Source organism: Lacrimispora sp. (assembly GCF_032078915.1).
GTDB lineage: Bacteria > Bacillota > Clostridia > Lachnospirales > Lachnospiraceae > Lacrimispora.
Genome location: NZ_DAMAUN010000032.1, coordinates 1 through 57,671, shown reverse-complemented (window position 1 = coordinate 57,671; position 57,671 = coordinate 1). Strand labels below are relative to the sequence as shown.

Genomic DNA, 57,671 nt, shown 5'->3' with positions numbered 1-57,671 from the left:
TATTGATTTCTTCCAGGCTGGAGCAATCCTGTTCGCTCCTGTCCCGGTACAGGACATTAGAAAACCAGGTGGTCCGCAGCCTCTCTGCGTCACTCTTCCTTGCCAGCCTGACCCGTTCCTCGTAGGTCAGCTGCTCGCTTTTTTCATTATACCTTACTCTTATTTTTTCCAGAGTTTCCGTTAGTTCCTGTTTTTTGATAGGTTTTAACAAATAATCACTGACCCCATATTTGATCGCCGTCTGGGCATATTCAAAATGGCGATATCCGCTGATAATCACAAATTCCACGCCTACATTCAGTTCCCGGGTCTTTTTCACCAGGTCCAGGCCGTCATATCCCGGCATCCGGATATCCGTAATCACTACATCAGGAGAAAGGGCTTCTATCTTTTCAAGTGCCTCGATCCCGTTATTTGCCACACCGCTGAGCTTCATATCCAGTGCTTGCCAATCGATCAGCTTCTCGATCAGCTGGCAGATCTTTTCTTCATCATCTGCTATCAATACTTTTAACATGATTATCCCCCTGCTTTGCCCCGATTCTTTTGTCATTATAACATGTTCGTCCTAGGGAAGGAAGTAGTGTAAAAAAAGAAAAGCAGGTTCCCATAGACGAAGTATCGTTTATGGCAATCTGCTGTCTTGCATTATATATTTTATTTTTTTCAAGTCATATCTGCTGCAATTATGACTTGCTGCTCTCTGATAATAATACTGCAATAAAAATCAGAATAAATCCAACTAAAATTCTAAGCGTTAATGGTTCACCTAATAAAGCAATTGCAAACATTACGCCAAAAACTGATTCTAAAGATAATAATATAGAAGCCGTTCCTGCCGGAACATATTTCTGTCCAATATTTTGAATAGAAAAACATACTGCAGAAGCAAAAATTCCTAAATAAAATATGGATCCAACTAAGTCTAATGAAAATACATTCAGGGACAATTGACCTTCCAATATAAATGCTAATACCCAACAGATAATTGCAGCGCAGGGCAACTGTATAATTATCAAATTAATTGGATCATGTTTTTTAGTGTAAGTATCAATATATAAGATTTGTATACCATAACAAAAACTGCATACCAGAGTCAAGACATCACCAATATTAACATGACGAATACCACTATTTAATGATAGAAATCCTATTCCCACAACTGCCAGAACCGCTGCAGCAAAACTTTTTCTATGAATTTTAACCCTATAGAACAAAAAATTCATAAAAGGTACAATAATTACGTACAACGTCGTTATAAAAGCATTATTACTTGCGGATGTATATTTTAAACCGTAAGTTTGAAATATATAACTTATAGACAACCAAAAACCACATACGATACCCGGCCAAAGGATTGACTTATTAATATTTTTTAACCTTGAAAAGAATATTACCGCCAAGGCCAGGCCACCTATGCTGAACCGTATTGCCATAAGGTAAATCGGTGATATCTGGGAAACTGAATTTTTCATTACAACAAATGAACTTCCCCATATTATTGTTATAAAAACTAACCCAAAAGATGATATAACTTTTTTCTTATGTAAAGATATTGTTTTCTCTTTCAAAATTGCACTCCTTGTTTAATTTCTTTTTGTCAATCCATAAATAATAAGTTTCAACAGAAAATAATTCTGCACACCATTGCCATATTTATTCTAATATAGCATTTTCTTTATCCTGAGCAAATTCATATATCACCGCCTCACTTCTGACAATTTTCCACTGAATATAATAACCATCTAAGAAATTGATATTATCAAAAAATTTTCTAATTACCTGGATCATGTTATTAACTATGCTTTTTATGTTACTAAATCGGTTTTCAAATACTTTTTTAGAATTTTTTAGAATTTTAGTGAATGATATATGTACCTTTAAGTGTTTTTTAATACTCTGATGCAATAAATTCGAATTTTTCAAGTCATATTACTACTCAGCAGGTATTCTACTATAGCAACAAAATCCGAGAGTGATCTCCCGGACTTTGTATTTTGAATATTTATGGCAAGCTCTGTCAGGCCGATTATTCCAATCTTTCATTCCCACTTGAAAAATCGGAGGGAAATACTGATACATATCACCGCAATGGCGACCATCACCATAACCGGAATGAAAACCCTGTCCATTGGCAGCCCCAGTGATGCAGCCTTAAGAAGTTTAATTCCCTGTGTCAATGGAAGGAGGTCTGCTGCTTTTTGAAACGCAGCAGGCATTACCTCATAAGGCAGTGTGGCGCCTGAAAAAATAAGCATTGGAAAGTACAGCAGGCTGGCGGCAGCACCAGCTATTTTCGTGTTCGGCGCTAACCCGCCCACCAGGAGCCCAATGCTGAACATAGACAACATGACCAGCAAGTACGCCCCAAGGAACGGAAGCCATAAGCCTTTTAATTGATATCCGAAAAAAATCGCCCCAGTTACATAAACAAGGATAAGGGATGCAATAGAATAAAGTGCGTAAATGGCAACCTGTACCGCCAAGATAAGTGCGGGATCAGCGGGCGTTACCTTAAACCGCTTTAAAATCTTTCTGCTTCGATAATCAGAGACAACCAGGGGAAGCCCCATCACACCTCCGGCACATATAGCAATGGCTGATACCGCGCCAAAAGATTGTTCCAGGAACGTATATTCTGCGCCATCAAAAGCGGGTTTGTCTCCAAAAACTGCACCTAAGATTACAACTACAACAATTGGCATGCAAATAGCAAAGATAAACATGTCCAGCCCACGAAGGGATAACTTTCCTTCTGTTTTTAACAACGTTTTAAATGTTTTCATAGTTCACCCTCCCCGTCAGTATACCAAAGATATGCATCCTCAAGCTTTTCATAAGGACTTGCTGCGACCGCTTCTTTTATGGAACCGCAAAATATGCTATTCCCATTCTTCAAAATCATGATCCTGTCACAAAGGGCTTCCACCTCATCCATAAAATGTGAGGTCAGCAAAATGGTAATTCCTCTTTCTTTTAACTTGGAAAGACTCCTCCACACGTCCCGCCGTGCCCTGGCATCCAATCCTGTTGTCAGTTCGTCTAAAAATACTACTTCGGGATCTGGGATCAGCGCAAGCACGATAAAAAGCCGTTGCTTCTGGCCTCCAGAAAGTTCACTGACCAGACTTTTTGACTTTTCCAAAAGTCCGAACTGTTCCAGAAGAACACCATAATCCAGGGTGTTCTTGTAGAGCGAAGCAGTAACTTCACAAAGCTCATCTACCTTGATTTTGTCTTGATAGTTGGCCTCCTGAAATTGAACACCGACCCTTTCAAAAAGTTTTTTCCGGTCTTTTTTCGGATTCATTCCCAAAATGGATACCGTTCCGCTATCCTGCTTTTTCGTTCCCAGGATACATTCGATTGCGGTACTTTTACCCGCACCATTTGCTCCCAGCAAGCCAAACACTTCCCCGCGGCAAATTGAGATATTAATGTTCTCTATCGCTTTCACTTGGGCGTAAGACTTGCACAGCCCTTTTACTTCAATGGTTGCTTCCATGCGATAAAATCCCTCCTTTTTTCTTTTCACAAAAAGAATAACACCAGAGCAAAGTCTGGTGTTAAAGTGTAGGGTTTGATACAAATTGTTTTTTCATCTTCTCAAGGTGCGTCAGCATTACTTTCGCATTTTCCTCTGCATAATGCAAAGAAGTGAGAAGCTTATCACATACGGAGATAATATCGTCGCTTTCATCCGGCGTATCAATCACCTGCCGGATATCTGCTTTGGGATTTTGGGATAATGTATTCAGCATTCGTAAAATTGCAGATAGGGAGTAATTTGCACAGCGCAGGGAACGTATGATTTTTAGCCGCCGGATATCCTCATCCGTATAAACCCGGTAGCCGTTTTGTTTTCGTTTTATAGTGAGCAGACCGTTCATTTCCCAATTTCTTAAAGCCTCCATTGAAATTTGTAAATAACCGGCCGTTTCTTTTCTTGTTAAAACCATAGTCTCGGCTTCTTGTTCCTGGTTGCTGCCTGATAACAGCTTTTGGGTGATCTCTATAGCCTCTTCCGCATTACTCTGCTCATTTTTTATCTGCTGCAAATAATGTTCCGTTAAGGCAGTTGCCTTGTCAAAATTTCCGGAAGCTGAGGTCTTAATAATCGTAATTGCCTGTTTTCTCAATCCATTTTGCAAAACTTCCACCTTTAGCGCGATTCTTACGAACTTAATCTGTTCCATATGAAAGTCTGTAAAAATGCGATAACCGTTTTCCTTCCGCTCTGGTTTGGGAATAAGCTCAAGTTCTTCATAAAGCCGTACTGTATTGGAATGGATTCCTATACTACGCGCAATTTCAGATGTCATGTAAGTTTTCATTTAATCTATCACCACCATTTTATTCCACCATAATAGCAACATTTAAAAGTCTGGTGTTATAGTGGAGAGTTCAATTGTAACTAATAAGAATATAAAGTGCAAGGCGGAGATGATATCGGCCTGTCTGCAAAAGAAAACAAGCATTTCGTCCATCGGGAACGATACGCTTGTTTTCCAGTCAACCTGCCTTATAGAGCCATAAACACGATTCGCTCTTTACCTTACTATTTCAAATTCAACTGACCCGGCAGCTCCAGGCGCTATCTCATATTTGTCAAAAACTATCACCGGATTTCCATTATCCTTCATATAAAATTTTGTCTCGTCAGAAATGCTTTCGAAACCGCCCTCCTCAGGAGTAAAAAATGGAATACCAATTTCTTTTGATTTTTCTTCCATCTGGCTATTAATGCTCTCGTTTGCTTTATTGATGTAATCCTCTCCAAGAACATCTCCTAGTGATAATAGCTTTCCAGATTTTAGATCTATGTTATAATACTTTTCCTGACTGTAGGCAGAGGTCCAGCTCTCTGTTCCCCTTACCACAAAAGAAAGATAGTCATCGCTTTGAGCCTTGATCTCATACCACACCTTGATCTCGATCTTATGTTCCGCCCATTCTGCCTCTGTTCCTCCTGTGTCCAAAAATGCCTGTTTGTAATCCTGTGCACGCAACAATGATTCATCCGCATATTTGCTGCAGATTTCCTGGATTTCTTCATTTATCTGCTTGGAAAGTCCATGGGTATCCTTTTGGATAAATTCCACTCCCGGCACTTCTACCGAAATTTTTTCATCCCCAACAGTCTTTTTATAGGAGCTTACGGTCAGGACCCTGGCGATGGCACCTACAACCGGAATCTGGTGCACCTCCTCTGCAAAAGCTGTGTTTATATTCAGCGCCGCAGTAAATGTAATAAGGAATGCTGCCGCTGTTCCCAGTCCCCATTTATAAAACCTTCTATTTCCGCTCCCAATATTATTCCTGCTGCTTGTTGCTTTTCTTCCTTCAAACTGCTCGATGGCACCTTGTATGCGTCCGCTTAATTCCTCGGGAACGGGAGTCTCATCGTATCTTTTTTTAGCATCCTCCAACTGGTTCATAAGTTTACCTCCTGAATATTCTGCTTTAACAATTTTAAGCCACGGTACAGCCTTGCCTTTACCGTGTTTAAATTGGCACCGGTGATCTCTGCAATCTCTTTCAGCGACATTTCTTCAAAAAAACGAAGCTTAATGATGTTTTGTATTTCTACATCCAATCGGTTGATCTCATTATAAAGGTCATCCGATGGTTCAAAGCCCCGTTCATAATAGGGGATCTCCAGACCCAGATCTTCTCCTGATGCGATCTCTTTTTTATTTTTCTTGAGAAAATAAATGCTCTCGTTTACAAGAATCCTGTAAAACCATGTTTTAATGGCATCGGTATTTTTTAAGGATTCATAATGATCCAGCGCTTTTAATACCGCATTCTGAACAATGTCCAGAGCATCCTCCTGGTTTTGGGCGTAGCTGAATGCCAGCCGGTAAAATTTTTTCTGGTTTTCAATGATATAGCCTGTTATCTTATCATAGATCTCTTGTCTCATTAGTTACCCTTTCTGTCCTTTACAGACATTTTTGCCGTTCTGTTATATAGATGATTTCAGAGACAAAAAAGTTGCAGAAAATGAAAAACAAGGCTCTGAAAATTCAGAAGCCCCGTTTCTATATACGTAACGCCCTTACTATTAAATCCATTATTATTATTTCACTTTTGAGCTTTAATTTATTCTATTAACGTAAATGTCACCAAACATCATGTGACGTAATTCGGTATCATATGTTTTTTCATAATTTCCATACCTCTATCTTTACATAACTGAGTCAAAATATCAAGCAGGGCATCGGCTTTCCCTCTTATATTCTAAACAAAGCGGCGGCTTTGAATCTATATGATTACAAAACCGCCGCTTAATAATACATTTTTCATTGTGTATAACGGATTACCTGCCAAATGACGGATTTTCATATGCCATCCGGCAGTTTAAAAATGCCTTTGTGAATTTAACCGTCAATTTTGCGAACAGGAATCCATATCTCACTTTTATAATCCGGCCTGCTCGTATCAGGGGTTTCGTTCCACAATAACTCCGGTCCCCCGGTCAATTCATATCCCGATGCCGGGAACCACTCCCCATAAATCTTAGCCCATGTGTCCTGTATCGCCTCCGGAAACGTGCCAACCGCTTTAAATACCGCCCAAGTGGATGCCGCGACATGAAGGAGGTCATAGCTGTCAGGAGCCGTCTTGGAAGTGGCAACTCCGATATACTGGTCAAGTTGTGAGCCTTCCGTGGTACGCTCATTAAAATTCGCAGAAACACTGAGCATTCCTTTTGGTTCCACGTCGCATAATCCTTTTAGCTCATCAATAATTTGAGGGGTTAGTTTTTGTACCAATGAGTCCATCTGTGGATTGATTCCTTTAAATTGCACTGTAATTCTTTTTTTAAATCCAACAACATAAAATTCGCCTTTTTCGACAACTCGATAATTCATTTCTATTCCTCCTTTGATTGTTAATTGAAAGGTCATCGGAGGCAGGACTTTAAGTTCAGTGTTTGTTTTTTTGGCTTGTGAAGGGGTTACTCCATGCATCACTTGAAAGGCTTTGCTAAAAGCTTCCGGTGATTCATAGCCAAGCTGTAATGCTAAATCAATGACTTTTACCGAATCGTTCTGCAACATCAGCCCTGCGGCCGATAGCCGCCTGCGGCGAATATATTCACCTAATGGCATTCCTGCAAGAAAAGAAAACATTCTGCGAAAATGATATTCTGAACAGCCGGATATACGTGCGATCTGACTCGGCTCAATATCAAGCATCAAATTTCTTTCAATATATGCCATTGCATCATTAAATTGAGCCAGTGTATTCATTGCCTGATTCCTCCTTTCAAAACAATCATACCTGAGTTTTAGATGTAATTCCTGATATTTTTGATGCAGATAAACACAGATTTAATTATCAATAAGGACTCCTTACTTTAATGTTCTGTCAATATTAAAAATCAAATATTAATACGTGCTTTTACCGAAGGTAATTTTCCTTTTCCGGCTTCATTATATCATGCAATGCTTTTGGTTAAAAGAAGTAACCTTTGCCGGAATCTATATCATTATCAGCATCACTCATTGCTCTGCAGCCGGTCAATCACCACTGCAATGAGAATAATAACTCCCATGGCAATGGTCTGCCAGTAAGAGGATATGCCTAACAGACTCAATGCATTATTTATGATTCCAATGACAAAGAGTCCAAAGATCGTCTGCACCATACCGCCCCGTCCTCCGGACATGCTGGTGCCTCCCATAGCCACAGCAGCAATGGCATTCAGCTCATATCCGGCTGCAGCAGTTGCCTGACCGTTCTGCAATTTAGAAGCCAATACAGCACCTGCAAGGGCCGCTAAGATTCCGCAGATAATATAAACAGACATTTTGATCTTCCTGACCTGGATTCCGCTGAGCTTTGCAACCTCCGTATTGCTTCCTACCGCATAAATGTATCTGCCGTAACAGGTTCTTCCAAGAATAAAAATGGCAGTACCAATCACCAAAAACATGAGTATGACAGATACCGGCACCGGACCAACCGAACGAAGTCCTACCCAGCCAAAAGAAGCCGGAAGCCCGAATATCGGTTTTGCATCTGTAAAAACATATCCCAGACCTCTCGCGGCATTCATCATCGCCAGCGTGGCGATAAAGGGCGGAACATTTAAAACAGATACAAATAAACCGTTGATGCTGCCGCAAATTCCTCCGACCACAACAGATGCTGCCACAATCACACACAAGCTCAGCCCTATGCCGGCATCCGGAAACAGCTTGATGCCGGCTGCTGCAGCAATACCGGCAAGTGCTGCAACAGATCCAACGGATAAATCAATTCCATCAGAAAGAATCACAAACGTCATGCCGGTTGCAATCAAAGCATTAATTGCAATTTGAATCAACACATTTTTAAAGTTACCGATGGTTGCAAACCTGGGAACAAACATCAGGCAAAGTGCAAATAAAAGGATCAGAAAAATCAGCATGGTATTGTCTTTTACAAATGTCAGATATCTATTTGGTTTTTGTGTATTCATTATTTTGCCCTCCCGGAACCTTCTGTGCTGATGCTTGCCAATCCCATGATTTTTTCTTCCGAAGCCTCTTTGGTATCTATAAATCCTGAAACAGTGCCTTCCCTCATTATCATAATCCGGTCTGCAACTCCAAGAATTTCAGGCAGATCAGAGGAAACCATGATAATGCTGCCTCCGGCCTCTACAAACTCCTTCATCAAGTTGTAGATTTCAGCCTTTGCATTGACATCAATCCCCCTGGTAGGTTCGTCCATGATCAAAATACGGGAACCTGCAAGAAGCCACCTTGCAATGACCACCTTCTGCTGGTTACCTCCTGAGAGATTTTTAATCCTGGTCTTGATCCCGGGAGTTTTCGTCCCCATCTTTTTAACATATTCCTCTGCTGCCGACTTTTCCCATGCGAAATCGATCAATCCCTTTTTAGACCTTTGAAACAAGCTGGATAACGTCGTATTGATGGCTACATTCTTTTCAAGAAGCAGCCCCTGGCCCCTTCTGTCCTCCGGAACAAGGCCAATCCCGGATGCAACCCCATCCTTTACTGATTTTGGCCGGTATGGTCTGCCATAGACAAACATCGAACCAGAGTCCGGGGCATCCGCTCCGAAAACAGTTCTCATCACTTCTGTCCGTCCAGCACCGATCAATCCTGCAACACCCAGGATTTCTCCCCTTCTCAGATGAAACGTGACATTGTGGAAAATGCCGCCTCGTCCCAGGTTTTCTACGGATAACACAATTTCATCCTTTACTGCATGTTCAGACCGAAAATAGAACTGCTTCATTTCTCTTCCGACCATCTTGTTGATCATTTCTTCTTCTGAAATTTGAGATAAGGGCAGAGTTACTACAACCTTTCCATCTCTTAAAATCGTAATATCATCCCCTATTTCACGTATCTCCTTCAAACGGTGGGATATGTAAATAACCGCTACATTTTCTTCCTTTAAAGACTTTATGACCTTAAACAAGGCCCCCACTTCCTTTTCAGACAAGGAGGAGGTAGGCTCATCCATGATGACCATTGAACTGTTTTGGGATACCGCCCTGGCGATTTCGACCATCTGCTTATCCCCATTGGCCAGCTTTCTGATAAATGTCTTGGGGTTTATTTGCATTCCCAATGATTCCAGCAGCTTTCCGGCTTCCTGATTCATCTTCTGCTTATCAATCAGCCCTAAGGGAGTTTTGGGTTCCCTTCCAAGGAAGATGTTCTCAGCAATCGTCAGATCCGGTATCACACTGAGCTCCTGATGGATCACACTGATTCCTTTCCCTAAGGATTCTCTGGTGTTTTCAAATCTTTCTTTATTTCCTCTGACAATCAGATTCCCTTCATCCGATTGATATACCCCTGAGATAATTTTAATAATTGTAGATTTCCCTGCACCATTTTCCCCCAGCAGAACGTGGACTCTGCCAGGGGAAAAATTGATGGAAACGTCATTCAGTGCTTTTACGCCAGGGAAGGATTTACTAATGTGTTCTAAAGCAACGAAAGCCTGTTCTTTCATTGCATCTCACTCCTTCCGTTGTAGGTTGTATTATTTTAAGTTGCTTGCGTCAACCACTCTCGGTGGAATCGGAATTAATTTTTCAACAGACTCACCGGCCAGATGCTTCTTAATGCATTCCAATGTTGTTATTCCAATGGCTGACGGATCCTGCGCAATATCAGCAATCCAGTTTCCACCGCTTAAAATCGCTTCAACACCTTCCGGGTTTCCGTCAAAGCCAATCACCTTTACATTACTTCCCACCGCATCAATGGAGGACATGGCACCTACGGCCGCGGGATCTCCGACACAAAATACCACATCAAGGTTTTCATGCTTTAACAGCATATTCTGCATAACCTCTGCCGCTTTTCCCTGGTCTCCTGAATAGTTCTGTACATCCACGACCGATACATCAGGAGCATTTTTACTAAGCCATTCTGTGAATCCTTTTTCACGCTGTACGCAGCCTTCAATCTCTGCATATGTAATAACTGCCGCCTGACCGGCTTTTTGTTTCAGGATATGTTCCACCGCATATTCTGCAGCCAGTTCTCCGCCTCTGTAATTATCGGTTGAAATATGGCTGATTACCTCTCCATCCGACGCAACATCCATGGTAAATACCGGTATACCGGCTGCATCAGCCACTTCCACCATGGATTTACTTCCGGCCGAGTTGGTTGGACAAATGACGATGGCATCTACTTTTTGTGTAATAAAATCCTGTACCTGATTCAGCTGTTTGTTGCCGTCTCCTGCCGCATCCTGGATGATCAGCTGATATCCCATTTCTTTTGCCTTTTCATTCATAGCCGCCTCTATGTTATTATAGAAAACATGGGCATTGTTTAACAGGCTGACACCCACTGTGATGCCTTTGTCATTGGTTTCCTTAGGTTTTGAAGCCTCCTCGCTTCCCGCATTTGTTGCCACTGCCGGTTCCTGTGCGGCTTTCTGGCATCCCGCCAGACTCAAAACTACTGCTCCTACGACTAAAAATCTCTTTAATGCTTTCTTCATGTTGCGTAACCTCCCATAGATTTTATTTATATCAAGTTATTTGATACCCAATACGACATAGCCTGGAAAATCAGCCATACGGATGTAGCACCCGCATCCTGCAGTCCAATCGCCTTGTCCCCGTAATATTTTGCCCTTCCAAATCTGGCTCTTATCTCTTTTGTATATTCAACACCTTTTTGTGCCGCTGCTGCAGCCATGGAGAATCCCTCATGTATGGTCAGCCCCTGGGATGCGGCGTGTTCTAACGCAGCAACGGCTGGTTCCAATGCATCCACCATAGTCTTATCTCCGGCCCTGGCCTTCCCTCTCTGCATAATGGCATCCAGGGATACCCGGAAGCTTTCCGCAAAATCCGAAAGCCCGAAACAATAGGACGGCTTTCGACGGATAACACCGCTGATAAACATGGTACCAAACAAAACGCCTGAGGCTCCGCCCATGGTATCAAGCAGGATCCGCCCTAATTCCTGAAATACGGTTTCCACAGATTCTGCTTCCAGGGAAGGAAGCTGTTCCAGGACCGCTTTAAATCCCCGTTCCATACCCATGCCATGATCTCCATCGCCTATTTTCATATCAATTTCTGTCAGATACGGCTCATTTATCACAATCCGGTCGGCAACACACAGAAAAAGCTGCTTTACCTGATCCGCATTTATTTGATCCACCTTCATCTGCTGCCTCCTTGAAACCGGAATAATGGGGATTTACAGGGTTTTTGATATAATTCTTTCAACTCATCATCAAGGATCAGTACTGATACGGAAAAGCCACCGGTTCCCTGAGGTGAAAAAAGGGTGTCAATAAATGAATGAACATTGACAATTCCGTTTGCCTCTGCAATTTTACTCACTTTCCGGCTGACGATGCACAGTTCCAGCATGCTGGTAAAACCGTAGCCATTCACCATAAATGCAGCCTCACAGCCTGACGGGACCTCATTTAACAGCTGTTCCATGAGCGCTTCTGTTATCTCATCTGCTGACGATAGCTCTTCCCGTTTTATTCCGGGCTCTCCATTAAATCCCATTCCAAACTCCACAAAACCATCCGGAAGCTCGCACATCGCCTCTCCTGACCCGGGCATATATCCCGGTGAGGTGGTTACACCAAAGGTTCTGGTGTTTTTGCCTGCTTTCTCAACCACCCGTTTCATTTCTTCCAGACCATAGCCTTCTTTTGATGCTGCCCCCGCAATTTTAACCACAAAGGAAATTCCTGCTATCCCCCTGCGCTCCTCCTTTTTTTCTAAGGGAGCCGACGATATATCATCGGATACATAAATACAATGGGACTTAATTCCTTCTAATTCGGCCAGCTCGCGCACCAGTTCAAAATTCAGTACATCTCCGGCATGGTTTGCCGCGATAAAAATGACGCCCTTATCATGAGGCACTGACCTTGTCACTTCCAATACGGTACGGGAAGGGGGCGCCGTATAAATATTTCCCAGGGCAGCTCCGTCAGCCAGGCCATCTCCCACAAATCCCAGAACCCATGGTTCATTCCCAGATCCTCCGGCAATAACCACCGACACCTTATCTTCTTCCCTTTTATTTTTAATTCCCATAACGCCAGGTACCTTGCAATACAGGTCTGGATTTAAGGAAAGATAGCCTTCCAGCATCTCCGGTACCATCCGCTCCTGGCTATTGATCAGCTTATTCATAATATCCTGCTTTCCCCCCGCTGCCGCAAACTGAAATCTTGTTCCATACGTACTGTTTTACAGACTCTCGGCCTCTTTTGCCATAAGTTTTTGGATCAATAACGGATTGGTTTTCTTTTAGAACTGCTTTCACCCCTTCGCTAAAAGCGATTCGTAAATCCGTTGCATAATTGACTTTACAAATGCCTTCCCGGATGCATTCCTGCACCGTTTCATCGGCAAGCCCGGAGGTTCCATGGAGTACTAGGGGTATGGAAACCTTCTTCCTGATTTCCTTTAGTATATCAATGCGGATATTGGGAACCCCGGAATATACGCCATGTGCGGTTCCGATGGATACCGCAAGATAATCGATCCCTGTCTTTCCCACAAAATAAGCTGCTTCATCCGGTGATGTGAATCCTCCGTCACCGCCTTCCAGATCATCTTCCTTTCCTCCCACACGTCCCAGCTCCCCTTCGACCGGTATGCAAGACGGGTGGCAGGCATCCACAACGGACTTTGATAGAGCCGCATTCTCTTCCAGAGATAAATGGGAACCGTCTATCATAATGGAGGTATATCCCTCACGAAGGGCCTGCATCGCCAGTTCAAAGCTGCTGCCATGATCCAGGTGAAGCGCCACAGGGACTAAAGCGCGTTCGGATGCTGCTTTTACATTCGCATAGTACAGGTTTAAGCCTCCGTATTTTACTGTAGACGGCGTCGTCTGCAGAATCACCGGCGCGTGAAGCTCCTCCGCCGCATCTATGACAGCCATAACCATTTCCATGTTTTCCACATTAAAGGCACCGACTGCATAGTTTCCTTTTTGGGCATCAAGTAACATTTTTTTAGAAGTAACTAACGGCATTTTTCTCTCTCCTATTCTTGTGACAATCAGGTAACAGTCTCATGTTCATTCCACCCTTCTTACATCAATTTCCTTCTCATAATCATCTATCTTATCCATGGGGCCCAATCCGTTGCTCTCAGCCACGTTTGCTCCTACTGCCGCAGAACGCTTTAATGCTTGTTCTACCTCCCCCGGCTGATCAAGCCATACGCTTAAAAATCCGGCAAGGCACGCATCTCCCGCACAGGCAGAGCTGACCAGTTCAACGTTCTTTGTACCTGCAAAAAAAACGGTTTTTCCATTATAAAAATAGGATCCCTGGTCCCCCAGTGTAATAAGGATATTTTGTGCCCCCTTCTCGTGCAGATAGTGGAGGGCATCAACCATATCAGCTTCATCCCGCATAATGATTCCAAAGATATCTTTTACTTCCTCATCATTGGGCTTAATTAAGTATGGCCGGTAATGCATCAAGTCCTTTAAGTAATCGGAACTGATATCTATGATCACCTTTGCCTGTTTTTTTCTGCAGATTTCCATTACCTCATCATAAAACTGGTTTCCGATCCCCTTTGGCAGGCTTCCGCTGATTACCAGCGTATCTAAATCAATAAGTCCGTTCATAACCCGGAGCATATCCTCCTGCTTCCGGTCAGATACATAGGACCCTTCATTTACAAACTTGTATTCCTCTTTCCCATCGTTTATAAAAATATTAATCCGTGTGATATCATCCACCCAGACCGGAAAGGTTTCAATGGATTTCTTCTGAGTTTCTTCAACGATATATTTTCCTGAAAAATCTCCGAAAAAGCCAAGAACTTTCGATTGGATATGGAACCGTTTCAAACAATAGCTTACATTCAGCCCCTTGCCATTGGGAGTATAAACAGCACCATATGTCCGGTTTACTACTTTTGCCTGTATCCCATTGGTTGAAATATTCATATCAATCGCAGGATTTGTAGTCAAAGTATAGATCATCTTCTATTGCACCTCACCTTTTTTCAGAACTTCTGCTCATTTGCCATTATATATAGAAATCCCATGAAAATCTTTTCAGAAATTGAAAACCCAGCAAGCCAAAGACACAAAAAAAGGGCCGGATTTTTCATCCGCCCTGTTATTTCTTGCGATAGGTTGATATGTAATCAATGATAATTCTGCAAATCATATGCAATGCAATTCTTGATGAGACTTCAAATTCCTTGATTGCCTGATGGGAATGCTTATATCCGATAAGGGAATAATTGCTGTATAACAACAGCTTGGACTTCTCATTGCAGCAACAGGTAATCACACGGTTTCCACGGAGAAAGGCTGTAAATGCAGAAGCGATCAGTTCCGGAGTTTCTCCGTTTAAAGATAAGAGAAACAAAACATCGTCTGCCTTTAGTTTTGAAGCTTTTACCTGCATGATGTTGGGATCGTCTGTGTAAAAGACATCATAGTCCAGAAGCTGAAGCTTTAAAGAAAACTCCTGCCCAACATAGGTTGTCGGCCCTCTTGCGAAAACCGATATCTGCCGGGCAGAATCCAGGCATTTGATAATCTCCAGAACATCGGTAAGGGAAATACGTTCATGAACTTTCTGTGCCTCAATAAGGGTTTTATTGAGAATCTCATTTATGCCTTGTATTTCCTCACTCTTTGCCTTATTAACGGAGCGGTACCGGAGCTCATTGAATCCGTTTAATCCGCACTTCCGGATTGCTCTGGAAACGGTGGAGGGAGAAGAATAGGTTTCAAATGCAATATCTACAATTGACATCTCAGGAAGGGTATCTTCATGAGTATTAATAAAATTTACGATTTCAAGCTCAGTTTTTGTTAATTTATCTACGGTCTTTGGATCAAGTGATATAATCATGACAACACCTCCTGTCTCATATTTTTGAATGCGTCTCATCATTATTAAAAACTGTAGAAATTATATCACAAACAATAACGAAAATCTTTTCAGAATTTACAAATATTGACACGCCACTTAAAAAGCTGCGGCATCAGACCCATCAATCCGGTCTGATGCCGCAGCTAATAAAAATATCGATTATTCTTTTGTAACTAAATCATTTACGTTATCAGCAGTCACCAGTTCGTTGTCCAGAATCACATACTTGTCAACGTCTTTGCCCTGCAGATAATTGTATGCAGAGTTTAAAATCGCTTTTCCAAGGAAGAAAGGCGGTTCTGCAATCGTTGCATTAACCTTTCCAGCTTTAATGGCTTCAATGGTGTCATCAATGGCATCGCAGCCAATCATGGTAATCTCATCCAGACGGCCGGCAGCTTCGATCGCTTCCAAAGCTCCAAGAAGCATTTCATCGTTGGCTGCATATAATCCGTCGATGTGGTCGTTGGCCTGAAGGATGTTTTCCATTACGCTCATACCCTTGGCACGGTCAAAATCTGCAACCTGGCAGGCAACGATCTTCATATCAGGATTCTGGCTTATAACTTCGTTAAAGCCCTTGGAACGGCTCTGAGCCACATTGGTTCCCATAATACCCTGAATTTCTACGATATTTCCTTTGCCTCCCAGTGTGTCCACCAGATACTCTCCGGCCAGCTTTCCCGATTTGATGGCATCGTAACCGATATGAGAAACCACTTCTCCGCCGCTTGCCTCACGGTCCATGGTAAGCACCGGGATACCGGCCTCGTTGCATGCTTCTATAGAAGATACGATTGCATCCGAATCACACGTATCAATGATGATGCAGTCCGGTTTTTTGGTGATCAGGTTTTCTACGTCCTTCATCTGAATTGCCGGGTCATCCTGCGCATCTGTAATATAAAGTTCTACTCCTAATTCGTCTGCGGCTTTCTGTACCCCGTCTTTTACATCCACAAAGAATGGATTTGTCTGAGTATTCATAGCAAGTCCTATTACGTATTTCTTTTCTCCTGACTTAGCCTCTGCCGCAGCTTCCGCTGTTGTCGTAGCTGCTTCCGTCTGTGCGGTCTCCTGCTTGGTTTCAGACGCCTTCTCTCCGCTGCTGCATCCTGCCAGAGATGCAAGGACAAGCCCTGCGGCTGCTACTGCTGCCATGTGTTTTCTTTTGATCATAATCTTTTACCTTCCCTTCTTTTTTACATTAATAGTTTTATTTATTCTGCTTTCGCAGATAAATCCTTGACCTTTTTGTCCACCAGAACTGCAATGAGTACAACTGCGCCTTTTACAATATTGGTGGCATGGGGATTTACGTTCATAAGCGTAAGAATATTATCGATAATTCCCATGATCATAGCACCTACCACAGTTGGCAGTACAAATCCGGTTCCCCCGCTTAAGCTGGTACCTCCAAGTATGACCGCCGCAATGGCATCCATCTCGATCCCCTGTCCGCTGGTGGATTGTGCAGACCCCAGTCTGGCTGTTAAAACCACTGCTGCAATACCGCTTAAAAAGCCATTAATGATATAAGCCATCCACTCCGTCTTTTTAACGGAAATTCCAGATAAACGGGCTGCTTCCCGGTTTCCGCCAAATGCGTAAATACTGCGTCCAAAGCTGGTTTGTGTCAAAATGTAATGTGCCAGCAGGAAAAGAGCGATCAGTATAATAACAGGCACCGGAACCCCCAGAACCGTACCTTTTCCAATAAACTTATAGGAATCTACCTTGACCGGAATGGGAGAACCTTTGGTGTAGACCAAAACGCAGCCCCGAAGCAGGGTCATCATGCCAAGGGTAGCGATAAACGGAGGAATCCCGCACTGGGAAATAAAAAATCCATTTACGATTCCGCAGGTAATTCCGATTGCGACTGCTGTAAGCACCGCCAGAAAGGTATTGCCGGTGGAAGCCAGCACACCGGAGGCCACAACCCCGGCAAACCCCAGAATGGAACCTACGGACAAATCGATTCCGCCGGTAAGGATCACAAAGGTCATACCGCATCCGATGATGCCGGCAACTGTCACCTGCTTAAAAACATTAAACAGGTTGGAAACGCTTAAAAAGCTTTCTGACAAAAAGGCGGCAAAGATACAGATTACCAGTAAGATCAAAACCGAGCGATATATATTAATTTGGTTGATTAACCGTTTCTTAGTTTTCTGATTCATTTTCACTTACCCCTCCAGACGCATGTGCTAATATTTTTTCCTGATTCATTTCCTGTTTGGAGATTTCTAACACCGTTCGTCCTTCCCGCATAACAATGACGCGGTCACTGACCCCAATCAATTCCGGAAGATCCGTAGAAATTACAAGGATGCTCTTGCCCGCTTCCGTCAGCTTGTTCATAATGGCATAAATCTCCGCCTTGGCCCCCACATCGACTCCCCGTGTGGGCTCGTCTAAAATCAGAATATCAGAATCCGCTAAAAGCACCTTTGCAAACACTACTTTCTGCTGGTTTCCGCCGCTTAACTTTCCGGCAAGCTGCTGTGCAGAACTGACTTTAATATTAAGCGCTTTCACCTGTTCCTTTACACGGTCCATTTCCAGCCTGTTATCCAGCCGGAATCCTTTGGTCAGCTTTTTCAGAGAAGACATGGAGATATTCTCTTTGATGCTTCTTAATAAAACAAGCCCCTCCTGCTTCCTGTCATCCGAGACAAACCCGATTCCTGCTTCTAATGCTTTTCTGGGAGAAGAACAATCCTTCTTTTTACCATGTACGTAAATTTCTCCGCTGTCCATTGGAATGGCACCATAAATCAGCTTGGAAAGTTCTATGGTACCGGCGCCCAAAAGACCTGTGATCCCTAAAATTTCCCCTTTGTGAAGCTGTAAGCTGACATCATGGACCCCGCGGCTGTTTACTTTCCTGGCTTCAAATACCACTTCCTGGGCTTTGTAATCTCTGACCGGATACAGATTGGATACATTGCGTCCCACCATCATGGATACCACATCATCATAATCCGTCTCTCCAATGGTTTTTGATGCAACGAATTTTCCGTCGCGGAAAACGGTAAGACGGTCTGAAATCCGAAAAATCTCATCCATGCGGTGGGAAATGTAAATGATTGCAATTCCCTTTTTCTTTAATTCCTCAATTGCCCGGAAGAGAATCTGGATTTCCTCTTCTGCCAACGCTGCGGTGGGTTCATCCATAATAATGATTTTTGCCCCGATGGTCAGGCATTTGGCAATCTCCGTCATCTGAGCCTCTGCTACTGACAGATTTCTGACCTTCGTCTTTGCACTGAACTTTAAGCCCAGATGATCCAGATTCTCCTGCGCCTCCCGGTACAGCCTGTTCCAATCCACTTTCCCCAATGGATTTACAGGAAGTCTTCCAAGATACATGTTTTCTGCTACCGACAGTTCCGGAACCATATTAAATTCCTGATAGATCATGGCGATCCCATGTTTTTCCGCATCTTTGGCGGAATGAAACACCACTTCTTTCCCATCCAGATACATGGCACCGGAAGTATAAGGCTGTGCTCCCGCGATTATTTTCATCAAGGTAGATTTTCCTGCCCCGTTTTCTCCGCACAGGGCATGGACTTCTCCCTCAAAAATCTCCAGATGAACCCCGTCAAGAGCCTTGACACCGGGAAACGTCTTTACGATTGATTCCAGTTTTAAAACTAACCTTCCTCCCATATGTTTTCACCACTTCCCCTTTGATTCCGGTCAATATGCGCATCCTGAGACCAATACTACGTTGGTATAGCCTGTAAATTCGCCTGTCAGGATGATTGCCTTGGCCCCCTCAGTTATCTTTTTTAACTCCTTATGGGGCACATACTCCACCGGAATTCCTTCCGGCAGGAGAGCCAGTGCCTTTTTATGTAGCTCAGGGCTTACTGCAAGTGCCTCCTCTGCAAATATAGCCTTTTCCGTTACCATATACTTTTCTATTTCTTCCAGTACCTCCAGATAAGCAGGACTTCCCGGCTTCCAGCCCAAGTCCACCCGTTCCACTCCCTTAGGAACAGGAAGTCCGGCATCTCCGATTACCAGCATATCCATATGCCTGAGTTCTGCCATGACTCTTGCTAATTGAGGGTGCAAAATTCCTGTTTTTAACATGACCGCTCCTCCTTCTTCTGCTCTCTGATAAATGAGTCAATTTCTTCCCGGTCAGGCATGGCCGGTGTGGTACCGATCCTCTGTACCGAAATAGCGGCTAATGCATTGGCAAAAGCTGCCGCCTCCCATAGATCCTTTCCTTCTGCCAGGGCTGCCGCCAGGCCGCCATTAAATGCATCGCCGGCACCGGTCGTATCAACTGCACTTACCCGGTAAGCCGGCAGGATGCCCCTCTTCTCTGGAGTTGCTAAGTAAACACCTTTTCCCCCTAAGGTGATCAGTACATTTTTAACCCCTTTTTCAAAAAAGTAATCTGCAGCTCTTCCTGCATTTTCTTCCCCATCCACCGGTATCCCGGTTAATATCTCAGCTTCTACCTCATTAGGCGTGATTAAATCCACTTTACTTAAAATGCTGTCACTGACCGGCTGTACAGGAGCCGTATTTAAAATGATTTTTACGCCTTTCTCATATGCGATATCAATTACTTTTTCCACGGAAGAAATATTGGTTTCCAGCTGAGTCAGCAAAAATTCCGACTGATCCAGCAGGTCTGATATAGATTCTACTTCTTCGTCTGTGATCGTGTCACAGGCGCCCAGAATGACAACAATTTCATTCTGGCTGGTGTTTTCATCCACCATGATCAGCGCACAGCCGGTCTCTGTCTGTTCGGTACGGAATATCCGCTTTGTGTCCATTCCCAGGCTTTTCATGGTATTTAAGGCCACATCTGCGAATGCATCCTCCCCAAGCTTCGTTACCATAGTCACATCAGCTCCTGCCTTATGGGCAGCTACCCCCTGATTAAATCCCTTACCGCCCGGACCCATTTTAAAAAAACTTCCTTTAACGGTCTCTCCCGGGACCGGAAGATGGGGGCTTCTTCCCATCAGATCCACTACAAAGCTTCCGAAAACTGTTACTTTTTTCCCCATAATCCTTCTCCTTCTTCTTATAGCAAGGCGATTCCGTTGCCTGCTCCTATCCGGTCCGCGCCGGCCTCTACCATGGCCCGTGCCTCTTCCGGTGTACGGATTCCTCCGCTTGCCTTTACTTTTGCCCGGCTTCCTACGGTCTGCTTCATAAGTGCTACATCCTCAGTTACGGCACCGCCTGTGCTAAAACCTGTGGATGTCTTTACAAAATCTGCTCCGGCTTCTATAGAAAGCTCGCAGGCTTTTACAATTTCTTCTTTCGTTAAGAGGCAGTTCTCTAAAATAACTTTTACAACTTTCCCCTGAGAGGCTTCTACAACTGCTTTTATATCGTCACGCACCAGATCATAATTTTTATCCTTCATGGCGCCGATGTTCATTACCGTATCTACTTCATCTGCCCCTGCCTTCACTGCCTCGGCGGCCTCAAACGCTTTTGCAGAAGCTATCATAGCGCCCAGAGGGAAACCTACCACGCAGCAAACTGCGACACCGCTGCCTTTTAATTCCTTTGCTGCGAGAGGTACCTGACAAGTATTCACGCACACCGATGCAAATCCATATTCTTTTGCTTCTGAACAGTATCTTTTAATTGTTTCTGATGTGGCATCTGCCTTTAACATTGTGTGATCCACTAATTTTGCGATTTCCATTTTCTTCTCCTCTTTTCTTTCCTTCTCTATGCCCCGGATATGTAACCGGTTACATATCCGGGGTAAAAATAAACTGCTAACCGCAGCCTATTTTATTAATTCTGACCCGCGAAGCACCACCTGATACGGAACAAAGATTTTTCTGCCGGAGCTTTTACTCTCCTTATGGGACAGCTTGTCAATCAGCATTGCCATAGCTTCATATCCCTGCCTCTTTGCATCACGTTCGATGGTTGACAGCCTGTAATCGATTATTTTAAGAGATTCAATCTGGTCAAAGCCTACCATTGATATGTCCCTGCCTATTTTAAGCTTCTGCTCGGTAAGATACTTAAGGACTCCCAGACTGGTCTGGTTATTAGAGGCAAAAATTGCAGTCGGCGGATCCGGAAGCCGCAGCAATTCTTTTGTCCGTTCATAGGCCTTGATGATCTTGAAATCTCCGGATACAATATAATCTTCCTTAGGTTCTATCCTATAATCGATTAAGGCGGCCTTATATCCCTTTAACCGGTCCTTGCCCGGCATAGAGGTGCTGGGACCTGTAATGATTGCGATCTTACGGTGGCCGGCATGGATCAGGGCTTCCACTCCTTTATAAGCAGCGGCGGCATTTTCTACAAAAACACCATCCAGACTGGAATTTTTAATATTTCGGTCAACTAAAACCACCGGAATTCCTTTGTTTTCAAATTGTATCAGCTTATCCCGAGTCACCATATCAAGCTCGGAAACCGGGGTAATAATCAAACCGGAAAGTCTTTGGCCTTCTGCCATCTGAAGGTATTGATGTTCTCTTTCCTGCATTTCACCTGTATCAAACAAAACAATGTTATACTGGTTATTGACCGCTATCTCTCCCATTCCGCTTATCACACTGGAAAAAAACTCATTGGCTATATCCGGAACAATAACACCGATACTGGAAGAGTCACGGGTGCTTAAACTTCTTGCAATGGCATTCGGTACGAAATCCGCTTCTTCAATCGCCGCTAAAACCTTCTGCTTCGTTTCGTCCTTTACATATCCGGACTGATTAATCACTCTAGACACTGTCGCAGAAGAAACACCTACTTTTTTGGCAATATCCCGTATATTCATTTTTAGAATCTCCTTTATGTAACCGGTTACATATGCATATTAACATATTTAACAGTGAATGTAAAGCTTTTTTTATCGTATTTTACAAATGATTTAGGACTTTTATCGTATAATCAGAAAATAGTACCAGATTACCGCATCATATCATAAAAAGTACCCTGATAGTCAAACACAGCCACTTTACTGTGCCAAACTGTCAGGGTACCATTTCATCTATGGATTCTGAGGATTCTCCCCCAGCCACTCCACATCCAGTTCATGCAGCATGGTCGTATTCTGCCAGCCACCTGAGCCTGTGGTCCCGGTATGCAATAGGCTCACGCCGCCAAAACCGTTCTCTGTTATCGCTCCGCTCAAATCCACCGAATGAATATATCCATCCTTTGCCTGATCTGCCAGTTGGGGAGTCTTGGTTTCCACATGGGCAGTCAGCTTCGTCCCCTCTGCTTTCATTGTAATTTTACAGCCGGTCAGATAGCAGGATGAAAGGACTTCATCAGATATGTAGCTTACCTGTCCATTCTCATACCGGACAAGAACAAAGGTGCAGGCATTGGAGGCTGCCTCTGTGCGGATAATCCGCAGACCATAGCCGGTCAGTGTTTCCGTGTCAAACTTTATGCACAGGTCCATATACTGGCCTGCGCTCCCGAAGCCCTGACCCGCAATTTTTGCCGGATCCGCCAAAAGCTTGAAGCCCATGCTGCCATACGTTCCTGCTACAGGTGTATACATAAGCCGCACACCCTGGGTTCCCTGATAAATACCCATTCCTACGCTGCCGTCTCCTGTCTCACCATAAATCCAGGGCTGATCGGTATCTTCCCCCTTCCAGCCGCTGTAATCCTTCATGTCAGCCGGTTGGAACGCATCCACGGTCCAGTATCCAGGCTTAATCTCCGTCTGCCGGACAACCGGAAAATCAGAAAAATCGGTGTGGAAATTGTGGGCCGTCACATCTGCTGCCGTGATTTTGTCTGGATACATGGCTGACATGGCTGATCCCGGATTGCTCCGGATGTGCTTTGGCTCCACCTTTGCGGTCAGATAGCTGCCGATGTCCCCCGCCGTAAGCCGGTATTCGTATTTCGGCTGATCCTGCGTTGAAACAGCCACCAGAATCGGGTTGCTTCCTGCTGTATCCTGGCTGCGGTACCAGGAAATCACTGACTGGTCTTCCCTGTCTCCCAGATCCAGGCCATATTCAGCCGTCAGATAGCCCTCCTTCTCTTTTTGAACCGTCAATTTCTTTGAGAAAGACGGCGGCTCCAAAACACTTGGCTTAACGGTCAGTTCCAAAGATGCCTCCAGCCCCTCCGGCGTCTTTGCGTGAACAATAATCTGCTTTGTCTCGTCCTCTTCATTGATTCCCTGAATGGTGCATGTACCGTTACTATGATCTGTAAGCGTCGCATAAGCCCCATCTTTTTCGGAAATTGTATAGGTCACAGCGCTGCCCGTTTCTTCCGTCTGATAGAAATACTGCACTTTGCTGGAAATAACCGCCTCATTGCTGCCGGATACAATCACATCTTCCGATGTTTCCAGGGTAAGCATCGTCGGTATCTTGTCTGCTCCCGCTGCAGTAACGGCACCCTTTACGTTCAGTGGATCCCACTGATCGTCCCCTCTTAAGAGATTGTAGGTATTATAGTAACTCTTTCCATCAGCTTCGATCCGGTAAGCTTTCAAAACCTCTGCTCCGGTCATATCCACAGTTTCCTGTGCGCCCTCCCCTGCAATTGTAATGGGGTTCCCATTGTGCAGGATGTTGTATTGGTAACATTTTAAAGAAGCTGCCGGATATTTGGTCCAGGCAATTTCAAACGGAACGTCAAAATTGCTCTGATACGTACAGTCCACTGCCGCTATCGCGCCTCCCCGCTTGGTAAAATACTGCACAGGCTCTGTTTCCACAGTCAAGGTCACACACCGAAACGTACAGTCTAAAAAAACGGAGCCGGTTTTTGTTGCCTCGGCCAGCGGCCTGTTTCCGTAAAAATCAAAATCGCAGCCCACAAAAACTGCATTTCCGTTGATGGCATCATCAGTGCTCTCAAAATGGCAGTTATTGTACAGGCTTCTTTCTCCGCCATTGATGGGACGAAGATTTAAACGGCTGATAAAATTACAGTTTTCCGCAAACATCCTATCCCCGGACAAATCTGCCAACTGGGCCTGTGTAATGGTAGAGGTCCGTTTCTCATGATTTAACTCCGGCTTCAGTGCATAATCTAAGTCCACACTGCAGTAATTGCCAATCGTTAAGTTCTGAACCTGCAGTCCGGTTCCGTTGTTATTGAACCGGAACATCGTATAGTTTCCGTCGGCGCCATGGGACTGGCCCCGGTTGCCTGCTAAAACCACATGGTCCGGGTCTTGGGTAAGTCCCTTTAGCGAAAGCCACTCACAGTCCACCACCATACCGTAGGGAACTTCATAGCCTTCAGTTTTTTCCAGAGTATCAGACGCTTCCGGATCGTCAATCCAGTATACATATGGCGCAATATAAACCGTCATAGGTTCCTGCTCCGTACCATTTGTCAACGCCTGGGCGCTTAAAGCCTCTGTTATGTCATTGTACACATAATCATAGCGGCCTGCTGTCTCATCGGCCAGGGAACCATCCAGATAGATTGCCTTTGGACCGAGAGGAATCGTTTTTCCCTGATACGTGATATTAGTCCCAGCAAATTCAATGGGGTCCTCAACGTTTAACGGGATATACTCTCCTGCCGTCACAGAATCCGTCTCCGCCGCCACCGACGCTGACTCATTTGCGCTCTTGCTCCCGCTGCAGGCGCTTAAGGACACTGCCATAGCAGCCGCCATCCCTGCCGTTGCCCACTGTTTCACCTTTTTCATGTTTCTCTCCTTTCACCTTTTTCTCTTAAATAAATGAGGTCTTAAAGCCGGTGCAAGTGTTTTCATTTTTACTTAAATGTAAGCGCTTTCACTTTACTTCTTTAAATTATAGCACCTAATTCTTTATTATTCATTTCAAATATAGTATAAAACATTGCAAATATTGACATCCCATGGCATGATTTTAATATAATTAATAAAGGGTTTCAAGTTTATGAAAGCACTTACTTTTTCTATTGTTCTGTAACTGGCTATATGTGAGATCTTCCGGATAGATGGATTTAAGCAGCATTACTATAGAAAAAAATACATCAGACTCCAGCCATCGTTACCAGCGAAAGGCAACTGTCCGGTCAGGATATCCGAAGTATATATAAAGGGTTGCTGGAAACTAAAAATCTCTTAAAACATAAAGGCTAAATTCAAAGTTCAGCTAATCTCCGGAAAGAAAAAGCCCCTGCGGTTCCACACCGCAAGGGCAAATCTTATTGTATTCGCTGAAACCAGTCTGGCACCGCAAAGCATCACCTTTCCCATTCCACACCGGCTATATCGGCCTTTGAAGTATCCGTTTCCATAATCCCGGATATTCTTCCTGAATCCTTACTCTCAGAGCTTCATCCGCAATGGCAATACAATCTTCCGCGCTTACGCCCGTATATCCTGGTACGGATGGAATGATATCAATCTGAAAAATCATACCGCTTTGAATTTTATTTTCTGAGCCTGGATAAATAGGTGACGACATCCATTCCTCATCTGCGGTTAAGATTGCTCATTCAAAAGCCCTGTTTTTATACACTTTAAATACTTACCTTTTTAATGCACTCAGCAGCAAAAATGATCTTTTCCTGTCAGGCCCCTATTGGCCGGAGATTACTTTATTCGTCTATTACCCCTTTCGCAATAGCCTTTTTCATCCAGTCCTTCCCATCGACGATCCTGGCTATCACCATAGCAAGTCCTGTATCCCCCGTTACATTAACCACCGTAGCAGGAGCATCTGTTATGGTGCCGATCAATACCATAACCGGTATGGCAACAGTAGGAAATCCAAATGCGGATATTATAAATATTTCAGCAACATATCCACCAGCCGGAATTCCTCCCATGACAACAGATGCTATCACTGCCACAACGATGGACATAATAATATTTCTGGGCGTTGCATAAGGAATTCCAAATATAGAGCACAAAAAAGCAATTTTCAGGATTTGGATAATACATGCACCGTCTTTATGTAAATTTGCTCCCAGCGGTATGGTAATATCCGCAATATCATCAGGAATCCCCAATTGTTTGCCCTGAATCATATTCAGAGGAAGAGTTGCAGCTGAGGAACAAGTTCCCAGTGCTGTTAATGTTGGAGCTAGTGCGGTCTTCCACCACCGTTTCACTCCGGCTGTACCGGCACCAATATAAGCCATGATCGTTTGTGAAAGAACAAAATAAACAACGATGACAGCACAATAAATGATGATGGCACGGGAAAGAGGTCCAATTACCTGATCTCCATATTCTCCGATTAAGATCGCAAAGTAACACCCTAAACCGATCGGTGCAATTTTCATTACGATTCCAATCACATTTACAATGATATCGGACAATCCTTCCATAAGTTTCAAAACCGGCTTTCCTTTTTCTCCAGCCATAATAATTGCGATTGAAAACATAACGGTAAATACAATCAAAGCCATCAGATTGCTTTTAGAAAATAAAAGTGGAAAATCATTAACTGTAAACATACCTAAGAAATTCATGCTGCCATTCACATTATCCGCCTTTTCTGCCAGATCCAGCACAGCGCCTTTGGCTGGGTCAAATATCAGTGCAGCAGCTACCATGAAAAGACATGAAATCACTCCTGTTATGATCGTGCCAATCAGAAACGTGATCAGTATTTTTCTTAGTTTCACCAAATTCTCCATTTTGGCAATCGCCGAAGTCAATGAGCAGAAAATCAGGGGAACAACACAACAGTAAAGCAAATTTAAGAAGATGTCCGCAACCGGCTGCAGTATTTTTGCGCCTTTCCCCCAGAAAAGACCGATCACTCCTCCCAGAACCATTGAACCCAGTAATATTACGGAAGATTTATATGTATTCCAAATGTTTTTCATATGTTTCTCTCCAATCACTTTTCAGTATTTACCTATTAATTTTTCTTAAATTTGTCTTTATGCTTTCAATTGCACTCATTACTATTTCAGGCGTCGTTCCTAAGTTCAGCCGGATAAAGCCTTTCCAGTTCTCACCGAACCATTCACCGTAATCGACAGCCAGTCTGCACTGATTTTGTGTAAATTCTTTTATTTGTTCAATGTCTACATAATTCCTTAAATCCATGAAAAGCAGGTAAGTTCCTTCAAGTGGAACAATATAAACTTCCGGGAACTCTTTCATCTCTTCCACTACCATCTGATAATTGTGACAGATCACCTTCTTCAGGGATTGATACCACTCATTACCCCCTCTTAAAGCGGCCTCCACTGCCGTAATACCGAATATATTTACCTCCACATTATTAAATACTCTGGTGAACTCATCCCAGGTTTTTCTTAATTCCTCATTTTTGATTACAATCGTTGAAGTTAAGCAAGTTGCCAGATTAAAGGTTTTAGATGCTGCAAAGGCAGTAATCATATTGTCCGCATATTTTCCGTTGGCTATAGTTGCTGCCGGAATATGTTTTTTCTCTCCAAACACCAAATCCTGATGGATTTCGTCAGATACAACCAAAACATTATGGCGCGCGCAGATCTCCAGCATTTTCTCCAGCTCTTCTTCCGTCCATACACGGCCTGCTGGATTGTGAGGAGAACACATAATATACATCTTTACATGGTTCTCTTCAATTTTCTTTTCAAACGCTTCAAAATCAATGGTATAGATACCTTTATCATAATTTAAATCACAAGTAACCAGATTACGTTTGCTGTCTTTCACACAGTTGTGGAATGGATAATATACCGGTGTAAGAATAATGACGGAGTCATTTTCTTTCGTATACATATTAACCGCCCAATACAAAGCCGCCACAACTCCGGGTGAAATCCGCATCCATTCTTTTTTCATTTTGTAACCATGATGGCTGTATTCCCAATCAATAACAGCCTCATAATAGGAATCCGGCACGAAAGAATAGCCAAATATGCCATGATCAACCCTCTTATGTAATGCTTCAACAACAGCTTCCGGTACCTTAAATTCCATATCTGCCACCCACATGGATATCAAATCCGGATCCCCAAACCGTAGATCGAGCGCATCCCATTTTAAGGAAGCTGTCCCCATACGATCTACATAATACTTGCTGCAAAAATCTTTGACTCCCATTTAATAAACCCTCCTTTTAGTTTAATGCCTAAACTATTTTACATTTGAATTATATCGGTATACAAGGACTTTGTCAATATATTTTTGTTTAATGTCTATACTATTTTTATACCTTTTTTTGATTTTTTATTTGATTTTTCCGGATTATTGTGTTAGACTTATGATTGGGTAAGTTTACCTTTATGGACTTTACACAAAATTTAATTAAAAGGGAATGAGTAAATGAAAGAGAACCAAAATTTAAATGAAAGTATTATTGACGAGACTTTTCACACATTAAATGAAAGGCACAATAGTATTTATCAGTTTGTTATGCGATATAATGACTATATAATCTCAACACATGATTATGGACTTGGCATCCTGCTCAGCATGATTGAAGCGCACACACTCACTTATATTGAGGAAAACCCAGGTATAACCATTACAGAACTGGCCTCCTATTGGAATAAAACAAAAGGTGCATTGTCACAAACAGTCAGCCGGTTATCTGAAAAGGGACTAGTTACAAAAGAAAAAAAGGAAGGAAATGCCAAAAATGTGCTCCTATATGCTACAGAAATCGGAGTAAAGCTCAGCAAAGCACATAAACTTTATGATACAATCGATATCGCCAAGACAATGGGGGAACTAAAAAAAGAATGCAGCCCAGAAGAAATTGATCATTTTTATAAAGTCATATCGGTATACAACAAAGTCATCCAAAATGATTTTGAAATCAACCGGGGAAAGAAAAATAATGTACGTTCTTCTGAAGAACCAGTTTAACCTCATCAAGCTGCGAAGCGGATTGCGAATATCCGATTGATTTCATTGAATAAAGCGATCGAACAAAATAAAGGCTTTTTCAAAAAATGAAAAAGCCGATAAAATAAGGCTTCCCGGTAATCCGGAAAGCCTTATTTCACCAGCTTTATAAGCTTATTCGTTTAAATATTACTCAACAGAAATGATTTCTTTCTTGTTGTAAGAACCGCAAGCCTTGCATACTCTGTGAGGCATCATAAGTGCACCGCACTTACTGCACTTCACTAAGTTTGGAGCGCTCATCTTCCAGTTTGCTCTACGTTTGTCTCTTCTTCCTTTAGAAGATTTGTTCTTTGGACAGATAGACATGGTTACACCTCCTTAAACTTTTTAAAAATATCCTGGATGACTGCCATTCTAGGGTCTGCAGACCTAATATCGCAGTCACAAGTCTCATGATTGAGATTTGTTCCACATCTATTACAAATCCCCTTGCAGTCTTCACTGCAGAGAACTTTCATAGGCAGGTTCAGTATGAGTTCATCACAAACCAACTGGTCTACATCCAGATTATAACCATTAATAAATGGTTGTTCTTCGAAATCTTCAACAATTCCCGAATCCGTTTCACTTAAATCAAGTGCACGGATCACATCAAAACTTAAGTCAACACGCACCGGATCCAAACAGCGGTCACATGGAATGATCAAAGCTAATTTCGCTTTTCCTTCCACTACCAGCTTTTTGTCTCCAAGATTCATAATCCGCAGCAGCACAGGTTCTGCATCTACTACTTCATAATCACCGCCTGGACCGTGATAGACTTTCATATCAAGATCGGGTGTGTAAGTTTTCTCTTTCCCTTCAAGGGTGAACAACTCAGTTAAATTAATAAGCATACTAGTCTCCTAATACGCACCTATGTTATTATACATATGGGTGCAACATTTGTCAACAAATATTTCCATATTTGAAGTAACAGTTCGGCCATACTTATGAATGTATGGCTGAACTGTAACCCATACACAACATCATGTACCGTTTTAACCCGGATTATACCAGAGCTTTTGTCTCTCTTGCAATGGCCAGCTCTTCATTGGTAGGAATTACGCATACCTTTACCTTGGAATCTGGTGTGGAGATCATGATACGCTTTCCTCTTGTCTTATTGGCTTCAGCATCAATAGAAATACCAAGGTATCCTAAATATTCACAAACCGCACCTCTGATCGGCTTATCGTTCTCACCCACGCCTGCAGTAAACACAATAGCGTCAACACCGTTCATCGCTGCTACATATGAACCGATGTATTTTGCCACGCGGTAAATAAATGCCTGGATTGCAATATCAGCCAGATGATTTCCTTCTCCCTGTGCTTTCTGCACATCACGGAAATCGCTGGAGATACCGCCGGACATACCAAGAATACCGGATTTTTTATTTAAAATATCCAGTACCTCATTGACGCTCTTGCCTTCCTTATTGCAGATAAACTGAATAACAGCAGGATCGATGTCACCGCTTCTGGTGCCCATGATAAGACCCTCTAAAGGAGTCAGTCCCATGCTGGTATCCACGCACTTGCCGCCGATGGAGGCAGAAATGCTGGCTCCGTTTCCTAAGTGGCATACGATTACTTTGCCATTCTTATGATCCAGATCACAGTATGTTAAAGCTTCATTGGATACAAATTTGTGGCTTGTTCCATGGAAACCGTAACGGCGGATGCTGTATTTCTCATAATATTCATTAGGAATTGCATACATGGCTGCTTTATCAGGCATACCCATACCGAAAGAAGTATCAAATACCGCTACATTAGGAACTCCCGGTACTGCTTCCTCACATGCTTCAATTCCCATTAAGTTTGCCGGATTATGCAAAGGTCCTAAATCAAAGCAGTCACGGATAACCTTTTTCACGTCTTCATTTACTACGATAGAATCGCTGTAAATCGTTCCTGCATGGAGAACCCTGTGTCCTACTGCAGAAATTTCACTGGTATCCTTGATTACACCGTATTTTGGATCAACCAATGCATCCAAAACCAGCTTGATAGCAACGGTATGGTTCGGCATCTCTTTCTCTACTACCATATCCTCATTGCCTTCTGACTTGTGAGTCAGCTTGGAACCGGCAATGCCGATTCTCTCGCATAAGCCTATTGCTAAGACTCCCTCATTCTCCATATCGATCAGCTGGTACTTTAAGGAAGAGCTTCCACAGTTAATAACTAAAATTTTCATATTCCTTTGATTCTCCTTCATTTATTTAATAATTTCGCCGTACTGTTCTCTGCTACAGCTTGCTGCGTTGGATTCGTCTGTGTCAATGTGCATAGCCAAAGCATAATTTTCATTTACACGCACAACTACATCTCCGAAAATAAGGCTTCTACCGTCTGTGTCTATTTTCACAGAAACAACTTCACCATCTTTAACACCAAGCTTTTCTGCTTCTGCAGGAGTTGCATGGATATGACGCTTGGCAACGATCACGCCCTCTGTTATCTCAATTTCACCAGCAGGTCCAATGATCTTGCATGCACCGCTGCCGGCAACATCACCAGATTCTCTTAAAGGCGCAGCAATTCCAATGGAACGGGCATCGGTTGCGGAAAGCTCTATCTGAGTCGCTTTTCTAACCGGGCCTAAAATGGAAATTCCTTTAAACTCGCCCTTGGAACCAACAACAGTTACTCTCTCCTCACAGGCAAACTGTCCTGGCTGGGATAAAGATTTTTTCTTTGTTAACTCATAGCCGTTTCCAAATAAAATCTCAAGATGTTCCTGAGTTAGATGTACATGTCGAGCTGATGTTTCAACGATAAAATTCATACCTATCTATTCTCCTGTTCTTTTAATCGATGTTTTTCACCGATTCTCACTCTATTCTATTTGGATTCGCCAAAATTTTCAAGTGTTGTGCTAAAATAATTTGCATTTTTTGCGAAACAATCGCATAATAGAGGATAAGAAAAAGAAAAAGGATATCTTTTAACATGAAAAACAAAAATTCTCTAGCCGTTGGTATTATCGCTGAATACAACCCTTTCCATGATGGACATGCCTACCATATCAGGAAAGCCAAAGAAATGTCTCAGGCAGACTATTGCATCGTGGCTATGAGCGGGGATTTTGTCCAAAGAGGAGCTCCCGCCATCTATGATAAATATACAAGAACAGCCATGGCATTGTCTTGCGGAGCCGACTTGGTGATCGAGCTTCCGTCTGTCTTTGCTTCCAGCAGCGCAGAGGATTTTGCAGCCAGTGGGATCGCCCTCCTTAACAATCTGGGAGTGGTTGGCAGCGTCTGCTTTGGAAGCGAATGCGGTAATGTGGAAAAACTTACCGGTATTGCTTCTATTTTAGCCACAGAACCCCCTGTTTATACGAAAGAGCTGCGCAGAGAGCTGAAAAGGGGGGCCACCTTTCCCCAGGCCAGAAACCTGGCCCTTATTTCCTGTGGAATCTTAAATGAGGATGAGGCTTCCATTCTGGCCTCCCCAAATAACATCCTGGGAATCGAGTATTGTAAGGCTCTTTACAGGCAGAAAAGCCCAATGATTCCAGTCACCATATCCAGAAAAGGATATGGATATCACGATACCAGTCTTGCCTCCGAAGGTTTCAGTTCAGCCACCGGAATCCGGAAAGCCATTTATGAAAATCCGGATGTGCTGATGCAGGCGGAATCCTCCCTGATCCAGGTGCCGGATTCAGTAAAACAGATGATGTCCCAGAGCTTTCCAGTATTTCCTGACGATATCAGCGCCTTATTAAATACTACCCTGCTTAAATTGGACTGCGAAGGAATTCCCTTTGAGAAGTATGCCGACGTTTCAGAAGAACTGGCAGCCAGACTCTTAAGGCAGCTTCCGGATTTCCTTCCATTTGAGGAAAAAATCAACCACTTAAAAACAAGGCAATATACTTATACGCGGATCAGCCGGGCTCTTCTCCATATCGCTCTTGGAATCACTGCCCAACAGGTTGTTTTGGGCCGGAACGTCGGTTACGCCCCATATGCCCGGGTTTTGGGCTTTAAAAAAACTTCCGCAGGCCTTATGGGAGAAATAAAAAAGAGAGGGAGCATCCCTCTCATCACAAAAACTGCCGATGCAAGACTCATTCTTTCCGGAGCAGCCTGGTCCATGCTCCGCCAGGATTTTTACTGCTCCCACATTTATCAGACCATTGTGCAGGACAAATATCGCATAAAAATGAAAAATGAGTTCACTCATTCCGTCGTCATCCTATGATGACGGCTGAATGAATTCCCTGATCCTATCTTTATATAGAAGAAACCGGGATTTAGGAACTACGATTCCCTGTTTCCACATTTCAAGGAGCTGTCCAAACGTAACAAACTTCGCATCTACCACTTCTTCTTGCTGAATGGTTATGTCATTTATGGTAACATTTTGTCTGGTGATATAGGTGTCCACAAACCGCTCTTTCAGACGGATTGCATGAATCAGGATGAGCTGTTCTTTTTCCGCCCGGATCCCAACCTCTTCAGAAAGCTCCCGAAGGGCTCCTTCTATGCTGGTTTCACCCGCAAGAACAGAGCCCCCGGAGCATTCCCACATAAGGCCATAGGGCTTATCCGGATGCCTTTTGGTGAGCAAAATCTCCTTATTTCCGTTTACAAGCCAGATATCCGACACAAGGTGATAATCTCCTGTTCCAAGCGGTACTCCGCGGACATGAGTTTTTCCAGTGGCCACCCGGTTTTCATCATAAACATCCCAAAGCTCCATAAACCATTCCTCCCGAATAAGAATCAGCTGGTGCAGCTAAAAGTTTCCTCCGTTCCAACCCCAGTGATCCACTTCCTCATATTTCACATAAATTTTATCCTGGGCGATGGAAAGCACATCTTTATAGATTTTACAGATCTCAGCGGTCAGCCTGTCGTAATCCAGCTCTGATGCATGACCGAAAATCTTTACTTCCACAAAAGCTAGCTTTGTATTATTATTCCCTTTAAAGTAAAGGGAACAGTTATCTTCAAAGCCAACCATGAGCCAGTTCTCCGATTTACCGGGAATGAGGCTGATGGCCTGTCCAAGCTTTGTTTTTAGTGCTGTTTTTTCTTCTTCTGATAATGCGACATTTACTTTCGAGTTAATGAAAGGCACTGATTTCTCCTCCTTAAATCGTTTTATATATCATACCACATATAATCAAAAATTACCATCCACTTTCTAATTCATATCCTCTTTTATGAGCAAGTCAGCAAGAGTCAGCTTCCCATGGAGAAATTCCATGATTTCCTGGATCTCCCTGCGGTTATCCTTCTTTTCACCCTGTTTCACTCCGCGGATCAGAATATTTTTCGGAGTATGCTCCATGTCGATGAATTCCAGAATTTGGGTCCGGTATCCCTGGCTTTCCAGAATTTCTGCCCTGAGCGCATCCGTATATAGAGCTGCCATCCGTTCCCGGATCAGGCCATATTGAAATACGGAAGCCATAAGCTCCTGATGCATGGTTTTATTCAGCTCATGCTGACAGCAGGGAACTGACAAAATGACAGAGGCTCCCCAGCGGACTGCCTTTGCCAGGGCATAATCCGTAGCGGTATCACAGGCATGAAGCGTTACTACCATATCCACATGGTCCACTCCCTCGTAGGAAGCGATATCTCCATGATAAAATTTTAACTTATCAAATCCATACCGTTCTCCCAGGCGGTTGCAGTCATCTATGACCGTCTGCTTTAAATCCAGCCCGATGACACGGATCAAATACCCTTTCAGCTCATGAAGATAATAATACATGGCAAAGGTCAGATAGGACTTCCCGCAGCCAAAATCAATGATTACATTCTCTCTGCCCTTATCAAGCCTGGGAAGAATATCCTCAATAAACTCCAGGAACCGGTTGATCTGGCGAAACTTATCATATCTGGAAGCAATAACTTTTCCTTCCGCCGTCATGACTCCCAGATCCACCAGAAAAGGGACCGGTGTGCCTTCTTTTAAAATATAACTTTTTTGTCTGTTATGCTGGGGAACCGGGGAAGGTACCTCAATCTTTTGCTGCCGCTTTATCTTGATGCTTGGGCTTCCCTTTTTGCTTATCAACACTCTGACCTGGCCTTTCCTGGATTCCAGTTCCATCTGGCGGAGCGTTCCATCCAGCAGATCCACGATATAAGAAATGCATTCTCCCGCAGAATAATTCTTATGAAAGGCCTGGCTTCCCACCAGCTCTTCCGCTTGAAAAACCAAGTTTCCTTTTAGCAAAAGCGGGCGTACCTTTACCTTGGAAACGCCCTGCTTATCTGATGGATTGCTGATTACGATCCGAAGCAGATTTTCATCAAGAAACTCTCTTCCGATCTGAATTAAATGTTCTTTTTCCTTTTCTTCCATAAAATCAGGCAACTCCTTTCCTCTTTCCTGCCCATGCTCTTTGGGCATAAAGGGATACCCGAAGGGTGTTTCCTCTTTCCTGCCCCACGCTCTTTGGGCATAAAGGGATACCCGAAAGGTGTTTCAGTTTTCTGCATCCACCCAGCTTGCCCGCAAAAGCTCGGGGTAAGGCTCAAGATGCGCATAATCATTAAAACGTTCCATTAAAAAGCGCCCTGTTTTTTCGTTCCAGTGCACTTCTGTAATACTGCAGTTCTCAAGGGAATTTCCAAGGAGACGATAATACTTTGGTTCCATATGAAGCAATGCTGATGTCACGGAGCGGATCACGCCTCCGTGAGTCACAACGGCTACATTCTGGTAACCGCTTGCGGCAATTTCTTCAAGGACGGGGATGGCCCGTTTCATCACATCCCCGGCACACTCGCCTCCGGGATAGGGCAGATCCTGTTCCAGCCGTGCCTGTTCTTTCTGAAAATCCCCGTATTTTGCCGCTATCTCCTCATCCGCCATGCCTTCCATATCTCCAAAGGAAATCTCTCTAAGCTCCTGTCTTATGATGTGCTTTGCATTCCAGTACCGGTTTGCTTCCCTGGCGGTTTCCACCGCCCGGATCAAATGGCTGGAATATACCGCTTCAATGCCTATGGAAGCCAGCCGTTCCCCGACTAAGGCCGACTGGCGGCGGCCTTCTTCGGATAGATCCACATCGGTATTACAGAGTTTACTGCTTTGTCGTCCATGGCGAATCAAGTAGATATTCATATCCTGTATCAATCCTCCACCGGTACTTAGTTTTTAAAGCTGTGAATGGGCGCCGGAATCCGTCCGCCTCTGGTTACGAATTTCTCACAGGAGTACTTGCTGACCGGCATAACAGGAGCATATCCCAATAAACCGCCGAATTCCACCGTCTCTCCCACGGATTTTCCAATAACCGGAATAATGCGGACTGCCGTTGTCTTCTGGTTTACCATTCCGATCGCAGATTCGTCTGCAATAATACCAGCAATGGTAGTGGCAGGTGTGTCTCCAGGAATAGCGATCATATCAAGACCAACCGAGCAGACACAGGTCATTGCTTCCAGTTTCTCGATATTCAACGCCCCCATGGCTACCGCATCGATCATTCCCTGATCTTCGCTGACCGGAATAAACGCACCGCTTAAGCCGCCCACATAGGAGGAGGCCATAACGCCGCCTTTTTTTACCTGGTCATTTAGCAAGGCAAGGGCAGCCGTGGTTCCCGGTGCGCCTACCCGTTCCAGGCCGATCTCTTCCAGGATTTCAGCCACACTGTCGCCAACGGCTGGAGTCGGTGCAAGAGATAAATCAATGATACCAAAGGGAACATTCAGCCTTTTTGACGCTTCCTGGGCAACCAGCTGACCGACACGGGTTATCTTAAATGCGGTTTTTTTAATGGTTTCACAGAGAACTTCAAAATCCTTTCCTCTGGCTGACTCAATGGCGGTCTTAACAACCCCAGGACCGCTGACTCCCACATTAATGATGACATCCGCTTCCGTCACCCCGTGGAACGCTCCTGCCATAAAAGGATTATCATCCGGCGCATTACAAAATACCACCAGTTTGGCGCAGCCGAGGGAATCAATGTCCTTGGTGGCCTTTGCTGTTTCCACTACGGTCTCTCCCATAAGAGCCACTGCATCCATGTTAATGCCTGTCTTTGTGGAACCTACATTAACAGAGCTGCATACACGGTCTGTACAGGCGAGGGCCTTTGGTATAGAGCAGATCAGGTTTTTATCCGCAGCGGTCATTCCCTTGCTTACAAGGGCAGAATAGCCGCCAATGAAATTAACGCCCACTTCCTTGGCCGCACGGTCAAGGGTCTGTGCAATGGTCACAAAATCTTCCGGACTCTTGCAGGCCGCACCGCCGACTATGGCAATGGGAGTTACAGAAATTCTTTTATTTACAATGGGAATTCCAAAATCCTTTTCAATCTCCTTTCCCACCGCCACAAGATCCTTTGCAACGGTTGTGATTTTATTATAAATTTTTTCATTCACCGTTTTTAAGTCACTGTCGCTGCAGTCAAGAAGGCTGATGCCCATGGTAATGGTACGTACATCAAGCAGCTCCTGTTCGATCATTTTATTGGTTTCATTAACTTCAAACATATTTAACATATCGGGAACCCATCCTTTTCTTATGCCTTGAACTTGTCATTAGATACGGTGCATGCTGGTAAAAATCTCTTCACGCTGGCATTTTACCTTTACTCCGATTTCATCGCCAATCTGTTCCAGTTCATCAGCCAACTCTCCGAAAGGCTTTATTGCATCATTGATATCCACGATCATCATCATATTAAAGAAGCCCTGGACAATGGTTTGGGATATATCCAATATGTTCACCTGGTTGCTTGCTAAATAAGTACAGATCTTTGCTATGATCCCTACGGTGTCTTTTCCAACTACTGTAATAATCGTTTTGTTCATAATGTTTCTCCTCTTTCATTAGATTATATCATGGACCTGTGGTCCATGATCAACATTCAACCTTCGCGCCGATGAGCAAGCCCATCTTCGCTCATTATATCGTAATAATCTCTGACATCTGATCCCTTTTTGCAACCGCTATGGAAAAATCCGATGCCTTAAATGGATTATCTCCTTCAGTGATCTCAAGCCTTACCGTCTCATAAGCAAGCTCTTCATAATTGTTCTCCTTGCTTAAGTGGCCCAGCAAAATCTTCTTTAAGTTTTCATGAAGAATACAGCACAAAAGCCGTCCCGCATTCTCATTGGAAAGGTGTCCGTGATCTCCCAGGATCCGGCGTTTCAGATAGTAGGGATAAGGCCCTGCCTGCAGCATATTTACATCGTGATTGGACTCTATAAGCACCGCATCAAGCCCCTGAAGATGTTCAATAATATACTGGTCGTAATGCCCCATATCCGTGGCAACCGCAACAGACTTGCGGCCATGCTGGATCCGGTAAGCCACCGGCTTCACCGCATCGTGATCAATGGAAAAAGGCTTTACTTCCAGATCCCCCACATTAAAATCCACATCAGGCCTTATAGCACAAAATAATTCCCAGGGGTATTCCCCTAAATACTTCTGCTTTGATATCTCTTCCAGGGTCTCACTGGTCCCATAAATTGGAACCCCATATTTCCTTGCCAGAACTCCCAGTCCTTTTGTATGGTCGGAGTGTTCATGGGTAATGACGATTCCTGTCAGTTCACTTCCCTTTACTCCGATTTCATTTAATCCCTGTTCGATCCGTTTGTTGCTTATCCCGGCATCCACCAGGATATGCGTGGTATCGGAGCCCACATAAATGCAGTTTCCGCTGCTTCCGCTTGCAATACTTACCAATCTCATATTTTCCTCTTTTCAGCCCTGCATTCTGGATGATCCCCCCGCTTTTCCGGGTGTAATGGGATACCCCCAGGGTATTACCCTCTGCTTTTCAATAGTTCAGCCAGCTGTTGCTTTACATCCTCTATGGAACCGTTATTTTCAATCACCCGCGTACAGCGGTTTAAAAACTCAGCTTCAGAGGCCTGACTCGCTATGATACGCTCCGAATGCTCTCTCGTATAGCTCCTGCTTTCCGCCAAACGGCGGATCCGGTTCTCCTTTGATGCATGGACGTACCACATCTCATCCCAGCTGTCATCCATATTTTCATTCATAATTGCAAATTCTACCACAATAAGCCCTGCTTGGGAAGCAGAAATTTTATCCCCGATGGTTTTCCATACCATAGGGTGAATGATTCCATCTACGGTTTTCCTTGCGCTATCATCCTCAAAAATACGTGCGGCCAAAGCTTTACGGTCAATGGTTCCATCGGGTTTTAGAAGGTCTTTCCCCATGGCTGACTTAACAGCCAGGTAGCCTTCCTTTCCCGGCTCCATGAGCTCATGGGCCACTTCATCCGCTTTGATTACTTCCGCACCGTATTCCTCTTTTAAAATAGAAAGAACCAGACTTTTTCCGGCTCCGACCCCTCCGGTCAATCCAATCACTCTCATCCTGTCACCAACCCTTTATTCTCCTAAAGGCAGCGGCCCAGCCGGACATGCCTGCATGTCCGGCTGGCGACAGCCCATCAAATACTTTGCAGCCTGTTGCAAGGTATTTACTTTGCATCAAACCAGGAGTCTCCTACATTGGCCTCTACCTCAAGGGACACTGCAAGGTCCGCTGCATGCTTCATTTCTTCCACAAGAAGCTCTTTTACCTTATCAACCTCATCATGATATGCTTCAATGAGAAGCTCATCATGGACCTGAAGGACGATCCTGGATTTTAATCCCTGTTTTCTCAAAGCATGATCCACCCGGATCATGGCAATCTTGATAATATCTGCCGCAGTACCCTGGATGGGAGAATTCATGGCGACCCGCTCTCCAAAGGAGCGCTGCATGAAGTTAGAGGATTTAAGCTCTGGGACGGGACGGCGTCTGCCAAACATGCTGACCGCATACCCTTGTTCTTTCGCCTCAGATACAAGGCCGTCTAAAAACAGCTTCACACCCGGATAGGTTTCAAAATATTTACTAATGTATTCCGAAGCCTCTTTTCTGGTGATGCTTAAGCCCTCGCTTAGTCCAAAGGAGCTGATTCCATAAACAATGCCAAAGTTTACGGCCTTTGCATTCCTTCTCTGAAGAGGCGACACCTCATCTAGGGGAACATGAAACACCTGAGAAGCCGTGATGGCATGGATATCCTCTGCCTGCCGGTAAGCGCCGATCAAACGCTGGTCCCCTGACATATGGGCCAGTACTCTCAGCTCAATCTGAGAATAATCCGCATCAACAAACTGGCAGCCCTCCTGAGGTACGAAAACCTTCCTGATTTCCCTGCCCAGCTCCATGCGGACCGGAATGTTCTGCAAATTAGGTTCTGTGCTGCTGATTCTACCCGTAGCTGTAATTGTTTGGTTAAAGGTTCCGTGAATCCGCTCATCCGGCCCGATGTAAGCAGCCAGCCCGTCTGCGTAGGTAGAATTTAATTTCGTCAACTGTCTGTAATCCAGAATCAGGTTGACCGCAGGCCAGTCAGGCGCCAGCTTTTCCAATACATCCGCTGCCGTTGAATAACCGGTTTTTGTCTTTTTTCCTCCCGGAATCTTCATATGGTCAAAGAGAACCTCTCCCAGCTGCTTGGGGGAATTGATATTAAAGGTTTCTCCCGTTTCTTCATATATCTTCTGCTCAAGCTCCGCAATACGGACCTTTAAACGGTCACCATATTCCTTCAGGCGTTCCCTTTCCACGCGGATTCCTGCTTCTTCCATATGAAAAAGGCTATAGATCAAAGGCATTTCAATCTCATAAAACAGCTTATCCATACCCGCCTTTTCCAGTGACTCACGAAGCAGGTCATGGCTTTTTAAAGCAACATAGGACATATAGCAGATACAGGTAACGGCTTTTTCCCTGTTTTCTTCCAGCACACGCTTAAAGGAGCTTTTTCCTATAAGCTCTGTTTTAGATGGGAGGGAGAGATCTAAGTAATCCTCCGCCAGATCATCGTATTCATAGGAATCCTTTAGCGGGTTTAGCAAATATCCGGCAACGCCTGCATCAAACACCGGTTGTTCCAGCGTAAGCTTTAAAAATGCAAGCTGGCTCTTTAAGTGAAAAACGGTGGTCTGTCCCGCTTTTTTACAGACCTCCTCTGCTTTTTCTGCCAGATATTGCGGCGTAAGGGTCCCCTGTGGAATGAAGCAGTAGCACTCTGTCTCACTGAGGCAAAGAGACAGGGCTGATACAGCCTTGTCCTCAATTACCAGCTGCAGCCCCAACTGACAACCCTCTTTGCACTTTAAAAATATGGTTTCAGCTTCTGAAAGGTCTGTAACAGCATGAAAACCAGATTCCAAGGACGGTTCCTCATCTTCTCCAGGGAAAACGGCAGGGACGAAATCCATATCAATAATTTTCTGAATCTCTGCCTGCTGGGGAGTTTTCGTATAATCCAGGTGGATATCGCAATCCCTGCGAAGGACAGCTAGTTCTTTCTTCCGCCTTACCGCTTCCTGATTCCCGGTAAGCGCCTCCCGGATTCTCTGAGACCCTATTTCTTCTATGTGGTCATAAATATTTTCTACGTTGTGATACTCCCTTATCAACTGACAGGCCGTTTTCTCACCAATCCCCCATGCTCCGGATAGCGCAAACACTCCGGCCAGGGGCTCCGGCTCCAGGCCGAATTCTTCCCGTATGAGTTCTATGGAATAGGACTTAAACTCCAGACCCTCTTCTCTGACAACCGGAATCTTAAGGGTAACATGTTCTTCCACTGCCTGCAAAAGCGTTCGGTCCCCGGACAGAAGCAGGACTTCTCCTTCCTCTTCCTGACACCTTTTTGCCAATGAGGCCAGAATATCGGCAGAAGTATATCCGTCTTTAACCAGTACCGGAATATCCAGGGAAAGCAGCGCCTCCCTTAAGCGCTCTTCCTCCGTTAAAAGCCCTTCGTACACCGCCGTGTTTTTATACATTTCCTTATGGCTGCCTTCTGTTTCTGAGTCAAAGGCCACTGCCAGATAGTCCGCTTCTTTTGCCTCTAAAAGCTTCATGATCAGGCTTTGAAGCCCTCTCGCTCCATTGGAAGGAAGCCCGTAAAAAGCGTTCCTTAGCATGCTGCTTCCATCTACTAAAACGATATTTTTTCTGCTCATGTTTCCTCTTTCCTGCCCAAGTTCTTTGGGCATAAAGGTATACCTGGTATACCTATTGGGCACTTTCACCCATCATAGTAAGCCCCACTGCAGCCAGATCCGGCATTGCAGAAGAACCGTAAAAAACAGTGCCATTACACTTACCGTAGCCACCGCATACCTGGCAATCTTAATACACCGGATAACCTGAAGCCTTTGTCTGGACTGTTCTATGGTTGCCTCCAGCGCTCCTTTTATATTATAATTCCCTGTTTCGGAATCCAGCTGCCTGATTCCCACGTCCACAGTAAAGTATATTTCCAGTTCCTCCCGGCAATCCGGGCAGGATTCCATATGTTCCAGAAATTCACTCAGCTCTTCGTCTGTCAGTTCATCATTGATGTATGGCATAACGAGACGTTCTGCTTCCTTACATGTCATGGTCCAGACACCTCCTTAATTATATCTTTTGTCTATCATACAATATATTTTGCTCATTTTCAATTTAATAATCGCAAAAAAACACTTGCCAAATGGAAAATCCTATGATAAAATAATGAGCGTTGTAAGGAAAGGCCGGCATGTCGGAATGGCAGACGAGGCGGACTCAAAATCCGTTGATGGCAACATCGTGTGGGTTCAAGTCCCACTGCCGGCACTACACCCTTGGCAGGGAGCAAGGTCCTGGAAAGCTGAAACATTCAGTTTTCCAGGGCCTTTTCTCTATTCTGCGGCTTGTATATCTTCGCATCTTACGGCATCTTCTGCAGCACTTTACTTCCAAAATTTTCCTATATTTTTCTTAATTCGAGGGAAATCACAGGCGCATCTGCAATATTTGTGATATACTGTAAAAAAATCAGCAAAACTGAAGGGAGGTAATCCTATGAAACGAAATACTGTTATCCCGGCCCTTTTCATCGGCTGCACCCTGATTTTAAGCGGCTGCGGACAAAAGAATTATGTTAAAACCGACTTGCCGGCCGCTACTGCTGCTGAAACAGGAGAATCCATGTCCGCTGCCACAGAAGCACCAGAGCCTGTAAAGATCGAAAACCCGGATACCCAAGCCCAGCAAAAGGAAACCGGGAAAAACGCTTCTGCCGCCGGCATCACCGCTGCCCTCCACACCTATAAAGAGGGAAATATTTCCATTCAGTATCCGACCGTCTCCGGATTGGAGGATGGGGCCATGGAAGAAAAAATAAACGCTTTGTTAAAAAGCAATGCCCTTGAGATATTAAAAGCCTATTCCGTCAATGCGGAAAAGGACAGCCTTTCTCTTACAGCAAAAGTAAATTCCGTAGACAGAAAACGCGTCACAGTTATATACACCGGACTTCTTTCCGGGGCTGGAGCTGCGTATCCGGTCAATGTGTTTTTTACCAACACGGTTGATCTGTCTCTGGCAAAGGATCTAAGTCTCACGGATTATGCCGATCCCAATGCGCTGGCTGAATACATCCGTTCTGATGACTGCCAGCTCTATGATGCCTCTCCCGAACTTACGGAAGCATTGATTCCTTATTTGACTCAAACCAACTTAGAAACATATACCAAAATGTTCCAAAATGCGGACTTTCCCATGGAAGCAGCCTCCTCAGGCCACACTCCTGCCTTTCCGGAATCCTTTAGCTATGAAGATAGCGGTACCATAATTATTTCCATTCCTGTCCCCCATAGCCTGGGTGATTTTGCGCTGATAAAATATACTCCTGAGACAAAATAGGAAAACTAGTTGCCTTTTACCTCTTTCTCTGTTAAAATAGTACGGAAAATAAAAAGAAATGGGGTAGAAAAATGAGTAACAACGCAAAACTGGCAACCCGAGATCATCTGCTCAGTATCAAACATTTGTTTGTCATCTTCGTTGCAACCGTGCATACCCTAAATGACAGGTCACAATCTATCGTTGGCATTATTTTCAGCAAGCGACGGCAACTTAATATTCCACTGCTGTACTAAATTTAGAGTTCCTGTATTTCTTGGTTCCTCCATTATTTTTCTGGCCGCTGCCACCGCAGCTATCCGGCCGGAAGGAACCGTGATCCCAGGAAACGTACCTTTAGTACAGGGTGGAATTATTTTCGCCCTGAGGACCAGTACTCCTTCGCTCCTATTGACCATCGTTGGACTGATTCTGATATTCGAATCTGGATTCGCACAGCTTGGGGAACTTAATGTTATAGCAGGCTCAATTACAAGAAACAGCTTAGGTCTGTTTCCAGCAGTCATAATCGTTGTTCTCATGAACCTCATATTACCGGAAACCCTGATACTCTAAGAGAATAAAGAAAGGATTTAAAACAATTATGGACTTTTCAATGGACAATGTAACCGTTTTTACTCACCCGCTTATTCAGCACAAGATCTCTATTTTAAGAGATAAGAAGACAGGCACCAATGAGTTCCGTGCCCTCATCGAAGAAATCGCAATGCTGATGGGATTTGAGGCCTTAAGAGATCTCCCCTTACAGGATGTAGAGGTAGAAACTCCCATTGAGACCTGCATGACTCCTATGATCGCCGGTAAAAAAATGGCTGTCGTTCCTATCCTTCGTGCAGGACTGGGCATGGTCAACGGAATCCTGGCTTTGGTTCCCTCTGCAAAAGTAGGACATATCGGCTTGTACCGGGATGAAGTTACCCATGAGCCTCATGAATACTACTGTAAGCTGCCAAGCCCAATCGAGCAGAGAACCATTGTTGTGACAGATCCTATGCTGGCAACCGGCGGTTCCGCAGAAGCCGCTGTGGATTTCATCAAACAGCACGGCGGAAGAAACATCAAATTCATGGCCATTATCGCTGCTCCGGAAGGCTTAAAGAGACTCCGTGAGGCACATCCGGACATTCAGATCTACATCGGACATCTGGACCGCCAGTTAAATGATAACGCCTATATCTGTCCAGGTCTGGGAGATGCAGGAGACAGAATTTTCGGTACAAAATAGCAGACAACAAAGAACCACTAAAAACGCGCCTTGATCCGGCATATCCTGCCACTTCAAAGCGCGTTTCTTTTTGACTTTATTTTTATCCGATTCCTTTATACAGGATGCTAAGTGCAAACACTAACGCAGCAAGAAAAACATAGATGTATTTTGCAGTAAAAAGATAAGCCGCCCCTAAAGGCTTCTTCCTTCCCCTGTTTAATTCTTCCATGATCTTTCCATCTTTTAAAACCCAGTAAATCATGATGGAGCATAAAACAGCGCCAAAGGGAACTACGTATATTGTAATCAGATCCATAAAGAATCCCATATAAGGCTCGTATTCTATGAAGAGTCCTGGAATAAACACCGCTGCTCCTACCAAAAAAATAGCCTTCTTGCGGGATAAGTGCAAGTGGGTCTGTACCGCCTCTGAACACACCTCAAGCATGTTTACCAGAGAAGTCACCCCTGCAAACAATACGGAAAGGAAAAACAGTACTGCCACCCATCTTCCTGCCGGAATCATGGAAAAGACCTTTGGTACTGTAATGAACATAAGAGGCGGGCCGCTTGCAGGGTCCATCTGGAAAGCAAATACCGCCGGAATGATTGCAAAACCAGCCAATAGCGCAGCAACCGTGTCTAGTAATGCAGTGGTGACAGCTGCCTTGGGTATATCTTCTTTTTTATCCAGATAACTTCCGTAAATGACCATTCCGGAGCCTGTAATGGATAAGGAAAAGAATGCCTGTCCCATGGCCATCACCCAGGTTTCCGGTTTCAGTAAGTACTCCCATCTGGGAACCAGCAGATATTCATAACCTGCCAGAGCGCCAGGAAGAAAAAAGACCCGGACCGCAATGATCGCAAACAGGATGAAAAAAGACGGCATCATGATCGCATTCACTTTTTCAATCCCTTTTAATACCCCACCTGCCAGTACAACCACAGTAAGGGCCACAACAAGGAAATGCCAGGGTACACTGCCAAATTTTCCTGTCATGCTGGAAAAGTATACCGTTGCATCCGTATTCATCATCACACCGCTTAAGGATCCGAACAGGTACTTAAGAACCCAGCCTACAATGATGGCATAGCCAATGGCAATGCCAAAAGACCCGATCAAGGGAATTGCACCAATAAAGGCGCCTCCCTTTTTTCCTCTGGTCTTCATGGCATAGTCGTAAGAACCAATAGGGCCTGTCCCGGTCAGCCTTCCAAAGGCAAACTCACCGGAAAGACCGACCATGCCAAACAAAAAAACAAAGCCAAAATACACCAGTAAAAAAGCGGCTCCCCCATACTGGCCCAGGCGGTATGGAAACATCCAAATGTTTCCCATACCTACCGCAGAGCCAACAGAGGCGAGAATAAATCCGATCCGCGAACCAAAGGTTCCGTTTTTCGCCGCAGTTTGTTGATTATCCATTTTACGGTTCCTTATTCCTCGATTATTTTTCTCTCTACGATTTCACCCTGATTTTTATAGATGGAGTTAGCGTCTACACAGCCTCTGACGCAGGAAAGAGGATAAATATTGGATTTCGGTCCGATCACGGTTCCTGGATTTAAGACTGCGCCGCAGCCAACTTCCGTGAAATCGCCTATGATCGCACCGAACTTCTTAAGACCGGTCTCAATATCCCCGTCTTCTGCATGAACCGTTACCAAAGACTTATCGGATTTTACGTTGGAAGCCAGAGAAGAAGCACCCATATGAGACTTATAGCCTAAGATGGAATCTCCTACATAGTTATAATGAGGAACCTGTACACCATCGAAAAGAATGGAGTTCTTAACCTCAGAAGAGTTTCCTATTACAGCGCCTTCTCCAATGATTGCATTGCCTCTGATAAATGCACAATGACGGATCTGTGCGCCCTTGCATATGATCACATTCTCACCCATACAGGCTGTCGGCGGAAGATTAATGGATTTATGGATCCATACTGCTTTTCCCACATGAACATACTCATCCTTTGGAAGGCGTTGTCCCAGGGACACAATGAATTCACTGATTTTCGGGATAATTTCCCATGGGTAAGTAGCCTGTTCAAATAATAATTTTGCTATCGTATGGGTAGTATCAAATAAGTCCTGGTTTGTCATATCTTCTTTTTTCATTTTATAATCTCCTATTTTTGTTTTTTATAATTAGCTGCCGCAGCATCAAATACACCATGCAGATCGTAATGATTGTTGAGTCTTAAAACTCCTGCGGTCCGCCCGGCAACAAAATTCTCCAGCTTCTGCATATATTCATCCGGGGTTATGGATCCCTCGGCTACGTAAGTCAGCCCTTTTTCCCAGCTTGCCGTCAATTCCGGATTAAGAAGCTGTCTGATGGAAGCATTGACTACGTCGAAAATCATCTCTCCCAAAAGAGTGGGAACAATTACCTGGGTCTTGCTGTTTAAGGAAAGATATTTGATGTTGCACAGCTTTTTTAAAATCTCAGCCCGGGTAGCACTGGTTCCAATTCCGCTTCCCTTTATCTGGGCGCGCAGCTCTTCATCTTCAATAAGCTGCCCGGCGTTTTCCATGGCTAAGATCATGGAACCGGAAGTATAGCGCTTGGGAGGGGAGGTTTCTCCTTCCTTAATCGTCAGCTTTTTAAGAGGAAGCTTCATTCCCTTTTTCAGGGTGCCAAGCATGGCAACGAATGCTGGATTATCCATTTGTTTCTGAGAGGATTCCTGGTTGTTCTCCTCTTGTCCGTTGTCCTCAGAAGGCGCTTCACCATTTCCTTCATCCGGCTGCTTCTTTTTTCCCCAGGACACCTCTGCGACTTTTAAATAGCCCGCTTCCAGCATAACTCGGAAATTGGCATAAAAATGTTCCTTTCCAGGCGCCTGATTCGGGGCGGGATCTGCAGTGGGACCCACTGTATCCGCCACAAGCTCCAGGGCATATTTCTGATAAACAGCCGGGGGATAAAAGACACTTATAAATCTTCTTGCTATGACTTCATAAACCTTCAATCCCAGGGGAGACAGTCCCCTTAACGCGGCAAGTCCCTGACCGGTGGGTATGATGGCATAGTGGTCCGTTATCTGCTTATCATTGACGTACCTGGTTTTTTCAATGGTCTTAAAAGATCCCTTCTCCATAACCTCTGCCGCTGCTTCTGCCAATGGTTCAAAGCCTTTAAGCCCGGCTATGTTCTTATGAATCTCCTTTGCAACCGCCGTAGATAAAACTCTGGCATCCGTTCTTGGGTAAGTGACCAGTTTCTTCTCATAAAGCTCCTGAACCTGCTTTAAGGTCTCATCAGGACTGATCTTAAACATTCTGGAACAGTCATTCTGAAGCTCAGCCAGATTGTAAAGCAAGGGAGGATTCTTTGTTTCCTTTTTCTTTTCTATGGAAGCAACGGTTCCTTCCATGGGATCCATGAGAGACAGGGTGTTTATCAGCTCTTCCGCATATTTTCGTTCCTTAAAGCCGTTTTCCTTATAAAGGAACGGGGATTCGAAATATTTGGATCCAGGAGCGCTTCTCCACTCCCCGTCAAAATCCATACCCGATAATTCCGGGTTCGCTGCATCCTCTCTGGAAAAGGTTCCGATTACACGGTAAAACGGTGTTTTAACAAAGTCCCTAACCTCCCGTTCTCTCCGCACCACCATCCCCATGACACAGGTCATGACCCGGCCGACGGATATTACCGTATTCTTCCCGCTTTTTAAGTAATTGGAAATATGCTGCCCATATCTTAGTGTGAGCAATCGGGAAAAATTAATTCCCATGAGATAATCTTCTTTCGCCCTTAAATAAGCAGAGGCGGAAAGATTATCGTATTCGGATTCATCCTTTGCTTCCCGTATGCCTCTTAAAATCTCATCCTCTGTCTGGGAATCGATCCATACACGTTTCTGCTTCTTGTCCCTCACTCCTGCCATTTGCGCCACCAGGCGGTATATGTACTCTCCTTCCCGCCCGGAGTCCGTGCATACATAAATGGTATCCACATCAGGACGGTTTAGCAGACTGCTTACAATCTTAAATTGTTTTTCAGCGTTTGGAATCACCTCATACTTAAATTCCTTGGGAAGAAAAGGAAGCGTGGATAAGCTCCACCGCTTGAATTTGGGATCATAGCTTTCCGGATAGCTCATCGTTACCAGATGCCCTACGCACCAGGTTACGATCACCTGATCCGATTCTATATATCCATCCCTGCGCCTTCCATTCGCCTTTAAAGCATTGGCAAACTCCTGGGCCACACTTGGTTTTTCTGCAATGTATAACGATTTCGACATATATCTACCTACCGCCTTATGATAGTAACCTGTTCATTATAACACTAAAATTCATGAATGGCAAATCTTTCTGATAACTATGCCTTTGCGGAACCTTTCCGGGTGTTCATTTTTCCCTTCTCTAAAAAGGCGACCACTGGACTTTTCAAAAGATAATGGAACAGCCGGATTTTCAATTACAGCATGTCTACCGCGCCCTTGGAATTCTCGCAAAGGAATCTGATTCCATTTAAGCATAGCTTAATAAAAACTGCCCTAATAATTATAAGTTTTCCCAATTTTCATGTTGTATTTCTCACTTCTGCAAACAAAAAACGAGGTATTTTGCAGTTGAAAAATTTTCCAACTCCGAAATACCTCGTTATTTACATTTTAATCACCAAGTTTTACGTTAATTGGCTCCCCATCCAGCCAAGCCTGTACATTTTCAAAAGCGATATCTGCCCGGCGAATCATTGATTCTTTCGATGCAAAACCTATGTGAGGTGTCAGCACCGTGTTTTTAGCGTGCAAGAGCGGCTGTGAGTCAGGAATCGGCGGTTCCTGGTCAAATACATCAATAACAGCGGCTGCTATCTGTCCAGTATTTAGTGCAGTCGCAAGTGCTTCGGAGTCGATGACCGGCCCCCGGGCCTGATTGATGAGTACAGTAGACTTTTTAAGCAGTGCCAGACGCTCTTTATTGATCAAATGATGAGTTTCCTCTGTAAGCGGAAGGTGTAAGGAGATAATATCGCTGGTTTTTAAAAGTTCTTCCAGTTCAACAGCCGGAACCCCATCATAAACCTCTCCCACTTTTAAAAACGGATCATATGCCTGTACACTGCACCCAAATGCCAGCGCGATTTTTCCAACGGAACGCCCAATGGCTCCAAAACCCACAATACCAAATGTCTTGCCAAACAGCTCTGTTCCCACCAAGCCGTCCTTGGTTCTTCCTTCACGGGTTGCTGCATCACAAGGAATAATGTTGCGCAGTGCAGCGATGGCGGATCCAAATACCAATTCTGTAACCGATACCGTTGCATACCCTTGGGCATTGGAAACCAAAATATTTTTGGCCTTTACATTTGCAGCCGGCACATGGTCAACACCTGTAAATGCCACAGAAATCATTTTTAGGTTCTTAGCAGCATCTACCAGTTCCGGGGAAAGGGGACTATTGGCGATAATGATCGCATTGGCATCCTTTGCCAATTCCAGCTGCTCCTCTTGGGTCAGGGATTTTGTCGTAAGTGAAACGCTGTGGCCTGCTTCAATGAATGGCTTCGCCAATTTTTCCAGATAAGCTGCTTCTACTGCCAGTGGTTCTAACATTGCTATCTTCATGCATTGTTCCTCCTATAATTCCTTTTTATCTCTTTCTTTATTTGGCAAGTGCAGATTTAAGAATCTCATGATAAGCATGATTCACCTCACAGTTTTCAAACAGAAAGGCACTCATAATCCGCTCTATGTCTTTATATGTAACATTTGCAAAACGCTTCGCATACGACGGTTGAAGCATCGCAGCTGCAAACCCGGTCAAGGCCGCATAATTAAAGGTATATGCCGTATCGTTTAAATTCAGCTCTGTGTTTTGTGAAGTGGTAAGAATCAAATCCGCAAGCGCGCGAGACTGGTTTCTGCCAGGGCAATCCCAGTATTGGGCAACAAAATTTTCAGCCCCCAGTTTTCTCTTCATTTCCTGTACCGGTTCCACAATACACATATATTCTGACTTGGGGCTAAGAGTGACAAGTCCCATAATACCGGCATCCTTATAGGTCCAGGCTGTCCAGTTCAGTCCGGCTTCATTATAAATATCCAATTGATCCTTCATGGAATCGAGGCGGTATACCACATCTTCACTAGTTCCGTGATACTGGGAGCCAAATTCTCCTATGAGCAATGGGACATTATATTTTTCAGCATAAATCGTGCCTTCTTGAATTTGCAGCTCTAGTTTATGATGATTTTTGTCCCAATAGATGCCATTATAGTATCCAGGATATTTACCGGGACCAAACCCAGGGTTGGTATAGTTGTGGCTGCTGTAAACCAGATTCGAATCAAATGGTTCGTCAAACCCGGAAAACAGCCTTGCGTAATTATCCCCTTCCAAAAAGATCATATGCTTAGGGTCGATTTCACGGATTGCCGCACTGGTGCGTTTATAAAGATCATTGATACGAAACCAGTCAGGATGAAAGTTCTGATAAAAATCAAAGGGATGCTCCCCACTTGGATTGCCAGAGCTTGGCTCGTTTAACAGTTCGTATCCGGCAACAACCGCCCGGTTTGCATAATGCCTTGCGGTCTCCTGCCAAAAGCCAATCAGCCGATCCTGGAAATGGGAATGCCTCCATAATAATGAAACACCCCGTTCATTGTCAGAATGCCAGTGACAGTTTTGCCATCCGGGTGCAGCGTGCATATCTAAAATGGCGTATACACCGTATTTTTCACATAAATCCAAAATTGCATCCAGTTTTTTATAAGCATTCTGATTGTAGACAAATGGCTTATCATCCGATTCAAAATGCCTGATATTTAAAGGCAGGCGGACGCAGGTTGCTCCTGTTTGAGCGATAAATTGAATGTCTTTTTCTGCAAAAAAATTATCACTCATCAATTCAAAAAACTGCTCACCTTTACTCTTTCCCAAAATTTGCGAAATATGATTTCGAATTCCACTTTCCGTTCCCGGATAGGCATTGATAAAATCTTCCAGATTCATCCACCCGCCAATACAAATCCCGCGCAGGTATATGACAGAACCATGCTCATCGATGATATCTCTGCCCCTTGTTTTAAGAAAATCCATGGTATATCCTCCCTCATTAATTGAAGCTACCGTTGGTTGAAGCTATCGTTGGTTGAAGCTTAATACAAACGATGTTTCTATTTTTTCCTTTACTTTTAAAACGGTATAGGTATGATATTGAAGAGAATGTTCAAAACCTGAGAACAAATCATTTCCCGGTTCCACACCGCTTAAGCCCTCCTGATACAGCGAGCGCAGATAGGGAAACTGGTTAATATCCCAATTCAAACGCACTTCCAATTGATTCTCTTTGTTAGTCAATGCTGCTTCCCCTTTTTTCAGATGATTGTAAACGACAAACTCTGAGTTAGACAACACTGCCTTTTTCATGTCTGCTTCATAGGCTTCAAGTGGCTGTCCGGGACTTGCCATATGATCCCATGCTTTAAATGCCAGATCCGAATCAATTTCCAAAACAGCATCTTCCGGGTAATAAAAAATCGCATGCTGAGTCCAAGTAAAACTCATTTCTGTCTCTCCACGGTTTGTAACCGATTCCTCAATGAAAAGAGAGCTGGAATCCTCATACAATGTAAATGTCTTTTCTACATGCATTGGAAACACAGGTAAATCAACCCACAACCGGACACGGATCACTTCTTTTTCGTTTTTCTCCGTTTCGCAGTGCCAAGGAAGCGTTGCAGCAATGCCTCCATTATCCTGACCAAGTTCTATATTTTGATAGATTCCACGATGGGGAAGGGCATCTACCCATCCGCCAAGTAAATGGTCACTGTGATGAAGCAGCCGCTTCTCATGAAGATTCAAATGTTCAAAGTCATCCATTGGCACATCAGAGCGGTACAGGCAGTTATATTTAAGTGGCTTCCAGGTGAATTCCAGTAAATCACCACCTTTTCCGGCAAGAATAACGGCTTTGACAAAATCATTACTTAAAATGACCGTCTCAATACCATGACGATTTTCATAAGTCAGATTAACCATGATCATTCCCTTTCTGCTTTGGGATAATGCCGGAAATCGCAACTGGATAGGCATAAAGTGACGAACATGCCGCAATAAAAAGTACACGGTTATCCGGCCCACCAAAACAGAAATTTCCTGCAAATTCAGGAGTTCTTAGCACTGCAGCCGGTATTCCATCCGGTGTGATCACCCATAATCCACCTGGACCAGTGACCCAAACATTCCCTGCAGCATCTACCTTCATGCCATCAGGAGCACCATCTCCATAAGAGGGATCCAGAGTTGCAAACAATTTCAACTCACCAAAAGAACCATCCTCAAATAGATCAATTTTGAATATTTGCTGTAAATTTGTATCATTCACATATAAACTGCTTTCATCCGGTGTAAAAGCAAGGCCATTAGGTCTTCCAAGTTCCCCGGTTACCAGCGTCACCTCTCCTGTTTGTGATATCCGGTAAACCCCATCCATGTCCAGCTCTTTTTTCGCTCCCATCGCAGTGGAATAGGGATCGGTAAACCAAATGCTTCCATCACTCTTTGCCACAACATCATTGGGGCTGTTAAACCATTTCCCTTGATAAAAACCAGCAATCCGTTCACTTTTCTTCTCATCGGCGTAAGCAATGCGGTGAGCGCTGCTTTCCGTAGAGATAATGCGTCCGTCATAGCTAAGGCTTAATCCTACGGGCCGGTTGGCAGCCGTCCGGTATGGTACACTGCCTTCCTTTTTTGTCCACTTATAAATGATATCATTGGCGAAGTCCGTAAAATATAGACAGTTCTTTGCGATGTCCCAAACAGGTCCCTCAGAAAAGGAAAAACCTGTGGACAGTTTTTCAAACGAAGCATCCTTAAGAAACAGTTCCTCATACTTTGGAACAAAAAATATCAAATTATCCATTTATTTTACCTTCTATTGATGGTGCGTGGTACATACGGATTCAATTCCTCCAAAGGCGGGAAGATTTCATCCATACGCCGCAGCACACTTTCATCCAGTGTAATTTCCAACGAACGGAACAGTTCCTCCAAATCCTCTACAGAATTTGGTGCGATGATAATCGAATTGACTGCCGGATGACGCAATTCCCAAGCCAAGGTTACATTCGCCGGAGACTCACCAATTTCCACGCACAAGTCCGTGAATTCGGAAAGTTGTTTTTGGAGGTATTGAAAATGGAATTCTGCTTCCGCAGTGCGCTGATGTTTGTCAGGGTTTCTCATATCAATACCCAAAATCCCTCGAAATAACGGACTGAAAATCGTGATACCAATCCCCTGGTCCAAGGCCATAGGCAGCATTTCATGTTCTGCCAGGCGGTTTAAGGGCGTGTACAAATGCTGCTCGCTGACAATTCCCATAAAGCCTCGTGATTTCGCAACTGCCTGTGCCTTTACAATTTCCCATGCATCGTGGTTGCTTGCACCGATATAATCCACCTTGCCACTTCGTACCACCCCTTCAAAACCTTCCCAAATCTCATCCCAGCTGGTACCAGGGTCGTGCTTATGCATATTGTAAAGCTCAACCTTATCCGTCTGTAAACGTTTTAAGGATGCCTCTAAATGCCGTCTGATCTTATAAATGGAAAGTCCTTCACAATTATTTGGTCCATCGGTTTGATCCTGTTCAAAAATGCGGCCAACCTTCGTAGCCAGCACCGTTTTCTCTCTGCGTAAACCACCAGTTTTAAACCATTTTCCGATGATTTCTTCGGAAAGGCCTCTTGTGTCAAGACCTCCATAGACATTGGCAGTATCAAAGAAATTAATACCATGCTCCATGGCATAATCCATAATTTCGAACGCAGTTTTCTGGTCAACAACACCCCAATCGTGAAATCCTCTGCTGTCACCCAACCCAAAATTCGCGGTTCCAAGGCATAATTTGCTAACCCAAAGCCCGGTCGTTCCCAATCTGTTATATTGCATAGCATTACCCCCTTCTGCTAACATAAATTTCATCATACATCACCGTAATAACCTTTTGCCCGAATGGTTCCCTACAGTGAATGCTCATTCATAAAATCATCAAATTTCATTTTCTTTAGAAGATGGACAACCTCTTTCATATTTCTCATTTTAAACTTGTGAAGAATGCTGTTTATCTGGCTCTTTATGGTCGTTGATGTTACAAAACGGGACTTTGCAATATCACGGCTGTTGCTGCCATTAAAGAAAAGGCAAAGGATTTCAAATTCACTATTTGTCAGACTGGACATTATGTTAAAAACATATAAAAGGCTCTTTTGCTGCTCCTTCAGCCTGGTAAGCTCGCCGACGATCTTCTGTGCCACATGGGGCCGAAGCAAAAACTGATTTTGGTAGACATTTCGTATCGAATCGGTGATATAGGAGACCGAATCTGTTTTTAAAATATAATCCATAACGCCTACACAGTATGCCTGAAACAGAAGGTTGTCATCTTCCTGAATGGTCAGAATGATGATTTTGATATCCGGATTATCTTCCAGGATTTGCTCTGCCGCTTCCAAACCTGCAGTAGGTGATTCCATCAAAATATCCATCAAGATCACATGAGGTTTCAGCTCTTTGGCAAGTGCAATGGATTCAGCTCCACTCCCGGCTTTTGCAACAAGCTCCATGTCCAGTTCTTTTTCCAAAATTGACCCAAAATATTCGCGGATATCTTCGATGTCATCTACCATCATAACTTTAATTTTCTCCACTGTAATCACCGCGCTCCTTTCGTCAATAGAATTTCAAATATGGTATATTCATTTTGCCGGCTTCGAATCCGCATGTGGCCAAAATGTGATTTTACTACCCGAAAGGCAAAGGACAACCCTACCCCCCAATTGCTTTGCTTCGATTTCGTAGAAAAGTACGGTTTTTTGATTTTACTGATCTTATCACGAGGAATCCCGCATCCATTGTCAGTCATAGAAAAATATACCCAGTCGCGGCTTTCATCCACCGTAAGCGTGATACTTGGCGACCTAGTATCAGCCAGTGCATCCGCTGCATTTTCAAGCAAATTTGTTATGACCTGGCTCATATGGTAAAGATCATAGTTGCAATCAGCCTGTTTACAAAGGTAATTTTTTTCAATCCGTATCCTGGATGAAATCGAAGAATTTTGAAGGGACATATCGATAGCATCAAAAAAACTGCGGTTAATCGTTTTTAGATTCAAATCTTTTGTATTACTGATTGTCTGTGTCAAAGATTCGATGTGGCTTTCACTTAATTCTAAGATTCTTTTCAGTTTTGTAAGGCCCTCTTCCGTACCATAAGAATTCAATGCTTCCTGTGCCAAAATCTTCAGATTAAAAATAACATTTTTTTCCGAATGCATGACATCTCTCATGTTTTCATGCAATTCCTGAAGATTTTTTTTGATATAGTATTCCTTCATATATGATAGCAGGTTCGTAGTTTGAAAACGTATTAAAAGATAGGAAATCACTAACAATACGAAAAAAGAAACCGCAGGTAAAATAACCACGTAATACTGAGGGACGGAACCAGCTTTTAAACTCCTCCAAAAACCGGTCTGCAAAACATTTTGTATATCAAATACTATATTGTCTGAAAAAAAGAAAAATCCAAACATGAAATTCAGTACACATATCGTTACCAGAAGACTGACTAACTGTTCAAAAAACAGTGTAAAATACCCTTTTCTATAATTGACGATCAAAAACAGTATAGGATATCCAAGATACAGATAAGCAAGACTTCTTAAAAAAACATGTACGGCAGTTATAAATAAAGGAAAGATCTGATTCATTTCCCGTTGTGCATGAAACTGTGCAAGATAAATGTGATACCCTACTTCAGGATGATAAAACACAAAATAAGCAACACAGTATGAAATTAAAAACACCTCTAAAACAACAGTTCTCTTGTGCCTGACCGGTGAACTCATTCTGATACACTTTGCAAACGAACGGACAAACAATAAGTTCATCAAGAAAAATATAAAGATGCCAATATTCCGGACCATCATAAGCGTTGTCATGGGAAAATGCATGGCACGGCTTATTCCCATAAATATCAGGGTATCCAACCGTCCAAGCAAGTCACCGGAACTGACATTGTAATTGCCTACACGCTGAATCTCCACGAGCAGTGTAATCATGGACAAACTGATGCTGGAAGCCATTCCGGCAAACAAAAAACTATACTGATTTTTGTGATCAAAAATCACGAGGAGTATTGAAAATAATAACATTAATGCAATTGTCAACGCCATATATACCCCTCCTGATCACACGAAATTTCATTATCCTTTTACGGAACCAGCCGTAAGTCCGGATATAAAGTTTTTATTAAAGAGAAGGAACACGATAATCATTGGAATAATGGATATCGCGGTACCCGCAAGCATAACATTCCAGTTGGAGGCTGCCTCGCCTGTGCTTTTTAAATTAACAACACCTACAACTAGTGGCATACGTTTGGGACTTGCCATTGTAAATACTAAAGGCATCATATAATCATTCCAGGCATTTCGAAACTCCAGGATACCAACCGTAGCAATCAGTGGTTTTAACAGCGGAAACATGATATGACGGTAAATACCAAAGAAACTG

At 43.8% G+C, this 57,671-nt stretch carries 56 protein-coding genes, 1 tRNA gene and 1 pseudogene (1 of these 58 running past the window's edge); 6 read left to right on the top strand and 52 right to left on the bottom strand.

Annotated elements, in window-relative coordinates; genetic code table 11:
- The 27 genes from RT269_RS14100 to RT269_RS13970 all read right to left on the bottom strand — a co-directional run.
- On the bottom strand, window positions 1-517 hold part of the coding region annotated (locus RT269_RS14100) for a response regulator (RefSeq protein ID WP_313183491.1) (this coding region is incomplete at its 3' end). The annotated region extends 635 nt beyond the left edge of the window; 517 of 1,152 annotated nt are visible.
- A gap of 169 nt (window positions 518-686) precedes the next feature.
- Window positions 687-1,571 carry a DMT family transporter gene (locus RT269_RS14095; protein ID WP_313183490.1) on the bottom strand — a complete coding sequence of 295 codons (885 nt, stop codon included), beginning with the start codon at window positions 1,569-1,571 and terminating at the stop codon, window positions 687-689.
- Between the two features lie 471 nt (window positions 1,572-2,042).
- A complete protein-coding gene (locus RT269_RS14090) occupies window positions 2,043-2,786 on the bottom strand; it encodes an ABC transporter permease (RefSeq protein WP_313183489.1) in 744 nt (247 codons plus the stop codon).
- On the bottom strand, window positions 2,783-3,505 hold the full coding sequence (locus tag RT269_RS14085) for an ABC transporter ATP-binding protein (protein ID WP_313183487.1): 723 nt from the start codon (window positions 3,503-3,505) through the stop codon (window positions 2,783-2,785). The genes RT269_RS14090 and RT269_RS14085 overlap by 4 nt, the downstream gene beginning before the upstream one ends.
- Before the next feature lie 61 nt (window positions 3,506-3,566).
- On the bottom strand, window positions 3,567-4,334 hold the full coding sequence (locus RT269_RS14080) for a MerR family transcriptional regulator (RefSeq protein ID WP_313183486.1): 768 nt from the start codon (window positions 4,332-4,334) through the stop codon (window positions 3,567-3,569).
- A gap of 216 nt (window positions 4,335-4,550) precedes the next feature.
- Window positions 4,551-5,438: an RsiV family protein gene (locus tag RT269_RS14075; RefSeq protein WP_313183484.1), complete on the bottom strand. Its 888-nt coding sequence runs from the start codon at window positions 5,436-5,438 to the stop codon at window positions 4,551-4,553.
- The gene (locus RT269_RS14070) at window positions 5,435-5,926 is read right to left on the bottom strand and encodes an RNA polymerase sigma factor (protein ID WP_313183483.1); all 492 of its coding nucleotides are present in this window, start codon (window positions 5,924-5,926) and stop codon (window positions 5,435-5,437) included. Before RT269_RS14070 ends, RT269_RS14075 begins: the two co-directional genes overlap by 4 nt.
- A gap of 457 nt (window positions 5,927-6,383) precedes the next feature.
- Window positions 6,384-7,259 (bottom strand): AraC family transcriptional regulator, encoded by an 876-nt coding sequence (locus RT269_RS14065; protein ID WP_313183482.1) that lies wholly within the window; start codon window positions 7,257-7,259, stop codon window positions 6,384-6,386.
- A gap of 248 nt (window positions 7,260-7,507) precedes the next feature.
- On the bottom strand, window positions 7,508-8,473 hold the full coding sequence (locus tag RT269_RS14060; protein WP_313183480.1) for an ABC transporter permease: 966 nt from the start codon (window positions 8,471-8,473) through the stop codon (window positions 7,508-7,510).
- Window positions 8,473-9,990, bottom strand: coding sequence for a sugar ABC transporter ATP-binding protein (locus RT269_RS14055; RefSeq protein WP_313183479.1), 1,518 nt, complete (start codon window positions 9,988-9,990; stop codon window positions 8,473-8,475). Before RT269_RS14055 ends, RT269_RS14060 begins: the two co-directional genes overlap by 1 nt.
- 30 nt (window positions 9,991-10,020) lie before the next feature.
- Window positions 10,021-10,995: a substrate-binding domain-containing protein gene (locus tag RT269_RS14050; protein ID WP_313183477.1), complete on the bottom strand. Its 975-nt coding sequence runs from the start codon at window positions 10,993-10,995 to the stop codon at window positions 10,021-10,023.
- A gap of 26 nt (window positions 10,996-11,021) precedes the next feature.
- Window positions 11,022-11,672 (bottom strand): dihydroxyacetone kinase subunit DhaL, encoded by a 651-nt coding sequence (gene dhaL, locus RT269_RS14045; RefSeq protein WP_313183475.1) that lies wholly within the window; start codon window positions 11,670-11,672, stop codon window positions 11,022-11,024.
- On the bottom strand, window positions 11,669-12,667 hold the full coding sequence (locus RT269_RS14040) for a dihydroxyacetone kinase subunit DhaK (RefSeq protein WP_313183473.1): 999 nt from the start codon (window positions 12,665-12,667) through the stop codon (window positions 11,669-11,671). Before RT269_RS14040 ends, dhaL begins: the two co-directional genes overlap by 4 nt.
- Window positions 12,660-13,520: a class II fructose-bisphosphate aldolase gene (locus RT269_RS14035; RefSeq protein ID WP_313183471.1), complete on the bottom strand. Its 861-nt coding sequence runs from the start codon at window positions 13,518-13,520 to the stop codon at window positions 12,660-12,662. Before RT269_RS14035 ends, RT269_RS14040 begins: the two co-directional genes overlap by 8 nt.
- A gap of 45 nt (window positions 13,521-13,565) precedes the next feature.
- A complete protein-coding gene (locus RT269_RS14030) occupies window positions 13,566-14,486 on the bottom strand; it encodes a 1-phosphofructokinase family hexose kinase (protein WP_313183469.1) in 921 nt (306 codons plus the stop codon).
- A gap of 139 nt (window positions 14,487-14,625) precedes the next feature.
- Window positions 14,626-15,372 (bottom strand): MurR/RpiR family transcriptional regulator, encoded by a 747-nt coding sequence (locus RT269_RS14025; protein WP_313183467.1) that lies wholly within the window; start codon window positions 15,370-15,372, stop codon window positions 14,626-14,628.
- Window positions 15,373-15,552: 180 nt separating this feature from the next.
- A complete protein-coding gene (locus RT269_RS14020) occupies window positions 15,553-16,572 on the bottom strand; it encodes a substrate-binding domain-containing protein (protein ID WP_331664162.1) in 1,020 nt (339 codons plus the stop codon).
- Window positions 16,573-16,613: 41 nt separating this feature from the next.
- A complete protein-coding gene (locus RT269_RS14015; protein ID WP_313183465.1) occupies window positions 16,614-17,576 on the bottom strand; it encodes an ABC transporter permease in 963 nt (320 codons plus the stop codon).
- Window positions 17,560-19,071, bottom strand: coding sequence for a sugar ABC transporter ATP-binding protein (locus tag RT269_RS14010; RefSeq protein WP_313183463.1), 1,512 nt, complete (start codon window positions 19,069-19,071; stop codon window positions 17,560-17,562). Before RT269_RS14010 ends, RT269_RS14015 begins: the two co-directional genes overlap by 17 nt.
- 30 nt (window positions 19,072-19,101) lie before the next feature.
- On the bottom strand, window positions 19,102-19,500 hold the full coding sequence (rbsD, locus tag RT269_RS14005) for a D-ribose pyranase (RefSeq protein ID WP_313183461.1): 399 nt from the start codon (window positions 19,498-19,500) through the stop codon (window positions 19,102-19,104).
- A complete protein-coding gene (gene rbsK / locus RT269_RS14000) occupies window positions 19,494-20,438 on the bottom strand; it encodes a ribokinase (protein ID WP_313183459.1) in 945 nt (314 codons plus the stop codon). Before rbsK ends, rbsD begins: the two co-directional genes overlap by 7 nt.
- A 17-nt stretch (window positions 20,439-20,455) precedes the next feature.
- Complete coding sequence (gene deoC / locus RT269_RS13995; protein ID WP_313183457.1) at window positions 20,456-21,091, bottom strand: deoxyribose-phosphate aldolase; 636 nt, start codon at window positions 21,089-21,091, stop codon at window positions 20,456-20,458.
- Between the two features lie 87 nt (window positions 21,092-21,178).
- Window positions 21,179-22,192 carry a LacI family DNA-binding transcriptional regulator gene (locus tag RT269_RS13990; protein WP_313183456.1) on the bottom strand — a complete coding sequence of 338 codons (1,014 nt, stop codon included), beginning with the start codon at window positions 22,190-22,192 and terminating at the stop codon, window positions 21,179-21,181.
- A gap of 213 nt (window positions 22,193-22,405) precedes the next feature.
- Window positions 22,406-25,057 (bottom strand): hypothetical protein, encoded by a 2,652-nt coding sequence (locus RT269_RS13985; RefSeq protein WP_313183455.1) that lies wholly within the window; start codon window positions 25,055-25,057, stop codon window positions 22,406-22,408.
- Window positions 25,058-25,604: 547 nt separating this feature from the next.
- Window positions 25,605-25,805 carry a hypothetical protein gene (locus tag RT269_RS13980; RefSeq protein WP_313183454.1) on the bottom strand — a complete coding sequence of 67 codons (201 nt, stop codon included), beginning with the start codon at window positions 25,803-25,805 and terminating at the stop codon, window positions 25,605-25,607.
- 133 nt (window positions 25,806-25,938) lie between these two features.
- Window positions 25,939-27,177 (bottom strand): dicarboxylate/amino acid:cation symporter, encoded by a 1,239-nt coding sequence (locus RT269_RS13975; protein ID WP_313183453.1) that lies wholly within the window; start codon window positions 27,175-27,177, stop codon window positions 25,939-25,941.
- 28 nt (window positions 27,178-27,205) lie between these two features.
- The gene (locus tag RT269_RS13970; protein ID WP_313183451.1) at window positions 27,206-28,393 is read right to left on the bottom strand and encodes a MalY/PatB family protein; all 1,188 of its coding nucleotides are present in this window, start codon (window positions 28,391-28,393) and stop codon (window positions 27,206-27,208) included.
- A gap of 222 nt (window positions 28,394-28,615) precedes the next feature.
- On the opposite strand from RT269_RS13970, the gene RT269_RS13965 reads away from it, so the two are divergent.
- Window positions 28,616-29,161, top strand: a complete 546-nt coding sequence (locus RT269_RS13965; RefSeq protein ID WP_313183450.1) for a MarR family winged helix-turn-helix transcriptional regulator — start codon at window positions 28,616-28,618, stop codon at window positions 29,159-29,161.
- Between the two features lie 168 nt (window positions 29,162-29,329).
- On the opposite strand, the gene rpmF is transcribed toward RT269_RS13965, so the two are convergent.
- The 4 genes from rpmF to RT269_RS13945 all read right to left on the bottom strand — a co-directional run bounded on the left by rpmF (window position 29,330) and on the right by RT269_RS13945 (window position 31,978).
- On the bottom strand, window positions 29,330-29,509 hold the full coding sequence (rpmF, locus tag RT269_RS13960; RefSeq protein WP_013272565.1) for a 50S ribosomal protein L32: 180 nt from the start codon (window positions 29,507-29,509) through the stop codon (window positions 29,330-29,332).
- 2 nt (window positions 29,510-29,511) lie between these two features.
- Complete coding sequence (locus RT269_RS13955) at window positions 29,512-30,039, bottom strand: YceD family protein (RefSeq protein ID WP_054791794.1); 528 nt, start codon at window positions 30,037-30,039, stop codon at window positions 29,512-29,514.
- 154 nt (window positions 30,040-30,193) lie between these two features.
- Window positions 30,194-31,387 carry an acetate/propionate family kinase gene (locus RT269_RS13950; RefSeq protein WP_313183447.1) on the bottom strand — a complete coding sequence of 398 codons (1,194 nt, stop codon included), beginning with the start codon at window positions 31,385-31,387 and terminating at the stop codon, window positions 30,194-30,196.
- Window positions 31,388-31,408: 21 nt separating this feature from the next.
- Window positions 31,409-31,978, bottom strand: a complete 570-nt coding sequence (locus tag RT269_RS13945; RefSeq protein ID WP_313183446.1) for a phosphate propanoyltransferase — start codon at window positions 31,976-31,978, stop codon at window positions 31,409-31,411.
- 164 nt (window positions 31,979-32,142) lie between these two features.
- Here RT269_RS13945 and RT269_RS13940 point away from each other — a divergent pair, with 164 nt between their 5' ends.
- Window positions 32,143-33,402, top strand: coding sequence for a tRNA(Met) cytidine acetate ligase (locus RT269_RS13940; RefSeq protein WP_313183444.1), 1,260 nt, complete (start codon window positions 32,143-32,145; stop codon window positions 33,400-33,402).
- On the opposite strand, the gene RT269_RS13935 is transcribed toward RT269_RS13940, so the two are convergent.
- The 10 genes from RT269_RS13935 to RT269_RS13890 all read right to left on the bottom strand — a co-directional run bounded on the left by RT269_RS13935 (window position 33,397) and on the right by RT269_RS13890 (window position 42,619).
- The gene (locus tag RT269_RS13935; protein WP_313183443.1) at window positions 33,397-33,903 is read right to left on the bottom strand and encodes an NUDIX hydrolase; all 507 of its coding nucleotides are present in this window, start codon (window positions 33,901-33,903) and stop codon (window positions 33,397-33,399) included. The two genes, RT269_RS13940 and RT269_RS13935, sit on opposite strands and share 6 nt — an antisense overlap.
- 36 nt (window positions 33,904-33,939) lie before the next feature.
- On the bottom strand, window positions 33,940-34,284 hold the full coding sequence (locus tag RT269_RS13930) for a phenylpyruvate tautomerase MIF-related protein (protein ID WP_313183441.1): 345 nt from the start codon (window positions 34,282-34,284) through the stop codon (window positions 33,940-33,942).
- A gap of 66 nt (window positions 34,285-34,350) precedes the next feature.
- Window positions 34,351-35,523: a class I SAM-dependent methyltransferase gene (locus tag RT269_RS13925; RefSeq protein WP_313183439.1), complete on the bottom strand. Its 1,173-nt coding sequence runs from the start codon at window positions 35,521-35,523 to the stop codon at window positions 34,351-34,353.
- Window positions 35,524-35,646: 123 nt separating this feature from the next.
- The gene (locus tag RT269_RS13920) at window positions 35,647-36,288 is read right to left on the bottom strand and encodes a histidine phosphatase family protein (protein WP_313183437.1); all 642 of its coding nucleotides are present in this window, start codon (window positions 36,286-36,288) and stop codon (window positions 35,647-35,649) included.
- A gap of 26 nt (window positions 36,289-36,314) precedes the next feature.
- Window positions 36,315-37,679 carry a PFL family protein gene (locus RT269_RS13915; protein ID WP_313183435.1) on the bottom strand — a complete coding sequence of 455 codons (1,365 nt, stop codon included), beginning with the start codon at window positions 37,677-37,679 and terminating at the stop codon, window positions 36,315-36,317.
- A gap of 39 nt (window positions 37,680-37,718) precedes the next feature.
- The gene (locus tag RT269_RS13910; protein WP_313183433.1) at window positions 37,719-37,991 is read right to left on the bottom strand and encodes an ACT domain-containing protein; all 273 of its coding nucleotides are present in this window, start codon (window positions 37,989-37,991) and stop codon (window positions 37,719-37,721) included.
- A 94-nt stretch (window positions 37,992-38,085) separates the two neighbouring features.
- A complete protein-coding gene (locus RT269_RS13905) occupies window positions 38,086-38,883 on the bottom strand; it encodes an MBL fold metallo-hydrolase (protein ID WP_313183431.1) in 798 nt (265 codons plus the stop codon).
- A 74-nt stretch (window positions 38,884-38,957) separates the two neighbouring features.
- On the bottom strand, window positions 38,958-39,539 hold the full coding sequence (coaE, locus tag RT269_RS13900) for a dephospho-CoA kinase (RefSeq protein WP_313183429.1): 582 nt from the start codon (window positions 39,537-39,539) through the stop codon (window positions 38,958-38,960).
- Window positions 39,540-39,646: 107 nt separating this feature from the next.
- A complete protein-coding gene (gene polA, locus RT269_RS13895; protein ID WP_313183428.1) occupies window positions 39,647-42,199 on the bottom strand; it encodes a DNA polymerase I in 2,553 nt (850 codons plus the stop codon).
- Window positions 42,200-42,271: 72 nt separating this feature from the next.
- Entirely contained in the window at window positions 42,272-42,619 is a 348-nt protein-coding gene (locus tag RT269_RS13890; RefSeq protein WP_313183427.1) for an anti-sigma factor family protein, read from the bottom strand.
- A gap of 134 nt (window positions 42,620-42,753) precedes the next feature.
- On the opposite strand from RT269_RS13890, the gene RT269_RS13885 reads away from it, so the two are divergent.
- The 4 genes from RT269_RS13885 to upp all read left to right on the top strand — a co-directional run bounded on the left by RT269_RS13885 (window position 42,754) and on the right by upp (window position 45,132).
- A tRNA-Leu gene (locus RT269_RS13885) sits at window positions 42,754-42,836 on the top strand.
- Window positions 42,837-43,064: 228 nt separating this feature from the next.
- Window positions 43,065-43,907, top strand: coding sequence for a DUF4163 domain-containing protein (locus RT269_RS13880; RefSeq protein ID WP_313183425.1), 843 nt, complete (start codon window positions 43,065-43,067; stop codon window positions 43,905-43,907).
- Between the two features lie 183 nt (window positions 43,908-44,090).
- Window positions 44,091-44,462 (top strand): hypothetical protein, encoded by a 372-nt coding sequence (locus tag RT269_RS13875; protein WP_313183423.1) that lies wholly within the window; start codon window positions 44,091-44,093, stop codon window positions 44,460-44,462.
- Between the two features lie 40 nt (window positions 44,463-44,502).
- The gene (gene upp / locus RT269_RS13870) at window positions 44,503-45,132 is read left to right on the top strand and encodes a uracil phosphoribosyltransferase (RefSeq protein WP_313183492.1); all 630 of its coding nucleotides are present in this window, start codon (window positions 44,503-44,505) and stop codon (window positions 45,130-45,132) included.
- A gap of 82 nt (window positions 45,133-45,214) precedes the next feature.
- On the opposite strand, the gene RT269_RS13865 is transcribed toward upp, so the two are convergent.
- From RT269_RS13865 to RT269_RS13815, 11 genes and pseudogenes are all read right to left on the bottom strand, one after another.
- Window positions 45,215-46,543: a sodium-dependent transporter gene (locus RT269_RS13865; protein ID WP_313183422.1), complete on the bottom strand. Its 1,329-nt coding sequence runs from the start codon at window positions 46,541-46,543 to the stop codon at window positions 45,215-45,217.
- Window positions 46,544-46,554: 11 nt separating this feature from the next.
- On the bottom strand, window positions 46,555-47,238 hold the full coding sequence (locus tag RT269_RS13860) for a UDP-N-acetylglucosamine pyrophosphorylase (RefSeq protein WP_313183420.1): 684 nt from the start codon (window positions 47,236-47,238) through the stop codon (window positions 46,555-46,557).
- Window positions 47,239-47,249: 11 nt separating this feature from the next.
- A complete protein-coding gene (locus RT269_RS13855; RefSeq protein ID WP_313183419.1) occupies window positions 47,250-49,376 on the bottom strand; it encodes a DNA topoisomerase in 2,127 nt (708 codons plus the stop codon).
- A 372-nt stretch (window positions 49,377-49,748) separates the two neighbouring features.
- Complete coding sequence (locus tag RT269_RS13850; protein WP_313183418.1) at window positions 49,749-50,705, bottom strand: NAD(P)-dependent oxidoreductase; 957 nt, start codon at window positions 50,703-50,705, stop codon at window positions 49,749-49,751.
- A 37-nt stretch (window positions 50,706-50,742) separates the two neighbouring features.
- A complete protein-coding gene (locus RT269_RS13845; RefSeq protein ID WP_313183417.1) occupies window positions 50,743-52,182 on the bottom strand; it encodes a glycoside hydrolase family 5 protein in 1,440 nt (479 codons plus the stop codon).
- A gap of 42 nt (window positions 52,183-52,224) precedes the next feature.
- Complete coding sequence (locus tag RT269_RS13840) at window positions 52,225-53,133, bottom strand: hypothetical protein (protein ID WP_313183416.1); 909 nt, start codon at window positions 53,131-53,133, stop codon at window positions 52,225-52,227.
- Window positions 53,120-54,013 carry an SMP-30/gluconolactonase/LRE family protein gene (locus RT269_RS13835; protein WP_313183414.1) on the bottom strand — a complete coding sequence of 298 codons (894 nt, stop codon included), beginning with the start codon at window positions 54,011-54,013 and terminating at the stop codon, window positions 53,120-53,122. The genes RT269_RS13840 and RT269_RS13835 overlap by 14 nt, the downstream gene beginning before the upstream one ends.
- Window positions 54,014-54,018: 5 nt before the next feature.
- Complete coding sequence (locus RT269_RS13830) at window positions 54,019-55,044, bottom strand: aldo/keto reductase (protein ID WP_313183412.1); 1,026 nt, start codon at window positions 55,042-55,044, stop codon at window positions 54,019-54,021.
- A gap of 71 nt (window positions 55,045-55,115) precedes the next feature.
- Entirely contained in the window at window positions 55,116-55,802 is a 687-nt protein-coding gene (locus RT269_RS13825) for a response regulator transcription factor (RefSeq protein WP_312444173.1), read from the bottom strand.
- A 5-nt stretch (window positions 55,803-55,807) separates the two neighbouring features.
- The gene (locus RT269_RS13820; protein WP_313183410.1) at window positions 55,808-57,331 is read right to left on the bottom strand and encodes a sensor histidine kinase; all 1,524 of its coding nucleotides are present in this window, start codon (window positions 57,329-57,331) and stop codon (window positions 55,808-55,810) included.
- Window positions 57,332-57,361: 30 nt separating this feature from the next.
- Window positions 57,362-57,671, bottom strand: a pseudogene (locus RT269_RS13815) (carbohydrate ABC transporter permease); the annotation flags it as partial.

Coding starts and splice junctions, on each gene's coding strand:
- RT269_RS13890 (WP_313183427.1), bottom strand. CDS start 42,619: ATGACATGTAAGGAAGCAGAACGTCTCGTTATGCCATACATCAATGAT.
- RT269_RS14065 (WP_313183482.1), bottom strand. CDS start 7,259: ATGAATACACTGGCTCAATTTAATGATGCAATGGCATATATTGAAAGA.
- RT269_RS13820 (WP_313183410.1), bottom strand. CDS start 57,331: ATGGCGTTGACAATTGCATTAATGTTATTATTTTCAATACTCCTCGTG.
- RT269_RS14090 (WP_313183489.1), bottom strand. CDS start 2,786: ATGAAAACATTTAAAACGTTGTTAAAAACAGAAGGAAAGTTATCCCTT.
- RT269_RS13830 (WP_313183412.1), bottom strand. CDS start 55,044: ATGCAATATAACAGATTGGGAACGACCGGGCTTTGGGTTAGCAAATTA.
- RT269_RS14035 (WP_313183471.1), bottom strand. CDS start 13,520: ATGCCGTTAGTTACTTCTAAAAAAATGTTACTTGATGCCCAAAAAGGA.
- RT269_RS13925 (WP_313183439.1), bottom strand. CDS start 35,523: ATGGAAGAAAAGGAAAAAGAACATTTAATTCAGATCGGAAGAGAGTTT.
- RT269_RS13950 (WP_313183447.1), bottom strand. CDS start 31,387: ATGAAAATTTTAGTTATTAACTGTGGAAGCTCTTCCTTAAAGTACCAG.
- RT269_RS14055 (WP_313183479.1), bottom strand. CDS start 9,990: ATGAAAGAACAGGCTTTCGTTGCTTTAGAACACATTAGTAAATCCTTC.
- deoC (WP_313183457.1), bottom strand. CDS start 21,091: ATGGAAATCGCAAAATTAGTGGATCACACAATGTTAAAGGCAGATGCC.
- polA (WP_313183428.1), bottom strand. CDS start 42,199: ATGAGCAGAAAAAATATCGTTTTAGTAGATGGAAGCAGCATGCTAAGG.
- RT269_RS13855 (WP_313183419.1), bottom strand. CDS start 49,376: ATGTCGAAATCGTTATACATTGCAGAAAAACCAAGTGTGGCCCAGGAG.
- dhaL (WP_313183475.1), bottom strand. CDS start 11,672: ATGAAGGTGGATCAAATAAATGCGGATCAGGTAAAGCAGCTTTTTCTG.
- RT269_RS13975 (WP_313183453.1), bottom strand. CDS start 27,177: ATGAAAAACATTTGGAATACATATAAATCTTCCGTAATATTACTGGGT.
- RT269_RS13860 (WP_313183420.1), bottom strand. CDS start 47,238: ATGAAAAAAGAAGATATGACAAACCAGGACTTATTTGATACTACCCAT.
- upp (WP_313183492.1), top strand. CDS start 44,503: ATGGACAATGTAACCGTTTTTACTCACCCGCTTATTCAGCACAAGATC.
- RT269_RS13915 (WP_313183435.1), bottom strand. CDS start 37,679: ATGTTAAATATGTTTGAAGTTAATGAAACCAATAAAATGATCGAACAG.
- rpmF (WP_013272565.1), bottom strand. CDS start 29,509: ATGTCTATCTGTCCAAAGAACAAATCTTCTAAAGGAAGAAGAGACAAA.
- rbsD (WP_313183461.1), bottom strand. CDS start 19,500: ATGTTAAAAACAGGAATTTTGCACCCTCAATTAGCAAGAGTCATGGCA.
- RT269_RS14025 (WP_313183467.1), bottom strand. CDS start 15,372: ATGATTATATCACTTGATCCAAAGACCGTAGATAAATTAACAAAAACT.
- RT269_RS13845 (WP_313183417.1), bottom strand. CDS start 52,182: ATGGATTTTCTTAAAACAAGGGGCAGAGATATCATCGATGAGCATGGT.
- coaE (WP_313183429.1), bottom strand. CDS start 39,539: ATGAGAGTGATTGGATTGACCGGAGGGGTCGGAGCCGGAAAAAGTCTG.
- RT269_RS13955 (WP_054791794.1), bottom strand. CDS start 30,039: ATGCTTATTAATTTAACTGAGTTGTTCACCCTTGAAGGGAAAGAGAAA.
- RT269_RS13990 (WP_313183456.1), bottom strand. CDS start 22,192: ATGAATATACGGGATATTGCCAAAAAAGTAGGTGTTTCTTCTGCGACA.
- RT269_RS13965 (WP_313183450.1), top strand. CDS start 28,616: ATGAAAGAGAACCAAAATTTAAATGAAAGTATTATTGACGAGACTTTT.
- RT269_RS13935 (WP_313183443.1), bottom strand. CDS start 33,903: ATGGAGCTTTGGGATGTTTATGATGAAAACCGGGTGGCCACTGGAAAA.
- rbsK (WP_313183459.1), bottom strand. CDS start 20,438: ATGGGGAAAAAAGTAACAGTTTTCGGAAGCTTTGTAGTGGATCTGATG.
- RT269_RS14010 (WP_313183463.1), bottom strand. CDS start 19,071: ATGGGAGGAAGGTTAGTTTTAAAACTGGAATCAATCGTAAAGACGTTT.
- RT269_RS13905 (WP_313183431.1), bottom strand. CDS start 38,883: ATGAGATTGGTAAGTATTGCAAGCGGAAGCAGCGGAAACTGCATTTAT.
- RT269_RS13880 (WP_313183425.1), top strand. CDS start 43,065: ATGAAACGAAATACTGTTATCCCGGCCCTTTTCATCGGCTGCACCCTG.
- RT269_RS14085 (WP_313183487.1), bottom strand. CDS start 3,505: ATGGAAGCAACCATTGAAGTAAAAGGGCTGTGCAAGTCTTACGCCCAA.
- RT269_RS14020 (WP_331664162.1), bottom strand. CDS start 16,572: ATGATCAAAAGAAAACACATGGCAGCAGTAGCAGCCGCAGGGCTTGTC.
- RT269_RS13850 (WP_313183418.1), bottom strand. CDS start 50,705: ATGAAGATAGCAATGTTAGAACCACTGGCAGTAGAAGCAGCTTATCTG.
- RT269_RS13920 (WP_313183437.1), bottom strand. CDS start 36,288: ATGAATATCTACTTGATTCGCCATGGACGACAAAGCAGTAAACTCTGT.
- RT269_RS13840 (WP_313183416.1), bottom strand. CDS start 53,133: ATGATCATGGTTAATCTGACTTATGAAAATCGTCATGGTATTGAGACG.
- RT269_RS14015 (WP_313183465.1), bottom strand. CDS start 17,576: ATGAATCAGAAAACTAAGAAACGGTTAATCAACCAAATTAATATATAT.
- RT269_RS14050 (WP_313183477.1), bottom strand. CDS start 10,995: ATGAAGAAAGCATTAAAGAGATTTTTAGTCGTAGGAGCAGTAGTTTTG.
- RT269_RS14060 (WP_313183480.1), bottom strand. CDS start 8,473: ATGAATACACAAAAACCAAATAGATATCTGACATTTGTAAAAGACAAT.
- RT269_RS13910 (WP_313183433.1), bottom strand. CDS start 37,991: ATGAACAAAACGATTATTACAGTAGTTGGAAAAGACACCGTAGGGATC.
- RT269_RS14070 (WP_313183483.1), bottom strand. CDS start 5,926: ATGAGACAAGAGATCTATGATAAGATAACAGGCTATATCATTGAAAAC.
- RT269_RS13865 (WP_313183422.1), bottom strand. CDS start 46,543: ATGGATAATCAACAAACTGCGGCGAAAAACGGAACCTTTGGTTCGCGG.
- RT269_RS14080 (WP_313183486.1), bottom strand. CDS start 4,334: ATGAAAACTTACATGACATCTGAAATTGCGCGTAGTATAGGAATCCAT.
- RT269_RS13970 (WP_313183451.1), bottom strand. CDS start 28,393: ATGGGAGTCAAAGATTTTTGCAGCAAGTATTATGTAGATCGTATGGGG.
- RT269_RS13940 (WP_313183444.1), top strand. CDS start 32,143: ATGAAAAACAAAAATTCTCTAGCCGTTGGTATTATCGCTGAATACAAC.
- RT269_RS13985 (WP_313183455.1), bottom strand. CDS start 25,057: ATGAAAAAGGTGAAACAGTGGGCAACGGCAGGGATGGCGGCTGCTATG.
- RT269_RS14030 (WP_313183469.1), bottom strand. CDS start 14,486: ATGATCTATACTTTGACTACAAATCCTGCGATTGATATGAATATTTCA.
- RT269_RS14075 (WP_313183484.1), bottom strand. CDS start 5,438: ATGAACCAGTTGGAGGATGCTAAAAAAAGATACGATGAGACTCCCGTT.
- RT269_RS13980 (WP_313183454.1), bottom strand. CDS start 25,805: ATGTCGTCACCTATTTATCCAGGCTCAGAAAATAAAATTCAAAGCGGT.
- RT269_RS14040 (WP_313183473.1), bottom strand. CDS start 12,667: ATGAATAAGCTGATCAATAGCCAGGAGCGGATGGTACCGGAGATGCTG.
- RT269_RS13835 (WP_313183414.1), bottom strand. CDS start 54,013: ATGGATAATTTGATATTTTTTGTTCCAAAGTATGAGGAACTGTTTCTT.
- RT269_RS13945 (WP_313183446.1), bottom strand. CDS start 31,978: ATGAATTTTATCGTTGAAACATCAGCTCGACATGTACATCTAACTCAG.